Source organism: Nitrospirillum goiasense (assembly GCF_034427435.1).
Taxonomy (GTDB): Bacteria; Pseudomonadota; Alphaproteobacteria; order Azospirillales; family Azospirillaceae; genus Nitrospirillum.
Window position 1 is genome coordinate 1 of the sequence record NZ_JAXQNP010000001.1, and the last position, 56,928, is coordinate 56,928.

A 56,928-nucleotide genomic window follows, 5' to 3' on the forward strand; every position below is an offset into this window, starting at 1 on the left:
TCCTGGATGGCGCAGACGATGTGGTAGAAGCTGCTGGCCGGCGCCGCCTCCTCGATGAAGGTGCCGTCCGGGTTCAGGCGGTCGCGCCACAGGCCCTTCACCGGGGTGTCGAAGTATTTCATCAGGCCGCGCCCGCCATTGGCCGCCATGGTCCAGTAGCTGTCGCTGCGGTCGGCGTCGTCGCGGGTGGCCAGCGCCGCCAGCACGGCGGCCTTGATCCGCTCCGTCTGCGGCCACAGGCGGGCGACGGCGTCGTGCGGGGTCAGGTCGTCCAGCAGGGCGTTCATGGCCACACCGCGCACCGGGTCCACGCCCGGCCCCTCACCAATCGCCATCATGCGCCAGGCGGCGTCGGCCGCCGCCTTGCTGCCGCAGAGGGCGGACCAGCGCAGCATCAGCCAGGACCATTCGAACTGGTGCCCGGGTTCCACGATGCGGCCGGGGGTGCCAGCCTGGGGCCGCCAGTCGCCGTCGAAGAACTCTTTCAGCCCCCCCATGTCGTCATCGATGAAGCGGGTGAGCGCCAGGCCCACGATCTCCTCCGCCAGGTCGCGCCAGCCGGCGTCGCCGCCCTGCTCCATCCAGGCCAGGCAGGCCTCCAGCATGTGCATGTGCGGGTTGGACAGCAAAGGCAGGGTGCGGGGGTGGCTTTCTTCGAAGCCGCCCTGGGCATGGTGCAGGGTGTCCAGCAGGCGCTGGCGCACGGCCACGGCCATTTCCTCCGGCGTGCGGCTTTCCGGCGTGGCGCTCTGCGCGGCGGCCAGGGCGAACAGGGCGAAGGCCTGGTCGTACAGCACCACGGTGTCGTCCAGCGCGGTGCCGTCCGGCGCCACCTTGGTGCGGAACAGGCCGTCGGGCCGGCGGTAATGGTTCAGGAAGAAGGTCAGGCCATGCTCCGCCGCCTCGCGCACCGGGCCGTTCCAACCCGACCGGGCGGCCACGGAATAGGAATAGACCTGGCGGGCCTGCACCCGGGCGCGGCGGGCGTCGTTGGTGGGCTTGCCGTCCAGGCCCAGCTTCTCATGGAAGCCGCCATGCACCCGATCCGCCCCCACCTCCCACCACAGGGGATAGGCATGCTCCACCAGCCAGGCCTTCAGTTGGCCGCGAACGGCGGCGGCGTCCGCCACCGCGCCGGTGGGGGAGGAATTGGGGGTGGTGGAGGATGGCACAGCCGCCTGCATCATGAATCACCGTCCGGTCGGGCATCTCGGGGAAAGGTGCCGAGACGATAGAAGCCGCTTGCCAAGCGGGCCAGGGGCAAGGCGGTAATAATTCGGTGACTGGATGGGTTTTGTTTTTTTGGGCGCCACTCGACATACGATCGAGGCGATGTCATCTTCTGGATATGAGCAAGCCAGAACCCATAACGCCCATGAGCGACGAGGAGGCTGCCGAATTGGCGGCTTTGACCGCTGCCGTGGCGGAAGCCCGGGCGGATAATCGCGGTATCCCGCATTCTGAGGTGCGGGCGTGGCTGTTGGAGATCGCCGCCGGTAATTTTGACGTGCCGCATCCCGTTCCTCGGTAATCGGCGATGACTGAGCAGGTCACGTGGCGCCCTGTCGCCTTCGCGGACCTTGCAAAGATCATCGCCCATATTCATGCGGAAAATCCAATCGCGGCCCAGCGGGTTGGTCGTGAATTGCTGCTGGCGGGAGACAGCTTAGCGATTTTTCCAAATCGTGGGCGATACGGACGTGTGCCTGGAACGCGCGAACTGGTGACCATCCGCCCTTACATCATCGTCTACGAAGTCGATGACCGGAAAAGCGTGACAATCCTGCGGATTTGGCACAGCGCTCAGGATTGGCCGGCCTCTTGAGGCCTCCCCCAAGAAGACGGCCCGGGCCCCTTACGGGACCCGGGCCGCATCGTAACCGCCGCTTCTAGGGGGGAGAGGAAGGCGGCGGGTGCGATCACTCGGCGGCGTGCTGCGCCGCGTGGCCGTTGAGGGCGGGCTGGTCCAGCTTCTCGTGGGTGATCAGCTTGCCGCCCGCCAGCTTGCGCAGGAGGACGTAGAACACCGGAGTCAGCCCCAGGCCGAAGAAGGTCACGCCCAGCATGCCGAAGAACACGGCGACACCCATGGCGTGGCGCATTTCGGCACCCGGCCCAGTCGACATCACCAGGGGCACCACACCCATGATGAAGGCGATGGAGGTCATCAGGATGGGGCGCAGCCGCAGTCGGCTGGCCTCGATCGCGGCCTGGACGGGGGTCTTGCCGTGGATTTCCAGTTCACGGGCGAACTCCACGATCAGGATGGCGTTCTTGGCCGATAGTCCCACCAGCACCATGAAGCCGATCTGGGTGAAGATGTTGTTGTCCCCGCCCGTCAGCCACAGGCCGGCCAGGGCCGACATCAGGCTCATGGGCACGATCAGCAGGATGGCCAGCGGCAGGGTCAGGCTTTCGTACTGCGCGGCCAGCACCAGGAAGACCAGCAGCACGCTGATGGGGAAGACCCACAAGGCGGAATTGCCGGCCAGGATCTGCTGGTAGGTCAGGTCGGTCCATTCCAGCTTGATGCCCCGGGGCAGGACCTCATGCGCGATCCGCTCCGCCGCCGCCTGGGCCTGGTTGGTGGAATAGCCGGGGGCCGGGCCGCTGTTGATGTCGGCGGCGGTGTAGCCGTTGTAGCGCACCACCATTTCCGGACCATAGGTCGGGCTGACGCTGACCAGCGACGACAGCGGCACCATCATGCCCTGGGCGTTGCGGGTCTTCAGCAGGCCGATGTCCTCGGCATGGGCGCGGAACGGGGCGTCCGCCTGCACCCGCACCTGGTAGACGCGGCCGAAGCTGTTGAAGTCGTTGACGTACAGCGAACCCAAGTAAATCTGCATGGTGTCGAAGACATCGTTGACCGACACGCCCAGCTGCTTGGCCTTCACCCGGTCCAGGTCCACGTTCAGCTGCGGAACGTTGATCTGGTAGCTGGAGAATGTCGGCCCCAACTCCGGCGTCTTCATGGCCTTGGCGATGAAGTCGTTGGACGCCTTGGCCATGGCCTCGTAGCCCAGGGCGCCGGTATCCTCAAGCTGCAGCTTGAAGCCGCCCAGGGTGCCCAGGCCCATGACCGGCGGGGGCGGGAAGACGGCGATGTAGGCGTCCTTGATGCCGGCATATTGCTGGCGCAGGTTGGCGGCGATCTCGGCGGCCGAGATGTGGCCTGGACGGTTGTCGTAATGGTCCAGCGGGACGAAGACGATGCCGGCGCTGGAGCTGTTGGTGAAGCCGTTGACCGACAGGCCGGGGAAGGCCACGGCGTTGGTCACGCCCGGCTGCTTCAGGGCGATCTCCGACATCTTGCGGATGACCTCCTCCGTCCGGTCCAGCGAGGCGCCGTTGGGCAACTGGGCGAAGGTCACCAGGTATTCCTTGTCCTGGGCGGGCACGAAGCCGCCGGGCACGGTGTTGCCCAGGAAGACGGTGAACGCCAGCAGGCCGAGGTAGAGGCCCACCATGATGCCCTTGTGGCGGATGACGCCGCCCACGCTGCTGCCATAGGCCTGGGACCCGCGGTGGAACACCCGGTTGAAACCCCGGAAGAAGGGGCCCAGCACGGTGTTCATGCCGCGCGTCAGCCAATCCTGGCCATCATGATGACCCTTCAGCAGCAGGGCCGCCAGGGCGGGGGACAGGGTCAGCGAGTTGAAGGCGGAGATGACGGTGGAGATCGCGATGGTCATCGCGAACTGCTTGTAGAACTGGCCGGTCAGGCCGGTCATGGCCGCCAGCGGCACGAACACGGCCACCAGGGTCAGGGCGATGGCGATGATGGGACCGCTGACCTCGCGCATCGCCTGGTAGGTCGCCTCCTTCGGCGATAGCCCGGCCTCGATGTTGCGCTCCACGTTTTCCACCACGACGATGGCGTCGTCGACCACGATGCCGATGGCCAGCACCATGCCGAACAGCGACAGCGCGTTGATGGAATAGCCGAAGGCCAGCAGCAGGGCGAAGGTGCCGACGATGGACACGGGCACGGCCAGCAGCGGGATGATGGAGGCCCGCCACGTCTGCAGGAAGACGATGACCACGATCACCACCAGGGTGATGGCTTCCAGCAGGGTGTGGATCACGGCGTTGATGCTGGCGCGGACGAACTGCGTCGGGTCATAGACGATGCGGTATTCCACGCCCGGCGGCATGTCGGCGGCCAGTTCCGTCATGGTCTGGCGCACCTGGTCGGAAATGGCCAGCGAGTTGGCGCCCGGCGACTGGTTAATGGCCATGGCCACGGCCGGCTTGTTGTCCAGCAGGGCGCGCAGGCCGTATTCCGAGGCCGCCAGCTCGATGCGGGCCACGTCGCGCAGATAGGTCACGCCGCCGTCGGCGGTGGTCTGCAGGATGATGTCGCCGAACTCCGCTTCCGTCTTCAGACGGCCGCGGGCGTTCACCGACAACTGCAGGGGCACGCCCTTCACCGACGGGGATGAGCCGATGACGCCGGCCGCCACCTGGACGTTCTGGTCGCGGATGGCGTTGACCACGTCTTCGGCGGTCAGGTTGCGCTGGGCCACCTTCTGCGGATCCAGCCAGACGCGCATGGAATAGTCGCCCGAGCCCCAGACCTGGACCTGACCCACGCCCTGGATGCGTTCCAACCGGTCCTTCACGTTCAGGACGGCATAGTTGCGCAGATAGGTCATGTCATAGCGGTCGTTGGGCGAGATCAGGTGCACCACCATGGTCAGGGTGGGGGAGCTCTTGATCGTCGTGACACCCAGGCGCTGCACGTCCTCTGGCAGGCGGGGCAGCGCCTGGGACACGCGGTTCTGCACCATCTGCTGGGCCAGGTCGGGGTTGGTGCCCAGCTTGAAGGTGACCGTCACCGCCAGGTTGCCGTCGCTGTTGGCCTGCGACTGCATGTACAGCATGTTCTCGACGCCGTTGATCTGCTCTTCCAGCGGCGCCGCGACGGCTTCGGCGATGACCTTGGGGTTGGCGCCCGGGTATTGGGCGTGCACCACCACGGTGGCGGGCACCACCTCGGGATATTCCGAGATGGGCAGTTGGAACACGGATATCAGGCCGGCCACGAAAATGGCCACCGACAGCACGCCGGCGAAGATCGGCCGGTCGATGAAGAAACGGGATATGTTCATGGCAGGTCTCTAGGATCGAGTGGGCGCCACTGGCCCGAAAGGGGGGGCCTCAAAGGGGAGGGCCTCATAGGGCGGCGCCGGCGTGCCGGGTTTCGGGAAGGGCGGTCTCACCCGCCATGGCGACGTTCTTGGGCTTCACGGTGTCGCCGGGTCGGGCGAACTGCACGCCGTTGACGACGATGCGCTCCCCGGCCTTCACGCCCCGGGTCACCACGCGCAGGCCGTCCTGCATGCCGCCCAGGGCGACCTCGCGGTAGGCGACCTTGTTGTCGTCGCCCACCACCAGCACGTACTTCTTGTCCTGGTCGGTGCCGATGGCGCGGTCGTCCACCAGCAGGGCGTCGTGCGGGCTGCTGCCGCCCACCTTGATGCGGGCGTACAGGCCGGGCACCAGCATGCCGTCCGGGTTGTCGAACTTGGCGCGCACGCGGATGGTGCCGGACACCGTGTCCAGGTGGTTGTCCACATGCTCCACCACGCCGGTGCGGGAATAACCGTCCTCGGTGGCGAGGCCCAGTTGCACCGGGGCGTTGCCGTCTTTCACGCTGGCGATGTGGCGCAGGTAGGTCTGCTCATCCACATCGAAGGAGGCGTAGATGGGGGAGACGGAGACCAGCGTGGTCAGCGGCACCGACGCGGCGCCGGCCGCCACGATGTTGCCCACCGTGATCTCCGCCCGGCTGACGCGGCCGTCCACCGGCGCCACCACGCGGGTGTAGCTCAGGTTCAGGCGTGCCACCTCCAGCGCCGCCTCGGCCGCCTTGACGTCGGCGGCGGCGGTGCGGGCGGTGTTCTCCCGGTCATCCAGGTCGCGCTGGGGGATGGCGTTGCTGCTGATCAGCTTGCGGGCGCGTTCCAGGTCGGTGGTGGCGAAGCGCAGGCGCGACTGGGCCGACGCCAGCGTCGCCTCCGCCCGGTCCACCTCCGCCTGGAAGGGGCGGGGGTCGATGGTGAACAGCAGGTCGCCCTTCTTCACCAGGGCGCCGTTCTTGAAGTTGACGGCCACGATGGGGCCGGAGATCTGCGGACGGATGTCCACATGCTCCACCGCCTCCAGTCGGCCGGAATAGCTCTGCCAATCGACGACGGTGCGGCTCAGCACGGGGGCGACCTCGACCTCCGCCACCGGGGCGGCGGCGGCCGGGGCGGACGCCTGGGCATCGCCGTGGCCATGGACGAAAAAGCCGCCGATGGCGGCCAGGGCGACGCCGGAGGCCAGCGCCAGGGCCAGCTTGGTTCGTGCGGGCTTCGTGCGGGGGGTGGTCATGGGGTGTACTCCTTCGAAAATCTTGGCCGGCAAGAAGCCTGGGCCCAAAAGCCTGGGTGGGGTGTCACAGGCGACGCCCCAGGAAATTGGCGATGGCCGCCAGGGCCGTGGGGTCGGCGGCCAGGTCGGCGTGGGAAACGCGGGGAAAACGGGTCACTTCGGTGGACACGCCGGCCGCGATCAGCTGGCCCGCATACTTCTCGGCCTCGACATGCAGCACGTCGTTCTGGGCTGTTACGATCAAGGCTGGGGGCAGGCCGGCCAGCCGCCGGGACTCCAAGGGCGCCGCATAAGGGTGCAGGCGCTGCGCCGCCTCCGGCAGGTAGGCGCGGTAACATTTGGCGCAGTCGGCGACGGTGATGTCCGAGCCCAGCGCCGTCTCATCCCCCACGCGGGTCAGGCTGGGATCCAGCATGGGTCCGACCAGGACTTGGGCCTTCAGCGGCACGTCACCCTGGTCGCGGGTGATGAAGGTGAGCGAGGCGACGATGTGGCCGCCGGCGTCATAGCCCGCGACGCCCAGGCGGTTGGCGGCCCCGCCGAAATCCTTGGCATGCTCGGTGGCCCACAGCGCGGCGCGATAGGCGTCGCCCGGGGCCGCTGGAAAGGGGTGGGCGGGGGCCAGCGAATACCCGACGGAGATGACGAAGGCGGGCGTATGGGTGGCGATGAAGCGGGCCGCCGGATCCGCATCGTCCAACCCACCCTTGGTGAAGCCGCCGCCGTGGAAAACCAGCACGACCGGCAGCGACGGCCGCAGCGTCTTGCGCGCCACGGCCGGACGATACAGGCGCAAGGTCACATCCTGGGCGTAGCCCGGAATGCGCGTCTCACACACCGTCACCTCATCCGGCCCAGCGGCGGTTGTTTCACATGGATTATGGCGCGATGGCCTTGACATTTCACACGGACGCCGAGGCGCCCCTCCTGGTTTTGACAGGGTGCACTGTATGTTAGCGTTCGCGCCGAATAAATCGGCACTTCACGGCAACACAATTCGTATTGAGCTAACAATCCCGAGGGCCGGGGATGCAGAGGCGCGCCGTGGCCTGCCCGCCGCAGCGACTTTCCTGGGGTGGAGATGTGAGCGGGGTTCTGTCAGAAGCCCCGCACCATGACCTTGATGAAGGGCAGCAGGTCGCACAGCGCCAGGCTGGCGAACAGCGAAAGGCCCATGCCCAGGGTCACAAGGACCGTCAGGGTGACGCGGGTATCCGACGTCAACAGGCGGGCCGGGGTGGGACTGTCGCCCGCCAGGGGGCGTGCAACAGGGTTGCCCATGGGATGGACGAGCGTCAGGGGGTTCCGGGCGTCAGCAATCGGGGTAGCCATCGAACGAACTCCTTACGGGCGGGCGGCGCCAGGCATAAGCCGGGATGGGCGGCGGTCGCGTCCCGTTTCCCGCCGTCAAATCGGCGCGGAGGCGGGCGGCGGTATCGCCGCGTTCCCGGCAAACAGGTTGCCGGCGTCAGGCATGGGGCGGCGCGGCCGGCGGCGATAGACAACCGGAGACACGCCAAGGACAACGCGTCGACGCCCTTCCCCAGTGGAAAGGACGATCAGGCCGCGAGACAGGGTTGAGGCCCCAGACGGGGCGTTTCACGAAAGGACGGACCCCGAACCGGGTCCTGGGCTAGGGCCGCTGGCCAGCGCATCTTCGGCACCGCAGCGACCGTTCCATCATAGCGAACGGCGCCCTAGGCGGAATACGCGATAATGCGAATACTCTGTTTAGGAAAAACCGCATAATCGGCGCGAGGCGCGGCGTAACGGCCTTTACGGGATCATTGTTGCGATACCTAGGGCGAGCCCCGCCTCAGCCAGTTTGCGATCCAGGGTGCAAAGGGTCGCGCCTTCATCCGCAGCGATAGCCAAATGCAAGGCATCGGCGGCCCGCAAACCCAATCCATACTGGTCGGTGAAACGCGCGGCGGTTTGAAAGTGATGCGACGAAATGCGGAGCGTTCCAAAGGAACTTTCAACCCATCCCGAGAATATTTTCAGGGCCTGGGCCCTATGGTCCGCATCGATTTGACCAGTCCGCATCTTGATGGACAAGGCGGACGAAAACTCCGTTATCACCCAATCGCTGATGGTGAGGTCATTGGTGTCCTGCCGGCTCAGCCACATCTGAATACGGGAGGATGCAGCCTCGCGGGTCAGGGCCGCAATCAGCAATGAGGTGTCCAGATAGAGCATCAATACCGACTATTATCCCGCATGGCGCGGACGAATTCCGCGGCGGGTTGCGTTTGTGCAGGCATGTCTTCAGTCAATGCCTGCATAGGGGCCAATGCGATCGGTTGCCGTGGGGACGCCATAGCAACCAAGCGCGCGACAGGTTTGCCCCGGCGCGTGATGATAACGGTCTCCCCCGCTTCAGCTTGGCTGATGAGATCGCTTAGATGTGCTTTTGCATCGGCCAAGTTGATCGTGGTCATGTCCGTTCCTTCTGACCAGATGGTTGGTTAGATATAACGCTGCCCCTCCCCGGAGACAATGCGACTACGCGCAGATCAGGCACTTCTCCTCTTCCTCCGCGTTGGCGGGCACGGGTGCGGGGGGCTTGTCGGGGCAGGTGCCGCTGGCCTGGCCGTTGAACAGGGGGCAGGCGTCGAACAAGTCGGCCACCCAGTCCACGAACACCCGCACCTTGGGCGACAGGTGGCGGTTGTGGGGATAAACGGCGGAGATGGGCATGGGCTCCGGCTTCCAGCGCGGCAGCAGTTCCACCAGCTGTCCGGACAGCAGGTGGGGCTTGGCCATGAAGTAAGGCGGCTGGATGATGCCCAGGCCTTCCAGGCCGCAGGTCAGGTAGGCGTCGGAATCGTTGACGGCCACGGGGCCGGCGGTCTTCACCTCCTGCACCTCACCATCCACGATGAAGGACAGGTCCAGGACCTTGCCGGTGCGGCTGTGGAAATAGTTGACGGCCTGGTGGCGTTCCAAGTCCTCCAAGGTGTCCGGCAGGCCGTGGGCGGCGACATAGGCCGGGCTGGCGCAGGTGACGCCCTGGAACACACCCACGCGGCGGGCGATCAGGCTGCTGTCCTGCAAATGGCCGACGCGCACCACGCAGTCCACGCCGTCCTGCACCAGGTCGACCGGCCGATCACCCATGCCGATCATCAGGTCGATGTCGGGATATTGGCGGCGGAACTCATGGATGCGGGGAATGACCAGCAGCCGGCCGATGGCGCCCGGCATATCCACGCGCAGCTTCCCGCGCGGATTCTTCTTCATGTTGGCGAACGAGGACTCCGCCTCATCGATGTCGGAGAGGATGCGGATGGCGCGTTCATAATAGGCGGCACCATCCGGCGTCAGGCTCAGGCGCCGGGTCGTCCGTTGCAGCAGGCGCACGCCCAGGAAGCCTTCCAGGTTCTGGATGATGGTGGTGACGGACGCGCGGGGCAGGCCCAGCGTGTCCGCCGCCTTGGAAAAACTGTTCACCTCCACGATGCGGGTGAAGACCTGCATCGCCTGCAACTTGTCCATGGAACTCACCGGATTTCATGCGATCTGGATGAATGTAAGGAATTGGTGGGCCAGGTTCCAGGTCGCGGTTGCGGGCTACACGATCAGCGGAACCGCGCCGCCGCCCGCGCGATGGCCGCCAGCTTGTCCTGGGCGGTGCCGCCGGCACAGATGGGGTTGTCCGCAAAGGTGGCGAAGCCGCAATCGGGGTGCAGCAGCACCCGCTGCCGCCCGAACAGGTCGATGGCCTGCGCGATGCGGGCCGCCACCGTGTCCGTCTCCTCCACCGCGGCGTGCTTTTGGTTGACCACGCCCACCCCCAGCCGCGCGTCATCCGGCAAGGCGCGCAGTACCTCCATCTCCCCCGCGCGCGGTGTGCACATCTCCAGGAGATAGGCGCCGACCCTCACCTGGGACAGGGTGGCGACCAGGGGGGCGTAGCTGCCCGACAGGGCGACACTTTCATCCGGCGTCCAATTGCCCCGGCAGACATGCAGGGCGGTGCGTTCGCGGGGAAAGCCCGCCAGCACGGCGTTCAGCAGGTCGCGGGCGAACCCCAGCTCGTGGTCGGGACCCAAGGACTCCGACAGGGCGCCACACATGAAACTGCGCTTGTTCTTGGCCCCGGCGAAGACCACCTCCGACAGCACGGGCTCATCGAATTGGATCAGCGCCGCGCCGGCGTCCAGCAGGTCGGCCAGCTCCTCCCGCAACACCCGCACGATGTCCTGGGCCAGGGCCTCCCGGCTGTCATAGGCACGGTCGGAAATGCATTCCATCCACATGGTGCGGGTCAGCAGATAGGGGCCCGGCAGGGCCACCTTCACCGGCTTTTCCGTGACCGTCCGGGCGAAGTCCACCTCGTGCGCCACCAGGGGCCGCGACCGGACCAGCGGGCCGAAGACCGCGGGATGGCGCACCTCGCCCGCCGGAATGTCCAGGGCCCGCAGCTCCGCCGCGAACTCCTCGGGATCGTCCACCAGGGGCAGCAGGTCCGTCAGGGGGATGAGCTGGCAGTTGTCCAGCCGGCTGGCGACGAAGCTGGCGTAGCTGTCGCGCCGCTGTTCCCCGTCCGTCACGACATCCACGCCGGCACGTTCCTGGGCGGCGATGGCCAGGCGGACGGCGTCGTCGGCCGTTTCATGGAAAGCCTGGTCCGCCAGGCGCCCCTCGACATGGGCGTGCATGGCCTCCACCATCCAGCGCGGGCGGGGCCACGAGCCGATGCCCATCACGGCCAGCGGTGGCAGGGCCGGCGCGGGTGCTGGCTGCCGCCGCTTGGTGGGAACGGCGGGCGCGGTCTGGGGTGTTGCGGCTGCCGCCTCCGGTGCGGCGGTACGCTCCGCCAGGGCGCCCTTGCACACCAGGAAACTGCGTTGGCGCCCGACCTTGGTCCAGGACACCAGTTCATTGCGGGTCAGGCGGCACCAGGCCGGCAAATCCTCGTCGACCGACACTTCCGACGACAGGATTTCCAGCAGCCCGCCGCGCGGCAGCGGGTCGATGTGCCGGCGGATCAGCAAGAGCAGGCCGTTGCCGCAGTCCAGGTCGCCCCCGTCGAAGGAAACATCGGGCGTGTGAGCATGGCGGGCGATGGGGTCCATGGGGAATCCCTCCAATCAGGGCGTGCCGTACAGCCGGTCGGCCGCGGCGGTATCGAAAGACGCGGCCGGCAGATCCACCACCACCCGCCCGTCGGCCAGGCCGATGATGCGGTCCGCGGCGGCGCGGGCCAGGTCCACCTGATGCAGGCTGCACACCACGCCCACGCCGTCGGCCCGGGCGATGCCGCGTAGCAGGTCAAGCACCCCGGCGGCCGTGGCCGGGTCCAGGCTGGCCACCGGCTCGTCGGCCAGGATCAGGCGGGGACGCTGGGCCAGGGCGCGGGCGATGGCCACCCGTTGCTGCTGACCGCCGGACAGGCTGTCGGCGCGCTGCCCGGCCTTGGCCAGCAGGCCGACCCGGTCCAGGCATTCCAGGGCCAGCAGGCGGTCGGCCCGGCTGAAGCGCCGCAACCAGCCGCGCCAGGCGGGAACATGGCCCAGGCGACCCGCCAGCACATTGTCCAGGGCCGTCAGCCGGCCCACCAGGTTGAACTGTTGAAACACCAGGGCGATGCCCCGGGCCATGCGCCGCCGGTTCCGGCCGCTGGCCCCCGTGATGTCCTGGCCGTCCACCCGCACGCGTCCGCCGTCCGGCCGCGCCAGGCCGGCCAGACAGCGGAACAGGGTGGTCTTACCGGCGCCGCTGGGTCCCAGCACGGCCACCAGCTCGCCGGCATGCACCTGGAGATGGACATCGGCCAGGGCGGCGTGCCCGTGAAAGGCCACGCCGATGCCCTCCGCGCGCATCAGGGGCTCCGCCTGATCCAGACCGATGGCGGGAAGGGGGGCGTCCATCAGGCCAGCCTCCGCCGCAGCCAGCCGGAAAACTGGTCCAGGGCCGTCACCACCACCAGGATCACCGCGATGATGGTGACCAGGCGCGGGAAATCCAGCAAATCCATGCTGTTCTTCAATTCCTGTCCTATGCCGCCGGCGCCGACCACGCCCAGGACGGTGGAGGCACGGACGTTGAACTCCCACCAGAACAGGGTGGTGGACAGCATGACGGGGGCCACGTCCGGCATCAGGGCATAGAGGATGGCGGTCAGACGGCCGGCGCCGGTGGCCCGCACGGCCTCGAACGGTCCCAGGTGGGCGCTTTCCAGATAATCCGCGAACTGCTTGGCGGCGCTGCCCCAGGTGTGCAGGGCGATGCCCAGCACGCCGGCGAAGGGGCCGAGACCGACGGCCGCCACGAACAGCAGGGCGAAGACGAAGCTGTCGATGCCGCGCAAGGCGTTCAGGAACCAGCGCACCGGATGGTACAGCGCTGGCCAGGGCGTGAGGGTACGGCTGGCCAGGGTGGCCATGGGCAGGGCCAGCAGCACCGCCAGCGTGGTGCCGATGGCCGCCATGGCCACGGTTTCCGCGGTGCGTTGCGCGAACAGGGGCAGTTCATGCAGGTCCGGCGGCCAGGCCGTCGCCAGCCAACGGCCCAGCTTGGGCAAGCCCACGGCCAGCTTGTGCAGGTCGATGCCCGCCAGCCGCCACGATACGGCGTAGAAGGCCAGAAGCGCGGCGCAGACCAGCCAAAGGCGCAGGCGGCGGCCCGTGAAGCCCCGGTCCGCCGCTTCCATACGCCGCAACGCCTGTTCCGCACCACTGGTCATCCGCCCCGCGTCCGCTCTCAGGCCTTGGCCTTGATCTTGCCCAACGCCAGCCCCGCCTTCTCGATCATGTCGTAGGAGGCGTGGGTGGCGGCGACGAAGCCCGTGTACCGGTTGGGCAGTAGGGTCTTGGCCTGGTCCAGCGTGATGGCCGTCAGGATCTTGCGCACCTGGTCCGCCATGCCGGCCGGTGCCGTGGCCGGCAGGACGATGGCGTCGTTGGGCAGGGGATCGGAGGTCCAGACGATCTTGTTGGCATCCTCCTTCACCTTGCCGCTGGCGATCATGGCGTTGCGGTTGCGGTCAAAGTCGGTCGCCAGGTCCACCTGGCCCGAACTGACGGAGATCTCGTTGGCGGCGTGGGTGGCCCCCTCCGTATAGGTCCAGAAGGTCTTGGGATCGATCTTCCACACCTCCTTGGCGTAATAGCTGGGGATCAGCCAGCCGGAGGTGGAGCCCACGTCGGCGAAGGAGATGGTCATGCCCTTGGTGTCGTCGGGGAACTTGGCGACCTTCAGGTCCGGCCGGGCGATGATCACCCCCAGATAGGTGGGCTTCTCGTCATACTTCACCGTGGCCACGGCCTGACAGCCGGTGGCGTTGTTGGCGATGATGTAGCCCCAGGGCCCCATCCAGGCCAGGTCCAGCTGGCCGGACCCCATAGCCACGGCCATGCCGGCCCAATCGGTGGTGGCCACCAGGTCGAAATCCACCCCCAACTCCTTGGCCAGGTGGGTGAACAGCGGCATGTAGGCCTTCTTGGTGTCCTCCGGCGACGGCAGCAGCGGGCCGATGCCGAAGCGCAGCGTCTTGCGGCCCTGCGCCAGCGCCGGCGTGACCATGGCGGCGGCCATGCCGGTGCCGGCGGCCACGCCCGTGGCGATAAACGTCCTGCGACGCATTCCCCCATCCCTCCTGTGTCAGTAGCTGACGCTGGGCGCGCCGTCGCTCATGAACTCCACCAGCTTGGCGCCACCGACGATCTTGGCGCCGTCGACCAGCTTGTCCTCGTCCAGGCCGCGCTTCTTGAAGCAGGGGGAGCAGACATAGATGGTGCCGCCCGCGGCGGCGAAGTTGGCGATCAGATCCTTCAGGGGGGCGAAGCCCTCTTCATGGATGTCGTCGGCGTAGCCCTTCTGCGACAGGCGTGTGCCCTCGATGGACAGGAACACCACCGTTTCCTTGTCCGACGCGACGGCGGCGTTGGCGATGACGAAGGCGACGGTGGCCTTGTCGGTGTCGTTCTTGGCGCAGCTGAGCGAGACGACGAATTTTCCGGGCATGGGGTTCTCTCCGTTGCGGGGGCTCAGGACCAGTCGGACCGTGAGCGGATCCAGAAGCTGTGGGTGGCGGGGTCGTGGGCCAGCAGGTCGTTGCCGGTCATGCGGCACCAGGCCGGCAAATCCTCCGGCGCGCCGCTGTCATGGGCGACGACGCGCAGCACGGCACCAGGCATGGTCTTCAAGCGGACACGCAACAGCATAACCAGTTCGCCGCAGCCCATGCCGCCGGCATCCCAGGTGTCACTCTCCGTCCGCTGTCCGTCCACCATGCCAGCCGCTTTCCGGCCGCGGGCCAAACGCGGCCGCGACCTGCTGAGCGCATGCCCCGCTGGGCGCACGCCATTCATGACGATGCTTAAAGGGTGAGAAGCGGTCACGGCCGTGGACGTCCCCGTGGCACACGGGCAGCAAGTCAGCCCGCACCGGGCATGACGTAGGGCCGAAACGCTCAATGCCCACCATAGGTTCGCGCTGTCGGCGGCGTCAAGGCGCAGGGCGGGCTCACGGGATGGCGGCGGTGTTTCCACGGCCGATTTTTATAAAGCGCCCCTCAAGGGTTCAAAATCATTCAAAGGAAAAGGGGCCGGCACGGGTTGTGCCAGCCCCTCTCGTCAACACACGGGGTCGAAGAAGGAGGGCTTAGAACCCGGCCTTCAGCGTCACGAAGAACTGGCGCGGGGCCAGCGGATAGATGGCGTAGGTGCCGGAGGCCGAGCCCACGGTGATGGTGCTGGCCGCCTTCTTGTCCATCAGGTTGGTGACGTTCAGCGCGATGGAGGACGACTTCACGCCCGGGGCGATGGCGCCCAGGTCGTAGCTGGCCTCCAGGTTGAACTGCCAGTAGGACGGGACCCATAGGTCGTTGGTGTAGGTGGCGTAGCGCTTGCCGTAATACTCGCCGCTGACCTTGGCGCCGAAGGCGCCGTAGGTGCTGCTGACGATGAAGCGGTTCATCCACTCCGGATCGCCGGGGATCAGCTTGCCGGCGGTCTGCACCGTGCTGGCGCCGCTGACATAGTTCTGGTCGTACTGGGAGTGGTTGTAGGACAGGGCGTCGTAGACCGAGAAGTGGTCGCCCAGGTGCACGGTGGCGGCCACGTCCACGCCGTCGGTGGTGACGCTGCCCACGTTCTGCAGGATGCCGACACCACCCACGAAGCTGGTGAGGGTGGCGTTCGGGCTGATCAGCAGCTGACGATTGCTGAAATCGACGTGGTAGTAGTTGATCTGGCCGCCGATGCCGGTGATGAAGCCCAGGTCCACCGGGTGATCGCCACGCCAGCCGGCCTCATAGGTCCAGGAGGTTTCCGGGTTGCCGGTCCGCTTGAACAGGTCGAAGGCCGCCTGGCTGCCCAGGCTCCACGGCGAGGCGCCGCCCAGGCCATAGGTGATGTACTGGCGCAGGTTCTTCTGGATGTTGAAGAACAGCTGGTCGTTGCTGGTGATGTCCCACAGGGCGCCGACCTGGGGCAGGAAGCCTTCCTTGGTGTCGATCTGGCCCTGCGGCAGGTTCACGGTGGTGCCGCTGTAGGAACCGGACAGGGGCTGCACCGGCATCTTGCCGTCGGCGAACTGCAGGCTGGCCTTGAAGCCGGCCTGCAGCTTCACGGTCGGCAGCACCTGCCACTGGTCCTGCAGGTAGGGCTGGATCACGTCGTTGGTGATCTTGCTTTCCACCTGGGTGAACAGCGCGTTGTCCGGCACGTCATAGGGCGTCAGCGGGTTGGTCAGCGACAGCTGGTACCAGCGCCGGGCGGTGGTGGTCTCGTTATGCTCCCACCACACACCGCCTTCGATCTGATGATCGCCCAGGGTGTAGGTGGCGTTGGACCGCACGCCCTCGCGGTCGATGGTGTACTCGGTGGTGCGGACGCCATAGCCGGTGTTGCCCAGCACCGTCTTCAGGTCCTGGGTCGGATAGTAGATCTTGAACACCGAGGCGGCGCCGCTGATGGGCAGGGCCACGATGCCGCGGCCGTCGTCATGGTGATAGTAGACCTGGTTGTGCCAGACCAGATTGTCGCTGAACTGATAGTCGTAGCTGAGGTAGCCGAGGTAGTCGGTCCGCTGCGCCGCGCTGAAATAGTTGGAATAGTTGGCGCCCAGGGCCGTTGGGGTGTTGCCCTTGGCGTCCACGTAGGTCAGCGCCTTGGCCAAGTCCGGGTACAGGAAGGGGCGGGTGTAGGGCTGGTAGGCCTGGTTGGCGGCGATGGAGGTCGCGTCCTCGTTGGGCTCGACCTTGTCCGACCAGTCGAAGAAGGCTTTCAGCGTGCCCTTGTCACCGGCGTGCACGAACTTGCCGTTGACCTGGTAGCCGCCCTGCTGGCCGTTGAAATCCCAGGCGCGGGAGTCCTGGCGCACGAAGGAGACATAGCCGCTGTTGCCGCCGTCCAGCACGCCGGTGTCGATGCGGGCGAAGGTGCGGAAGGTGTCGTAGCTGCCGAACACCTGTTCCACCTGCGCCCCGGCGTCCGCCTTTGGATCGTCGGAGAACACGGCCAGCGTGCCGCCCAGGTTGCTGGTCGAGGCGGTGCCCAGGTCACCGGCGCCCGACGCCAGGCTGATGCGGCCGATGTTCTCGCTGATGATGGCGCGCTGCGGCGACAGGCCGTTGTAGTTGCCATAGGACTGGTCGCCCAGCGGCACGCCATCCAGGGTATAGCCCAGCTGCTGGGCGTTGAAGCCGTGGATGTAGAGCGACGAGTTCTGCTCGTTGTTGCCCCACGGATCGGCGTTCTGGAAGATGACGCCCGGCAGCATGTTGATGGCCTTCACGGCGTTCACGCCGGGCATGATGGCCTGGATTTCGCGGGTCGGCAGCTCGATTTCCGACGCGGAGCGACGGGAGGAGGTGACGATGATCTCCTGCACCTGATCGCCATCGGCGGCGGCCGTGTCCGGCGCCTGCTGGGCGGCCGCGGGCAGGGCGATCCCGGCCATCAGCGCCAGGGCGGCGGCCGAAGCCAGTAGGTGACGGATGTGCATTCTTTCCCCCAGGGTTATGAAATTGCTGGGGTAATAGCCACGCTACCGCAGTGCGGCAAATTAAGATTTGATTTCTAGAATGGTGCGGAAATATTGCTGAATTATGTAATTTATACTTACAACGAATGGTTTATGTCTGCTGTGATTATGTCAAAAGGCCACTATATTGCCGTACCCGTTGTGCCCGCATACGGGCTGAACGCCAGGGGACGCCTGCTGTCCGGGCTGAGAATTGTATCGCTTGCGGGGCCTTGTCCCCAGGGCGGTGCTGACCTACAAACCTCATCTATAGATAAGGTTTCCGGGGTTCCCGCCATGCCCGCTCCCGCCAAGTTGAAACGTGAACTTTCCGTGGGGCAGGTGGCGAAACGCGCCGGCGTCGCCGTTTCCACCCTGCATTTCTATGAGACCAAGGGCCTGATCGTCGCCAGCCGCAGCGGCGGCAACCAGCGCCGCTATCCGCGTGACGTCCTGCGGCGCATCGCCATCATCCGCGTGGCGCAGCGGGCCGGCATCGCCTTGGCCGATATCCACGCCGCCCTGGCGACCCTACCCAACGGCCGCACCCCGACGCTGGAAGACTGGCGCCAGCTGTCCAACGGGTGGAAGGACATGCTGCAACAGCGCATCGACAGCCTGACGCAGCTCCGTGACCAGTTGGAAAGCTGCATCGGGTGCGGCTGCCTATCGATGGGCGACTGCCCCTTGCGCAATCCCCAGGACCGTCTGGGGGCCGATGCCATGGGCCCCGTGCTGTTGCAGCGGGCTGGAGCGGACCCCTCAGAAGGTCCCTCAGGGGAATGAGACGTCCCTGGTCTTAAGGGAGCATCAGGGGAACGTTGCTTGAGGCGGCGGCGTGCCGCAGCGCTTTATCGAGAGTGGCGAGCGGTAGCCCCGACCTCAGCGCCAGTTCCAGATAGATGGCGTCATACACCGGGAGCCTGTGACGAAGGGCAAGGTTCGAGACGGAATCCCACAGTCTATCGTCGCCATCTTCATCAAAGGTGATGGGTAGACGGCTGAGATGGTGCAGTGCGTTCTGCCGGTCCGACGCCGACAAACGGCCCCGGCGTTCCGCCATGGCCAACACATTGGCGATCTCAACGCGCCAGAGAGGGGGAGCCAGCGCTTCATCCTGGATGATCCGGTCCAGCAGAGCCTCCGCCGCTGGGTTTTCTTCTCCCGGAAGAACCCACGCGAGGGCGGCGGAACTGTCAATAACGCACAGGATCATCGACGGCCTTCAGTGCGGTATTCATCCAACTCCGCAGCCGTGAAGGGGGCTTGGTTTCTGGCCGCGATGGAATGGCGCAGCGCCGTCAGCGCGGTCGCCGCCGCTTTGGCTGAAGCGATGTCCTTGCCACCATCGATGGGGCTGAGTCTGGCGACGGGACGGCCGTGGCGCGTGATGATCACTTCTTCACCCGCTTCGACCCTATCAAGCAGTGCCGCCAAATGCGTCTTGGCTTCAAAAGCGCCTACGGTGGACATGACCGCTCTTAAACTGGTTGGAAAACTAGTTTAAATTAGGGGCGGTCATTTGTCTCCGGAAACTTTCCGTTGCCACGCCCGTATCACCGGGGGCAACCGGGGTTGGAAGAGTGACATGGCGTTATGGCGGGTGATCGCGCGGCGGGTGGCGCAAGGGATGGTGCTGGCGGCCTTGCTGCCCCTCTGTGCCGGTTGCTTCTTCGCCGCGCGCCAGGGAATGAAGGCGCTGCGCGGGGACAACAAGGCGGTGGCGCCTGGGCCCTGCGACGGCACGGTACTACCGACGGGCCTGCCGGCCGGGATTGATGGGCCCTACGCCCTCGACCAGCATACGGTGGCGGAGGCCGGCACTGGACGGGAGGTGCAGGTCTTCCTGCCGGCCCACGCCCCCGGTTCCAGCCCGGTCATCCTATTCGCCCATGGTTTCGGCGCGGATCGCTGGACCTTGTATGAGGGGTTGATCCGCCATCTGGTCAGCCGGGGCGCGGTGGTGGTGTTCGCTCCTTATCCCACCCTGGGCGCCACGCAGGACCAGCGCTATGGCGCGGTGTGGGATGGCTTCGTCGCGGCGGTGGCGGCGGACGGGGCGGCCATGGACCTCACCCGCGTGGGCATCATCGGCCATTCCTTCGGCGCTGGCGCCGTGCCGTTTCTGGCCACCCACGCCTTCCTGGACCGGGGCTGGGGTGGCCGGGGGGGCTTCATCCTGATGCTGGCGCCCTGGTACAGCTATGCCACCAGTGACGCCGCCCTGGCTGACCTGCCCGGCCCCGTCATGCGCGCCTGGCAGGTTTACGACCGCGATACCGTGAATGACCAGCGCATGGCGGTCGACCTTTACACCCATACTCCGGCCGCCGTCGGCCGCTATTTCTTCCAGGCCAATTCGGGCACGGTCAACCTGCCCCAGGGCGGCGCTTGCCCGCTGACGGCCGATCACCGCACGCCGGTGCAGGGAAACTCGCCACTGTTGCAGCGCCTGGCCGTCTACCCGGTGGTGGATGCGCTGGCCGACCAGGCCTTCGCGCCCAGCGCCAGCACAGCCGCCGCCCTGGCGGCCCTGGGGCACAAGGGCGGCGATGGCTACCGCCCCCTGGTGCGTGAGGATGCGCCCGTCCCGGCCCAGCCGCAGGACGCCTACCGCTGGCCCTGGACGCATCCGCGCAACCCTCGCCAGGGCGAAGGCCTGCCCTGATCAGCGGGCCACGGGCACCACTTGCTGGTGAATGGCGCCGAAGACGCTGCCGCCGTCGGCCAGTTTCACCTCCATGCGCACCGTGTCGCCATAACGCATGAAAGGGGTCTTGGCCTGCCCCTCGTCCAGGATCTCGATGCCCCGCCGTTCCGCGATGCAACTGGATCCGACAGTGCGATAGCTGTCGTTGGACACGGTGCCGGAGCCGATGATGGTGCCGGCGCACAGATCCCGCGTGCGGGCGGCATGGGCGATCAGCTCATGGAAGCCGAAGGCCATGGCTCCCCCGTCGGCGGCACCGAAGCGCGCGCCGTTGAACCACACGTCCAGCGGCCGGTGCACGCGGCCGTCCCGCCAGGCGTCGCCCAACTCGTCGGGTGTCACCGCCACCGGGGCCACGCTGCAGGGCGGCTTGGCCTGCACCCAGCCGAAGCCGGTCTTCATCTCACGGGGGGCCAGCACGCGCAGCGACCAGTCGTTGATCTGCACCACAAGGCGCACATGGGCCAACGCCTGCTCCGCCGTCACGCCCAGCGGCACGGGGCCGGTGATGACGCCGAATTCCCCCTCGAAGTCGATGCCGTCCGCCTCCGACGGCAGGGCCACATCCTCGGTCGCGGCCAGGAAACGGTCGGAAATGCCCTGGTACATCAGGGGCTCCGCCCCCTGGACGTTGTCGATCTTGAACACCTTGGACATCAGCTCGCCATGGCTGAGATAGGCGGAGCCGTCCAGCCATTGCCAGGCGCGGGGCAGGGGGGCCAGGGCCTGGCTGGCATCGAAGGGGAAGGTGTCGCGGCCGATATTGACGGCGTCGTACAGGGCCTGCAGCGCCGGGGCGACCTCGTCCCAGCGCTCGATGGCGTCCTGCAGGGTGGCGGCGATACCGTCGGCGAAAGCCGCGCGGCGCAGGTCACGGGACACGATAGCCAAGCGGCCGTCACGCGTTCCGTTGGGCAGGGTGGCGAGTTTCATCGACGATGCCCTCAGCCCACCTGCTCGCCGAACGTCTCGGCGATCCAGTCGGCGATGTAGTCGCGGCCGTAGGACATGTTGTCCACGCCCACATGCTCGATGCCGCCTTCCCGCGGGGTGAAGATCTTCAGCTCCCGCTTGGGGCTGTTGACCAGCTGGTCATAGGTCTGGTGGGCGTAGTCCAGGCTGATCTGGCGGTCGTTCTGGCCGTGGGTGACCAGGAAGGGCACCTTGATACGCTCCACCACGCCATTGAGGGTCATGCCTTCCGCCTTGGCGAAGAAGTCGTCCATGTCCTTGGCGCCGAACACCCAACTGACATGGGCCCAGTAGTGGGGCACGGGGTTCTCACCCTCGCGCGCCAGGCGCTTGTGCTGCACCTCGGCCCAGTTGTGGTTGGCGCCCCAGACGACGCCCAGGGCGAAGCGCGGCTCGAACGCCACGGCGCGGGGGGTGTAATAGCCGCCCAGGGAGATGCCGGTGATGCCGATGCGCTTGGTATCGACGTCGTCCTGTGTTTCCAGCCAGTCCACCACCTTGGACGCCCACTCCTCCGACTTATGGGTGGCGGGCAGGTTGTGCAGGCGCAGGGCCTCGCCGCTGCCCGGCTGGTCGATGCACAGGGTGGAAATGCCCCGGCGCAGCAGCGCCTGCGGCAGGCGGGACCAGTACAGCAGCTCCTTGCAGCTATCCAGGCCGTTGACATAAACGACCACCGGCTTGGGGCCGGGGCCCGGGGCGCGGGTGTAGAGGCCGGCGATGACGCCCCCCTGGTAGGGGATCTCGATACGCTCCGCGTTCTCCTTGCCCAGCGCCATGGCGCGGCGGAAACTGTCCTGCGCCTTGGCATAGGTGGCGCCGCGGCCGGGATGTCCGTGGCCCTGCATGCGCTCCGCCGTGGTGTAATAAAGGGACGCGCGCTGCAGCTTGGTCCCGGCGGAGAAGTTGCGGCCCCGGGCCTCATCCTCGGCGGCCAGGTCCACCAGCTTGTCGGCCATGGCCACCCAGTGCTTCAGGAACTCGCCCGTGCCCGCATCCTCGCCCCGCGCGGCGGCGTCGCGCAGCGGCCGGCACATCTCGTCGATCTCGCCGATCTGGGCGCCGGACTCGATGGCGATGTCCACCGACAGGTTCCAGACGTAATTCTTGAGGAAGTATTCGAACATGGGTCCTGGCCTCTGGTCGCGAAAGGGACGCTGGGCCTGGGGTGTCCGGCTGGACCACGGGGGGCGGTATGGGTGCCGCGGCACCCGGTCGGGGCACCATTCGGCCCCTCTTCTCGATTTTCCTCCCGCCGTCCGCCGCCGCCACAGGCGTCAGCGATACGCACGGCAAGCACCCTGACGCCGGGGCGGCTATTTGGGAAATCGAACGATGCGATGGAACGCTAACGGTTTGGGTGATGATGCGGTGTCACAATCCGCACCTATGATTTGCCGCCTTTCGGGTTGCCTGATGGTGTGACTACACCCGTATTGAGGGCATATCTGCTTGTGCGCTCGACGGGGCAAAGGCTATCAGGGGCAGCACGATTTCGACTCTCTGAACGGTTTGGCCATGGCGTTTCAGCTTCCTGCTCTTCTCCGCTATTGGCGCGCGGCGCTGCTGGATGGTCTGCGGCTTATCGATCCGCAGTCGCTTGACCTGCTGGCCTGCTCCCGCGAAGCGCTGGCCCAGGGTCGAATCGACGGTAACGCGCTGACGGAAATCTGGCACAAGGCGGAGACGGGGCTTTCGGATAAGGAAAAGAAAGAACTGCAAACTGTGGCCGTGGTAATTGCGCCGCAGGTGCTGGAACCCGAAAAAGACCATTCCGACAGCTACAGCACTCTCAAGCGCTACCGCGTGCCCCTCTGGCTGTATGGCCGCGTGAACCGGGAGGGTCTGCTGCAGCCGACGAATGACCAGCCGTTGGTGGACCGGGCCGTGATGATGCCATTGGCTTCTACTGTCCCCACCTTTACCACGGTGGAGGCGCTGGACAGCCACCTCGACAATAATCGCCCTCCCGAGAGTGGCAGTGACTGGGCTGCTGTCTGGGGCTATGCCATGGCCATGTGCGACAGCCTATTCGGTGGTCGGCCAGGGGCGTGGGTTCCGGATCGCTATGTTGATCAGCAGACCGCCTTCGTCGCCTTAGGCAAGCCGCCCGTGGATACGACCAGCGCGATCCGCACTGTGTATGAGGTGCTGATAGACACCCAGGAAGTTGCACCGCCTCTGCTTGCGCGTCTGGCGGCACCCCCGCCGCCGCGTGAGATTACCAATTGCCCGGATGTCGAGACAGTCCGCGCCGCCCGCCACCTCGGTGAAATGGGGGGCGCCTTTCCGCTAAATCCTAGCCAGCGGCAGGCCTTGGGCGCCTTTCTTGCCCTTGCTGACGGTGACGTCCTGGCATTGAATGGTCCACCGGGAACCGGAAAAACGACTTTCATACAGAGCGTTGTGGCGTCGATCTGGGTGGAAAGCGCGCTGGTTGACGGGGGTGAGCCACCGGTGATCTTGGCAAGCTCGACCAACAATAAGGCCATCACCAATATATTGGATTGCTTTGAGCGGGCCACCTTGCCGGACGGGCATGCGCTATCGGGGTCAAACCTTGTCCGCCGCTGGCTGCCGGACATAACGCAATATGGGCTTTACCTGCCCTCGCAGCGTGAGGTCAAAAACGGGTTGCGCCCGGGGTTGGCAGCAGCTTGGTGCCTGCAGAATGGCCAGCCGTGGGCAGGTTTGCCAGGAGCGATGGAAACCCAGGACTATATTAATCGGGCCGAACCCTATTGGTGCGCGCAGTTTACGCAGTGGGCCGGCAAACCACCTGCGAACATGGCGGAGGCGGTGGCGACGTTGCGCGCCGCCCTTACCGCGAAAGTCGAGGCGGTCAAGGCCTTGGAACCTCGACGCGCGGCAGCCCAGGCGGTGGTGGACGCCCATGGGGCGATGACGTTGGAGGCCATCGAGGCGTTGCGGCGGGAGGCGATGACACTTCGTCGCCTAATGGACGAACTACGCCAGCATGGCGGTCAGGCGGTGCACCTGGCCGAGGGGTCGCTGATCGAATCGTTGCTGTCATGGTTGCCGCCGGTCAAGCGCCGGCTGTGGATGCGGGCTTATGGATACCTCGCGGTCCATGGCCTGGCGGATCCCGCCTGGGATTGGGATACCGTCCTGGACGTCACATCTTTGCGCCGTTGGCTGGCAGAGCGGATCCGGCTGGCTACAGCGGCTATGGCCGCCAACGCGGCGGCGCTCTCGGCGTGGGACGGCTGGGTCGCCGCAGTTGCCGATCTGCTGCCGACCCTGCCACCAGAAAAAGCGCTTGCCAGTGCCTCGGCCATCAATGCTGCGCTGGATACGCAGGTTCGGCCCGAGCTATTTCACTTGGCTGGCCGCTATTGGGAAGGCCGCTGGCTCATCGAGGTGGGCCAAGCGCTGGAGTGCAATGACAAGACTTTCACGGGCCGAAGCCGGGATGTGTGCGAACGCCGGTGGCGCCGGTTCGCCAAGTTAACCCCTTGCCTCGTCTCCACCGCGTTCACCGCGCCCCGGCTTTTGGACTATTACAACGGTGACACCCGCCGGTTGTTTAGTTTCATCGACCTGCTGATCGTTGACGAAGCGGGCCAGGTTCCCCCCAAGTCGGCGCTTGCCTTTTCGCGTTCGCGCGCAAGGCTTTGGTGGTGGGCGACACCTTGCAATTGGAACCGGTCTGGGGCGTCAATGGAGACATCGACGGTGGAAACCTCGCGCTGTTCCAATTGGACGGTGATGCGTTGCGCGGCGCCGGCATGCTGGTGTCAGAGGGATCGATGATGGCGATGGCCCAATCCGCCACAACCTTCACGGCGAAGCCACACCAGGGTCTGTTCCTGGATGAGCATTGGCGTTGCCGGAAGCCTGTGATCGCCTATTGCAACGAGTTGGCATATCGCGGCCGGCTTCGGCCCATGCGTGAAGACGCACCCTATCCCTTGCCGCCCCTCGGCTATGCACATGTTCGTGGCCGTCCTTCGCGCTCTGGTCTCAGTCGGACCAATGCCGATGAGGCGATGGTTATCGCCAATTGGCTGAAGCGTCGCCGCAAGCAACTGCTGGACCAGCATGGAGTGACTGTCCTGGGCGCCATCGTCGCCATTGTCACCCCCTTCAAGGCGCAGATTTCCGTCCTGAACCGGGCGCTGAGCGCTGCCGGCCTGGAGGGAGACGATATTACGGTGGGCACGGTGCATGCGCTTCAGGGGGCGGAAAGAGATATTGTTCTATTCTCTCCTGTCTATGGGGCCGACGACGGGACGACTGGGGGGTTGTTCTTCGACCGCGGGGTCAGCATGCTCAATGTCGCTGTGTCCCGCGCACGTCAGAGCTTCCTGGTTTTCGGCGATTTGCGACTGTTCAAGCCAAATCAGCCGTCACTACCGTCAGGGCTCTTGGCGCGCCACTTATTCTCCGCGCCCGAGAATGAGATCGCCGATATCGACCCTGTGGGTGGAATCGCTGTACGTCCATTGTCAGACCTGGAGCGTTTGAGTGATCTTGCCACCCATTGCTCCACGCTGCGCCAGGCTATTACCGAGGTTCGTGAGCGGCTTCTCGTTATTTCCCCCTATTTATCGCATGCCGCGATTGAGGCGGATGGACTTGCGCCTTTGCTGGCGTCGCGTCGGGGCGGGCCCAAGATTGTTGTCGCTTATGATGCGGATCTGAATAGTGGTGCCGGCCAGAAATTGCATCCCCGCGCCACAAAGGCGCTTGAGATGCTCGGGGCCGCTGGCGTGGAACTTTGGGCGTTGACTGGCGCACACAACAAAACATTGGCGGTCGATGATCAATGGATTGTCGAAGGATCGTTCAATTGGCTGTCGGCAGTCCGGCAACAGGACAGCATCTATCATCGCCACGAGGTGTCATTGCTTTACCGTGGCCGCGAGGCATCCACGCATGTGGACAGCGCTTGGCGGGAGGCGGAACTGCGCCGTAAGAACTGACGCCGCTGCCGCTTCAGGCAAATGGCGCTGTGGGCAGGAATGGGCGGTCCGGCCTCGGGCCCGTTTTCGGCGGGCCTCAAAGCCGGACACGCCGCCCTCTCGTCACGCCGCGCGGATCTTGGCCAGGAAGCCATCGACGGCCTGACCCAAGCGTCCGGTTTCGTGGGAGATCTCGCCCGAGACTTTCATGACCTGGCTGGCCGCCTCCCGCGTGTCGGCCGCGGCCTGGGTGACGCCCTGGATGGTGACGGTGACCTCCTGCGTGCCGCTGGCCGCCTGCTGCACGTTGCGGGCGATCTCGGCGGTGGCGGCGTTCTGTTCCTCCACCGCCGAGGCGATACCCGTGGTGATGCCACGCATTTGCTCGATCACGCGGCCCACGCCCTGGATGGTTGTCGCGGACTCCCGCGCCACCTGCTGCATGTTGGCGATTTGCTGGGCGATCTCGTCAGTCGCCTTGGCCGTCTGGTTGGCCAGGCTTTTGACCTCCGACGCCACGACGGCGAAGCCCTTGCCGGCGTCACCCGCCCGTGCCGCCTCGATGGTGGCGTTCAGCGCCAGCAGGTTGGTCTGCCCGGCGATGGAGGAGATCAGCTCCACCACGTTGCCGATCTTCTCGGCCGCCGTGGTCAGGCCCATGATCTGGACGTTGGCGGCATCCGCCGTGCGCACCGCATCCGTGGCGATGGTCGTGGACTTGGCCACCTGGCTGGCGATCTCCTTGATCGAGACCGACAGCTCTTCCGTCGCGGCGGCGACCGTCTGCACGTTGGTGCTGGCCTCCTGCGAGCCTTCGGCCACCAGATTGGCCTGGCTGTTGGTCTGGTCCGCCGTGGCCGTCATGCTGGTCGCGGCACCGCCCATCTGGTCGGCCGCACCGCTCAGGGTGGCCACCACCGCCTTCACGCTGGCCTCCAGCTCGCTCGCCATGCGGCCCAGGGTTTCCCGCCGTTCCGCCTCGGCAGCGGCCTGCATGGCGCGGCGTTCTTGCTCGGCACGCCGCAGGTCGGCCGCCATCTTGTTCAGGGCCTGCGCCAGGGTACCGGTTTCGTCCAGCTGATCGACCACCAGGTCCTTGTCCGCCCGGCCGGCGGCCACATCCTCGGCGAAGTGGGCGCTGGCACGGATGGGGCGGGCGATGCCGCGGGCCACGAACCACATGCCACCGACCGCGCCCGCCGCGATGGCCAGGGCCACGACCAGTTGCAGCGCCGTGTCGCGGTTGCCGCGCTGCCGCAGCGCGCCGTCCAGGGCCGTCGCCTCCGCCATCGCCACGGACCGGGGCACGTCCACCAGCACGGACCAGGGCGTCTTGGTCCGCCCCAGGGTGATGGGGGCGAACGCCTTAATGGAATCGGACGCCGTGTCCGCCGTCACCTGCTGCTTGCCGGCCTGGATCACCGCCAGATCGGCCTGCCAATTGTGGTCGAAGCGCTCGAAGGAGCTGCCGATGGCGTCGGGATGTTCGCTGGACGCGACGATCAGGCCCTTGTGGCTGATGATGGTGATCGACGCCTTGCCGCCGAAGACCGAGGCCTTCACCTGTTCGGCCAATTGCTGCACGAACGCCAGGTCGAAGTCAGCGCCAGCGACGCCGCGGAACTTGCCGTCGATCGTGATCGGCACGGACATGGTGGCCAGATAGACGCTCTTGCCCTGCACGATATAGGGCAGGGGGTCCAGGATGCTTTCGCCGCCGCCGCCCTGCGGCCCGATATACCATCCGCCCTTCATGACGCCGTTGGGGTGCAGCGCATGGCTGTCATATTCCACCAGCGGCTGGATGGCGATGTGGCCCGAGGCGTCGCGCGTCCAATAGGGCAGGAAGCGGCCGGTGGCGTCGGAGCCCACCTCATGCTTGTCCTTGAAGGCGGCGTCCTGGCCGTCCAGGGCGTCGGGTTCCCAGGCGCTGTAGGTTCCGTTGAACCGGGGGTTGGCTTTCAGCACGTTCAGCAGCACGGCGTTGAACTGCGCCCGGCGCAGTGCCGACGCCGTGCTGACCTTGTCCTGGGCGTCGGCCAGCACCTCGAATGTGCGGGCCATGTCGCGGGCGCTGTCGAACGCCCCGTCCAGGGTGGACCGGACGATGCCGGCCTGGGTGGAGGCCAGGGTCTGCAGGCTTTCTCGCGTCTTGCTGTCGGACAGTTGTCCGACTTGCTCGCCAACGAAGGCCTTGGTGTTGCTGGATGCGATCAGCCCATAACCGACCAGGGCACCCGTCGCGCCCAAGACGCACAGCGCGGAAAGCAAACTGATTTTGGTCTGTAAGGATTTAAAACGCATGGCGGTTCCCTGGATGGTGGTGGCCCGTTAAGTCGGCACTTATCCAGGACAAGATACATATGTAGTCTTCTGCTCAGGTGATCCAGATCAATTGGGAATGGTTAATTGCTCTAATCACATACCAATGGATATGTTCGCGCCCTGCTCGTATTTTATAATCAACTTCTATTTCAATGATGCTGCCTCGGCCTTATTTGGTTTCTACTTTATTAATATCACTGATCGACCTCGATGGTCAGCTCCGCTGCCTGTTCGCATCACTGGCAAATCCGGGCGACTTCTTCACGATAGGCAGCCATCGACTCCATCCCCACGGCGTGCCGGCGGTCGTCCAGATGGCGGGGGTCCCGGGTCGGCAGCGGGACCCATCGTTTCCCGTCGCACTGGCCTTGGGTGCCATAGACCTGTTCCCGCTGGGACGCGGTGGCCAGCCGGTCGATGAGATAGGCGGCGTGGCGGCGTTCGTCGGGCGGCAGGGTCGCCTGGCTCAGCAATATCCCCAATTCCCGCTGTTGGTAGGCGGGGTCGGCGTCGGCGTGTTGCACCAGCTGCCAGGCGCCGTTGCTGGCGGCGGGTCCCCAGGTGGTGCTGAGCGGCCAAGGCATCAGGGCCAGGATGCGCCGTTTTGGTGCGTCCAGCCGCTGGTCGGTTTGGCGCATGAGGGTGAGGCGGGCCGCCTTGCAGTCGGTCCTCCCATCGCAGGGTGGGCCGCTGCGGGCCGCTTGATCCGCTTGGGTTAGAAGCCACAGCTGTCCCAGGACGCACAGCCGCTGCCCCAGGCCGCAGTCGCCCTGTGCTGCGGAGATCCAGGTATCCAGGGTGGCGCTGAAGCCGGCGGCGTCCATACCGCTGTCCGTCAGGGCGCCGGCGGTAAGGGGCATTTTCGCGTCGCGCGCCCGCGTCTTGACGGCCGCGTAAACAGCCGTGGCCTTGTCGCGCAGGGCGGTTTCCGCCGGGCCGCAGTTTCCCCCGACGGCGCAGGGGAGATCCATGAACACGGCCATGGCGGAATTGAGCAGGGAGGACCGGGCGCCTAGGCAGACGAGTCCCTCGCCGCAGTCTGTCGACGCTTCCTCCACCCAGGCGTTGGCCACCGCGAGGGTGGGGCCTGGACTGGCCGGCGGTATGGCTTGCGCGGTTGCGGCCCAGGGTGCCAGAAGGCAGACGGCGACCAGCCAGAGGGGTAGGCGCATGGTTACTCCGGAAGGCGGCTCCGCTCAATTCCCAATGATGCCGCCGCCGTTCCAGGCCATCCATAAAAAAAAGGGCCGCCGGCGGGAAGTCCGGCGGCCCCCAGGAACCTTCCAGGGGGCCAACCCGAGGAAGGGGGCCTGTGGCGCCAACGGCGCCGCAGGCTTAGAAGTCGTACTTCAGGCGCACATAATAATAGCCGCCGTCGTAGCCGTAGGGGCTGCTGAAGGAATATTGCTGGCCCACGCCATAGGTGCCGAACTCCGGCCGGATCTTGGCGGGGTACTTGTCGCCCACGTTCTGGCCGCCGACGCTGGCGGTCAGATCCTCCAGCACCTTATAGGAAACCTCGGCGTCGAAGATCCAGGCGGGGTTGAAGTTCTGGCCCAGGCAGGTGGTGCCGCAGATGCTGACGTTGTCCTCCCACGCGCCGAAATAGCTGGCGCGGCCCAGGATGCTGAACTTGCCGATGTCCCACACGCCGGTCAGCGTGGCGCGGTAATGCGGGCTTTCGTTCTGCAGGTCCTGCACCTGGCCCAGGCCGATGACCGTGGGGTTGTACTTGGTGACGACCGTGTGGTTGATGTTCATGGCCGCGGTGGCGTGCAACTCGCCCGCCGTGTCCAGGTCGAAGGTCTTGTTGGCGACGATGTCGACGCCCTGGGTGCGGGTGTCGAAGCCGTTGGCGAAATAGTTCACCTGGCCGCCCACGCCGACCGCCGCCAAGGCCGGCTGGGCCAGGATGTCGGCCGCCGTCACCGAATAGGTGCTGGTGATGCCGATGCGGTCCTCGACCTTGATGTTGTAGTAGTCGACCGTCAGGTTGACCTTGTAGGGCAGGTCGAAGACCAGGCCGCCGGCGATGTTGAACGACGTCTCGGGCTTCAGCGGCTGCGAACCGTAATAGCGGGCGATGGCGCTACCCACCGGGTAGGTGCCCTGCTGCACCGGGTTGCCGTCCTGGAAGATGGTGGTGACCTTCGAGACGTTTTCCTGGCCCGGTGTGGGCGCGCGGAAGCCGGTGTTGACGGAGGAGCGCACGGCGACCCAGTCGGTCAACTGGTAACGGCCGGTGACCTTCCAGTTGGTGGTGCTGCCGAAGTCGCTGAAATCCTCATAGCGCAGGGCGAAGCCCAGGCTCAGGTCCTTGATCACGTCCGCTTCGGCGTCGGCGTAGAAGGCGTAGTTGCTGCGGGGGAACTGGCCGGCATCGGTGGGCGTGAAGCCCGGCATGCCGTTGGACCCCACCGGCACATAGGCCGCGTAGGCGCCGGAGGTGTAGGAGGCGGCGTCGCCCGGAGTGATGGTGTAGGTCTCACGCCGGTATTCGGCGCCACCGGCCAGGGTCAGCGGGCTGGCCAGCCAATCGATATGGACCGGGTAGGTCAGGTCCAGGTTGAGGTCCGTTTCCTCCTGCGTCTGGGTGCCCACGTAGAACTGCGTGGGGCTGCTGGGGCCCAGCGAGGGGTTGACGGTGTTGACCATGTTGTACCGCACCTCATCCCGGCCATAGCTGGCGCTGGCGTCGATGATCAGGCCGGACTTGAGGGTGGTCTTGTAGCCGCCGGTGATGCTGCTATCCAGGATGTCGCCGTAGAACCAGGGATGGTAGCCGCCGGGATAAACGCTGGCCCAGGAGAAATTGCCACCGCTGGTCAAGGGGAAGGTCGTGCCCAGCCAACTGCTGACCGGGTCGCGGTAGTAGAAGCTTTCCTTCTCGTTGCTGTGGCCGAAGTTGCCGAACAGATAGATCTTGGAATTGTCGGTCAGGTCGATGCCGCTGTTGATGAACAGGCGTTCCGCCTCCACCGCGTTATCACCCCAGCGCTGGTTGGGTGTGGGGTAGCCCTTGGGGCCGGGATCGTAACCCGACGCTTTCAGGGCGGTGACGTCCGTGCGCTCCACCCCGCGGTCGGTGGGGTCGTTCTTCTGGTATTCGGCGCTGATGTTGACGAAGCCCTTGTCGCCCAGGGGCAGGCCGGAATTCACCTGGATATGGCCGGTGGCGCCGTCACCGGCATAATCCTGGCCCCATTGCACGATGACGCTGCCGCCGTGGTCGGCATCCTTCAGGGTGAAGTTCATGACGCCGGCGATGGCGTCGGACCCGTATTGGGCGGAGGCGCCGTCGCGCAGCACTTCCAACTGCTTGATGGCGATGGCGGGGATCTGGTTCAGGTCGGCGCCCTGCGAGCCCGAGGTCTGGGCGTCACCGGCGATCTGCACCAGGGCCGAGCGGTGGAAGCGCTTGCCGTTGATCAGCACCAGGGTCTCGTCGGGCGGAAGGCCGCGCAGCGTTGGCGGCCGCACGATGCCCGAGCCGTCATCACTGGAGAAATGGCCGACGTTGAAGGAGGGGACCAGGGTGCGGATCAGGTCCTGCGTGTCGCTGCCCGCCTGCCGCTCCAGGTCTTCCGGCGTGAAGACGTCGACGGGCGAGGGACTGTCGGCCACCGACCGGTCGATGCGGCGGGTGCCCGTGACGACGATGTCGGTGAGGTCCGTATTGTCCGCAGGCGCCGTCGCGGCCCAGGCGGTGGATACCAAGGAGGTCGATGCCAGAAGCGTCAGGGCGGTAAAGGCGCGCAGACGACGCCATTCATGCGCGGTGGCCCGCGCATTGCCGCAAAATCCCATATGAAGTCTCCCAGATTATCGTTGCGATACGTTTCTGGGTCGCTTCGTGGTGATTTTCCCCATGCCCGTCTTTTCTTTCCAGAAAGCCTACGGGACGCGACTTAGGGTTGGGGATGCGACATTTCGCCTTCGGCTGAATGTTCTATGACAGGGGCGTGACGATGCCCCCAAAGGGTCAGCGCAGCAGGGGGCTGTCCGGCGGCACCGCCAGGGTCAGCCAGCCCTCGTCCACGAATGCGGGCAGCGCCAGCAGGGACTCACCCCGGCAGGGACCCTCGATGCACAGGCCGGTGTCGGCATCGAAATGGGCGCCGTGGGCGTAGCACAGGATGCGCTGGCCGTCGCCGGACAGGAAACGGTCCTTGCGGTATTCCAGGGGCACGCCCTGGTGCGGGCAGTGGTTGTGGTAGACCAGCACCTGATCGCCCCGGCGCAGGGCGAAAACGGTGTCGCGGCCGACCCCGGCCGGGTCGAAGCCCCGCGCCTGCCCGGCGGGCGGCAGCGCGTCCACCGGACACAGCACAACCTTGCCCCGGGGGGCGGAGGCGCCCCCGGGGTTTTTGGTGTCGGCGGTCACCTCAGTGCGCGCCGCCCTTGGGGGGTGGGCCGCTGGGGAACCACTTTTCCCGGGCCGTGAACAGGAACAGCTGCGAGGTGTCCGCGCCCGCGGGACGGTGGCGCGCTTCCCAGCTGTCGTCGTGCAGGTCCATGTCGGCGTCGTACTCCACGTGGCAGCCCAAGGGGCTGTTGAAGTACCAGAACCAGTTCGATCCGAAGAAGTGGCGGCCCGGACCCCAGAAGGTGGTGTAGCCCTTGGCCTCGAACCGGGTGCCGGCCAGCAGCACCTCCGTCCCGCTGCCCATGTGGAAGGTGAAATGCTCCACCCCCTTCATGAAGGGCGGCGTCTGGATCAGGAACAGGGTGTGATGGTCCTCCGTCCCCGCCGGGCGCAGGAAGGGGCCCACGCCGGTGAACTTGTCCGTCACGCGGAAACCCAGGCGGTTGACGTAGAAAGCCTCGGCCTGCTCCATGTTGGGCACGAACAGCACCACATGCGATAGGGTGCGCGGCTCCGCCTTCATGTCGATGTCGATGCCCACCTGGTTGGGCCCGCGCTGTGGGGGATGGCCGGGGGCGTTGGTCAGGTCGGCCGGGGCGGTGAACGGCCGGCGGATGGTCAGGGCGAAACTGAGGTGGAACCCGGAATCGTCGTCGGCGTGCACGCTGCCGCCCTCGCCCCGGCGCACTTCGCGATCCTTGGACAGCTCGGCGGCGATGGCCTCCAGCGTCTCCGCGTCGCCCACGCCGTAGACGATCTCGCGGATGGACGGGGCGGGGCCGATGGCCGGGGGCAGGCGGGGATCGTCGGCGGCGCGAATGATGACGCAGGTGCCGTCCAGCGCCTCAAACCGGCCGTCGCCGGCGGGCGTCAGGCCATAGTCCGTCAGGTATTGGCTGCAGGCGTCGACATCGTCGACACCGAACACCAAGGCGTCCGGTCCGATGATATTCATGAGGCGTTCATCTCCCGAGTTGGGGCGCCCTCTCCTCCGGGGCGATCCACGCCGAACCTTAAAGGGGCGGTCGCCCTTGATAAAAACCGTTCCTTTCCATGCGCATGTATGGATGAAACCGATGGGTCAGACGGCGGCGGCTATGCGCGGGGACGATAAATTCGCAGCGGAAATATCCATTTCCCAACGTCCCGCCTGGCCGCCTAGCGTTCCCTCAACAAGAACCCAGGGAGGGGAGACCAAGCCATGCCGCGCACCTTCGTCCGCTGTCGCCGCCTGTTCACCGGGTTGGAGGATGGCGCCCGTGCCGACCAGACCCTGGTGATCGAGGATGGCCTGTTCACCCATGTCGGCCCCACCGTGGACGCCCCCGCGCCGGGCGCCGCCGACACGGTGATCGATGCCGGCGACCGTTTCGTCATGCCCGGCCTGGTCGATGCCCACACCCATATCGTCTTCGGCAATGCCCGCAGCGAAGAGGATATCGATTTCTGGGGCACGCCGGAGTTCCGGGCCCTGCGCGGCCTGTTCTTCGCGCAACGGGTGCTGGCGGCGGGCTACACCTCCATCGTCGTGCCCGGGGACGCCGGCAACTGCAGCATTTCCGTCCGCGACGCCATCAATGCCGGCCTGTTCACCGGCCCCCGCATCGCCGCCAGCAGCTGCGTCATCGCCAATCGCCACAGCCTGAATGACTGGTTTCCCGAGCATGTCGGCACGCCCGACTATGTGACGGGCCGCCTGTGCACCACGCGCGACGCCCAGATCGAGGAGGTGCGCCGCCAGGCCAAGGCCGGGGTGGACGTCATCAAGATCGCCATGGACGGCACCCATTTCCGCGAGGATGGCACCCACATCGCCGCCTTCACGCAGGACGAGATCGGCGCCATGGTGGCGGAGGCCCACCGCCTGGGCAAAAAGGTGGTGACCCACGCCTATGGGAAAGAAGCGGTGCTATACGCCGCCCGGGCCGGGGTGGACGTCATCAACCATGCCTTCTTCGCCGATGATGAGTGTATCGAGGCCATGCTGACGTCGGGCAGCCATGTCAGCCCCACCCTGACCTTCCTGCGCAACAACGTGGAGTTCGGGCAGCCGCATGAACCCACCGCCGGCTCCGGCTACCAGGGCGCGCAGCGCCGCATCATCGAGGTGGCGACGCGTACCCTGACCCGCATGCGCCAGGCCGGCGTGCCCTTCATGACCGGCAGCGACAGCGGCTTCGCCGTCACCCCCTACGGCGAATGGCATGCGCGCGAGATCGAGATTCTGGTGGACTGGCTGGGGTTCACGCCCGCCCAGGCCCTGCGCGCCGCCACCAGCGTCTCCGCCCGCGCCATGCCGCGGGGTCACACCCTGGGCGCCATCGATCTTGGCCGGCGGGCGGACTTCATCGTCGTGGACGGCGATCCGCTGGCCGATGTCGCCGTACTCCAGCGGCCGGGCGCCATCACCGCCGTCCATATCGGTGGCGTACCGGTCGCCGTGGAGGCGCGGCGCTATGACCCCTACAAGGTCACCCATCTCAGCAGCCTGAAATGGACGGACGTCTACACCCGCGACCGTGCCGCCGAGCTGGGCCTGTGGCACAGTGCGGCTCAATAAGTCGCCTTGAGGGAGAACGCGATGACCGTGCTCAGCTGCGCCGTGGCGCTGAAACTGGTTGAGGCCATCCTGGCCGAGGGCAAGGCGCGGGGCTTCGCGCCGCTGACCGCCGCCGTGCTGGACGCTGGCGGCCATGTGGTGGCGCTGGCGCGCGACGACGGGTCCAGCCTGCTGCGGCCGCAGATCGCCACGGGTAAGGCCTGGGGGGTGCTGGGCATGGGATTCGGCGGGCGGGAGCTGGCGCAGCGGGCCGCCAAGATGCCGGCCTTCTTCACCGCCGCTATCGAGCTGGCCGACGGCAAGATGGTGCCGGTGCCGGGCGGGGTGCTGATCCGCGATGCCGGCAACCGCATCGTCGGCTCGGTTGGCGTGTCCGGCGACACCTCCGACAATGACGAAATCTGTGCCGTCGCGGCGCTGGCGGTGGTGGGCGGCCCGCTGGGCCTGAAGGCTGACACCGGTGCCGCCTGAGCCTTTGGGCTGGTGCGCCCTTACTGCTGCACCAGCTCCACCCGCCGGTTCTGCGCCCGCCCGTCGTCGCTGTCGTTGGCGGTGACGGGGGCCAGGGAGGCGACGCCCTTGGCCGTCATGCGGCCGGGCGCGACGTGGTAGGTGCCGGTCAAGGCTTGTACCACGGCGTCCGCCCGCTTTTGCGACAGGTCCAGGTTGTGGGCGAACTGCCCCTGGCTGTCGGTGTGGCCCACGATGTAGACCTTGAGCGCCGGGTTGGCGGTCAGCAGCTTGGCCATCTCATCCAACTGGGCCTTGGATTCCGGCTTCACCTCCGCCTTGTCCGTGTCGAAGTATAGGCCGTACAGCGCCACCTTGCCGCTGGCGGCCAGGCTGTTCTTCATGGTGGCGCTGTCCATGACCTGCACCTGGCCGGTCTGCATGGGCTGGACCTCCACCACCTCCTCGTTCACCAGGGTGCGTTGGTTGGACCCGTCCTCCATGATGTGCAGGAAGACGTAGGCGTCACCCCGCGGCCGAGGCAGCTTTTGCCAGGATGGTCCGGTGGGACCCACCGAAGGCGGCGTCGCCCTTACCCCGGGGCAGCACCTTGCCGGAGTTGATGACCAGGCTTTGGAAGTCATCGCCGCATTCGTCCTTGGCGCAACGGAACAGCGTCTGGAAGCCGGCTTTCTGCAGCGCGTCCTGATAGTTGCGCTCCACCTCCAGCGCCGATTTGCCGGCGCCGATGGTGTACCAGACCCACGTGATCTTGCCCTCCAGGTGCAGGCCCTCGGCCTTGTCCGCATCCTTCACCGGCCGGTCGGGCAGGAAGACTTCGTCGAAATCCTTGTGCTCATAGGCAGTGATAGTGGCGCCGGCGAAACGCGAGACCAGCGGATGGTCCTTCGATCCAGGAACGTCTCCGGCGGCCAGTGCTGGCATGGCCGCCAATAACGGCAAGGCGAGCGTCAGTATTGCACGGCGACTGCGCGCCTTAACGGAATGATAACGAGTGGAAGTCGTCATGATCGCCCAAGTCCGCTGTCGTGGTTCACGAAATGACGGATCTGGATAGGGCGCTGTCTCTTGCCGGGCAAGGGTAACAGTCCAATTCTGGACTGGGTATATCGCCGGGAATACGATGTTGGGGTTAAAGACCTGTGCGTCCGGCAGACGAGAGGACGCTTGCGTCCCCTCGCCATTAACATCTCAGTGATGGTGATGCCCGCCGCCGCCGGTGGCGAAGGGGTGGCGCTCGGCTTCCTCCGCCTTGGCCGTCAGCAGGGCGATGGCGGCCGGTGTCGTTGGGAAGGGGCCTTGCCACACCGTGCGCAGGGCGCCCCGGCTGTCCACCAGGACCAGCAGCGGCCCCTCCGGCGCGCCGCCGATGGTGCGATAGGCCACGGCCGCCTCCGGGCTGGTGCTGCCGCAGGCGGTCGCGGGCGGGGCCCGGTCGGGATCGGTGCTGACGATGACCGGCACCACCGGTGTCGCCTGCACCGCCGCCAGGGCTTGAGGGGAGACCTCGGCATAACCGATGGCCAGCAGCAGGGGGTGGCCGGCCAGATCGGCCAGGCTACCGGCCCGGGCCAGGGCGCCACCGGCTGGGCAGCTCAGGTCCAGTTCCGGGGGGGGCATGCCCCAGGTCCACACCCCCTTGGCCTCCGCCACCGTGGTGCCGCTGTTCAGGGTGTGGATGTAGTCGATCAAGGCCCAGCGCTCGTCCTCCGACAGTTGGTCGGCGAAGGCCGGCATGACCGGCTTGCCGTCGGGGTCGGGCATGCCGTGGGTCAGCCACCAGAAGATGTCGCCCTCGCTATGGTCCAGCAGGTGGTGCGCGGTCAGGTCGGCCGGCGGGACGCTCAGCTTGGCCGCGTCGGGCCCATCACCGGCGCCCCCCGTGCCGTGGCAGCGGGCGCAATGGCCGGGGAACAAGGCGGCCCCCTGCGCCACCGAGGCGGCGGTGAACCCGGTGGGGGAGGACCAGTAGCTGGTGGGGAAGGCCTCCACCGTCAGCAGGTCCAGGTCGGGGACGCCGAACCAGAAGGCCGCCCCGGCTGCGACCAAGGCCGGCAGGCGCAGGGCCAGGGCGGGTCGGCGCCAGGCTCTGGGCCAGGGTGGCAGGAGGGTCAACACCAGGGCCAACAGGCCCAGGCCGGTCAGGGCGATAGCCTTCCAGGCCATGCCGCCGTAATCGGGATCGGACAGGATCTCGCCGCTCAGCTTGCGGGCGAAGGGCCACAGCGGCTGGTCATGCACGCCCGGCACGACGCTGGCCAGCCAGGCGGCCAGCGCGACCACGGCGGTGCCCAAGGCCAATTCCACCAGCACGCAGGCCCGCAGCGCCGCCAGCGACACCGTGCCCCGCGCCAGGCCCGGGGCGATGCGCCAGCGGTTGAGCGCGGCGCAACCCAGCATCAGGGCGAACAGTCCGGCCTTGGCGATGGCGATGTGGCCGTAGGTGGTGCCGATCAGGCCGGCCAGGTTGCCGATCAGCGTCACGCCGTTCAGCAGGGCGGTGGCCGCCAGCAAGGTGACGCAGGTGACGCCCAAGGGCGAGAAGCGCACGGCCAGGTCGGCCGCCAAGCTCCGGCTTGACAGGGCCATCAGCAGGCCCGCCATGCCACCCAGCCAGGCGCCGGCGGCCAACAGGTGCAGCACCTCCGCCAACAGGCCGGGCAGGCTGGCGGTGTCCAGGGTGACGGCGACATGGCCGACACCGGCATGCAGGGCCAGCGACAGGCCCAGCAGGGTCGCCAGCGTCCGGGTGGACGCCCGGCGACCCACGGCCAGCGCCGCGACCAGCAGCGCCAGCCGCAGCAGCATGACGTGGCCATAACGGGTGGCCGCCGTGGGGGCGAGGGCGCCCATCACGGCGGCGGGGTCGGCGTTCCCCACGAACACCGCGGCCTGCGCCACGAACCAGGCCAGGCCCGCTGCCAAGGCCGCCGCCGTCGCCCGCCCCGTCCAGCGGCGCAAGGTGACGGTCAGCCCGTCGCGGGCAGGGCCTGGCGGGGCTTTGCCCACCACCAGCAGGGCGAAGGCGGGCAGGCCCCAGGCGGCCAGGGCCAGGGCGATGTGTAGCGCCCGGGCGATGGCCAGGCCGGTTTCCAACGTGCTCATGGGAACTGTTTAGGCGCCTTACTTCTGAACCTCAAACGTGAAGCTGCCCTGGGACTTGTGGGTGTCGACCGAGGTGACGGCCCAGTTCACGGTGTAGGTGCCGGGGGCGGCGCCGTCGATGCTGACGATCAGGTGCTTGGCGTCGGCCGGATCGGTGTGGGTGTCGCCCTTGTCCACCTTGGCCCCGTTCGGACCGGGCCCGGTGACGGTGATGGTGCTGAACTTGGGTTCCAGATCCTCGGTGAACCAGGCCTCCACCTGCGTCGGCGCGGCGGTGGTGCCGCTGGCGGTGGGGACGGAGCGCTTCAGGTGGGCATGGGCGGCGGCGGTGCCGGCCAGGGCCAGGGCGATGACGAAGGCGGCGGCGGCCGCGACGGTGCGGGAGGTCATGGGACGTATCCTTGAAGTGATGGGGAAACGGGTGACGTGACCGGCATTACGGCGGCGCGTATCAGAGCGACACTTTCAGGCCGCCGAAGAAAGTCCGCCCTGGGAAGGGATGATAGAGGAAGTACTTCTCATCATTGAGATTGTCGACGCCCAGGTCCAGCGTCAAATTGTCCAGCACCTTGTAGTTGATGTGGACATCGGCGACCAGGAAGCTGTCAAAGGCGCCGAATACCTTGGCGACGCTGTCGGTATTGTCCAGCGTCGAATACTGCTTTCCACTGTAGCGGCCGGCGATGGTGAAGGCCCATTGCTCATCCGGCCGGTATGTCGCGGCCAGCGTGACGCGCCAGTCGGGGACATAGGGCACATGCTTGCCCGTGGCTGTGGTGCCGGCGCTGCTGGCGAAGTTGGGATCGGACAGGATGGTGCTGTCGACATAGGTGACGCTGCCCGACAGCTCCAGCCCCTTGACCAGCACGTCCTGCTGGCTGGCCGCCAGCTCCACACCGCGGTTGCGCACCTCATCCACGTTGACGGTGTAGCTGACCGGCGTGGCGCCCGTCAGGAAGGCCGTTTGCGCGATCAGGGCGTCGTGCGTGTTCTCCTGGAACAGCGACAGGCGCACCCGCCCGCCCGCCAGGGGGCCATCGGTGAACGTGCGCTCCACCGCCAGCTCGCCGCTCAACACCCGCTCCGGCTTCAGGTTGGCGTTGGGTGCCGTGTAGGTCGTGCCCGTCTGCACCAGTTGATAAAGCTCGCTGACCGTGGGGAAGCGGTAGGCCTCGCCGAAGGAGGCGGTGACGTGCCATTCGGCGGCGGGCGTCCAGGTCAGGGTGGCCTTGGGCGAGAAGGCGCCCGTCTCCGTGTCCGGCTGCTCCACCCCCTTGCCGCCGCTGTAATTATAGCCGTCGAAGGCCTGCCAGCGTTCCAGCCGGCCGCCCAGGGTCGCGGTCCAGTCGGGCAGGAAGGTCCATTCGTCCTGCGCCCACAGGGCCAGGGTCTGGGTCTTGCCCCGGCCGCTGCTGTACAGGCTCTGTCCCTGGTCGCTGCCGCCCTGCCAGGTGGCGGTGCTGTAGGTGGGGTTGACCAGCTCATACTGGTCGGCGTGCAGGCCGGCGCTGACCGTGTTGGACGGCGTGGTGCGCCACAAGGCCTTGGCGTCCACGTTGCTCCAGTTGGTGCCATCCATGCGGGCGATGCGGCCGGCGGTGCTGAAGCCGGTGCCGCTGGCGGTCACGCCGGTGGGGGTGCGCTGGATGTCGTCCAGCATCTCGTAATGGCTGGCCGTGACCTCCGCATCCCAGGGGCCCTTGCTGTCGCTGCGCAGGGTGACGCTCTGCGCCAGGTGGCTTTGCCACAGGCTGTACTTGCCGCTGGCGAAGCCGGACAGGCCGGCGAAGGTGGCGGCCCCGGCGCTGTCGCGCAGATAGGTCTGCACATCCGAGGTCGCGTCGTTCTGCCAGTACCCCAGCGTGTAGTTCAGGCGCCAGACCGGCGACAGGTCATACCCCAGCTTCAGCTTGGCGTTGGTCATCTGGGTGTGCAGCAGGCCGCTGGCGCCCACCACGTCGGCCACGGCCCCCGTCTTGTTCAGCGCCAGGAAGGTGCCGCTGGTGCCCGCTGGCACCTTGCCGTTGGTGACGAAGCTCAGCGGCTGGCTGTCGCTATCCTGGTAGTTGGCGCTCAGCGACCAGGTGAAGCGCCCCATGCGATCGCCGACATGGGCGCTGGTCTGCGAGGTCACCAGGTCCTTGTGCGTGCCGTACAGGCCGAAGCTCTGCACCGCTTCCGACTGGCGGGCGTCGGCCTCCAGTTTGTCGGGCGTGCGGGTGGTGATCTGCACCACGCCGCCCATGGAATTGCCGGCGTAGGCGGCGGAATAGGGGCCATAGAGCACGTCGACCCGCTCGATCTCCTCCGGCGCCACCAGGCCCCAGCGCGGTGCGCCGATGGTGTTGTTGTTGGCGATCAGGGCGGAGATCAGTACGTCGTCGGCATAGACCAGCGTGCGCGCGCTGGAGTTCACCCCCCAGGTGCGGGTGGCCAGCACGGCCTGGGTGTCGCCGTTGTTGCGTTTGCGCAGGAACAGGCTGGGCAGGTATTTCAGCGCGTCCTCGCTGTCCAGGACGTTCTGCGTTTCCATCACCGCGGCGCCGGTGACGCCCACCGCCGTCTGCGGCGCGGCGTACCGCTCCATGGCGGGTCGGTCGGCGGTGATGACGATGGCGTTGGCGGCCAAGTCCATGTCGGCGTCATCGGCGTCGGGGGCGGCGCCAAGCGCGGCCAGGGACGGACCAGCGGCCAGGCCGGCGCCCAGGGCGACGGCGGCGGTGAACAGGCGGCGCGACACGCGCCGGGAGGGGCGAACCATGAGAAGGCGATCCTTCGGGGAACGGCCGGCGGCGGCCCGGATGATCCAGGCGACATGGCCGTTCAGGACAAGGGGCCGGCGCCCGTCCCGCGGAGGGGACGGAGCGGCGGGCTATGGCTGGGATGCCCGGAGGCCGCGACGCGTCGCGGTATCGCACTATGGATGGGTGAGGAACCCCGGGCGCTCAGGCGGCCAGGGGCGGGGCGCGGGCGCCCGGCGTGCCCGGCAGGCGTGACCGGGGACGGCGTGCCCGCGTGACGGGGCGCCAGGCCTGGCGGATGCGCCGGATGGGCAGGACCAGGGCCAGCAGCAGCAGGGGGATGGCCAGCGCCGCCAGGGTGGCGAAGGCGCAGGGGCCCATATGGTCCTGGTCGCCGCCCGCCCGATGGTCGTGGGGGGCAGCCTGGCCCGGCGTCGCCAGACCGCCTGCTTCCGCATCGGGGTGATGGTGGTGCGCATGGGTGGACGGGGCGGCGGCCAAGCCGTCATCCACGGGGGCCGTCCCCATCACATGGTCCATCAGGTCATGCACACCGGGGCACAGCATGAACGGGGCCGGCCCGCCGGCGGTGTTGACCATGTAGCCGACGGGGATCAATCCACGCAGCAGCACCGCCGCCAGAACCACCCAGGCCCATGCCCTCGGTGCCCGCCGGGCGCGACCGAGGTCCAGGAACCTCAGCGCGGCGGCCAGCGCAGCCGACAGGGGAAGGAGGGGGAAGGCGTCATAGCGCTACTTATGTGAGTTATTTAGATGTTGGTTGGCAACCGAAACGATGTGCTGGCCAGCATCCTATTCCGGCCGCCATTTGTCCACCCTGAGATGGATCAAGCCGGCCATTTCCTTGGAAGCGTGCCTGGACCGGTGGTCGGGTGATCACCAGACCGGCCTCAGCCTGGCCTTTTCATTCCTACCGATGACGCAAATAGGCCCGCCCCCGGGGTGAACCAGGGGCGGGCCATTTACTCGCTAGACCTATCCGCAGATCAGAACTTGTAGCCGGCCGTCAGGCGATAGTACCGGCCCAGGATGGCACTGAAGTACCGCGTGGTGCTGTATCCCGCCTGCGGGAAGGGGACGTGGGAGTTCAGCACGTTGTCCACGTTGAAGCGCAGGCGATAGCCGCCCTCGAACTCATAACCGGCCGAGGCGTTGTACATCACATACGGGTCCATGATCGGGTACTGGTAGTTGGACAGCGGCGTGTTCACGCTGATGCGGGTTTCACTGTAGTACTGGGTCTGCCACAGGAAATCAAAGCCGCCATTCTTATAGTTGATGTTGGCGGTGAAGTTGTTGCGCGGCTCTTGCACACCACCTACGGTGTACTGCTTGTCACCCGTGCCAACCTTGTAATAATGGCTGAAGGTGTGCAGGTAGTTGACGCTGAAGTCGATGGCGCCGTAATTGTCCGGCAAGCCGACGTCGCTGAGGTTGAAGGCGTAGTCCAACGCCGCCTGCAGGGCCTTGAAGCTTTCGATGGCCGCGTTGTAGTAGCCCTCCGACACCGACGTCACCTGGCCGGTGCTGTCGCGGGTGAAGGTGTTGCAGAAGGAGTTGCCCGGGGCGCCGTCATAGCAGGCGTCCAGCAGGTCCGTGGCGCCGAGCTGCGAGATCTCATTGCTGATATCGATGCTGATGTAGTCGGCGGACAGCGTCAGCCCGGGAGCGTAGCGTGGACGCAGCACGGTGCCCACCGTCCAGCTGTCGGCGATCTCGTTCTGCAGATGCGGGTTGCCGGAGCTGGTGCCCGGGATGGTGAAATCGACAATGTTGGAGGTGAAGGGCTGGGTGATGCCGGCCTTGGCGCAGTTGGCCGCGCGATTGGCCGGGTTGGGGCCGCCGTTGATGTAGCGGGCGTCGCAGGGGTCGTTGGCGGTGTCGAAAATCTGGCCCGTTGGGCTGAAGGCTTCCGTCACGGCCGGGGCGCGGAACGACCGGGTGTAGTTGCCGCGCAGCTTGATGTCGGGGATGGGTTGATAGCTGCCACCGCCGGTGTAGGACCAGAAGGTGCCCGTCAGGTTGTTGTCGACCAAGCGGGCGGAGCCGTTCAGCTCCAGATTGTAGATCAGCGGCACCTTCATGTCCGGCGCCACAACGGGGATGTTGATCTCGGTGAAGCCCTCGTTGGTGTGGTACTCACCGGCCACCGGGTCGATGGGAATGCTGTTGCCGAACTGGGTACGGGTGCCATCGCCGTTCGGTTGGCCATAATAGAAGGCGCCGGGGTCGAAGGCCGTCGTTTCACGGCGGTATTCATAACCGGCGGAGAACTTGGCGTCGCCGGCCGGCAGGTTGATGATGGTGCCGCCAATGTCGGCCAGCACGTCGTACTGGGCGTTGCTCTGCTTGGGATGGGCAATGGCGGTGATGTAGTCCGTCGCCGCCTTGCTCGCCTGGTTGATGCCGAAGATGTTCAGCGGCGCGCAGGTGCTGCTCAGCGTGGCAATGGCGGCGTTGGTGTAGCCGGGGGCGCAGACGATGTTGCCGCTGCTGTCCCGCACCGCGTTGATGGCGTTGAAGAAGTTCTGCGTCACCAACTGCCGGTCGTCGTTCGACGTATCCGACTTGCCGTAGGTGCCCGTCACTTCCCAGTTGAAGGTGCGGTTGAGGGCGGAGAAGTCACCCTCCACGCCCGACACCACGCGATAGATGTCGGTCGTGGTGCGGAACGCGCCGGTGGCCAGGTCCGTGTTGGCGCGCGCCATGTAGAAGGTGCTGGGGTCGGCACCGGCCGCGGTCAGATTATTGATGATGGTCTGGCGGTCAGCGGCGCTCAGATAGGGGTTGTTCGTGTTCAGGATAAGATTGCCGTTGACGTCACCCGCACCACCGAACAGGGCGGTGTTGTAATAGGGCTGGTCGCGCAGGTTGGCGGCGCGCAGGTGGCCGTACCACAGCTCGGTATTGAAGCGGATATGGTCGGTCAGGTCGTAATGGCTGAGCAGCGTGACCTGGGTGCGGTTGCTTTCCGTCAGCAGGTTGCCGAAGTCGCCAATGGGGAAGCCGCTGCCGCCCGCCTGATAAAGGGAGCTGCCCGTCAGCTGGCCATTGACGAAGGGCGTCAGCTGGCCATTGGGGCCAAAGAACAGGGCCTGTCCGGCATCGTTGGTGATGGCGGATGAAGCCTTGCCCCGGGAAATGGGCACGCCGTCGTCCACCATGGGCATGCCGGTGTTGGTGAAGACGTTGTAGTGCTCACCACCGGAGTAAAGTTGTTGGGTGAACGTCTGACCCTTGGTGGCGCTGCCGAAGAAATTGCCGGCGCTGCCAGCCGTGCCCTTGCGATCCTCGTTCGTCAGGCCGTTCTGTTTGTCGTACTGGACGGCGACGGTGACGTTGCCACGGCCATTGTTGAAGTTCTGGCCCAGCACGGCCGAGGCGTTGTAGTCGGCGGCGTCGCCATATTCCGACAGGCCGCTGGACACGCTGACGTCGGCGCCCTGGTAATCCTTTTTCAGGATGATGTTGACGGTACCGGCGATGGCGTCGGAACCATAGGTCGGGGCACCACCCACCGCCACGACATCCACGCGATCAACCAGGGCCGTCGGAATGGCCGACAGGTCCACCGGGCTGCCAGCCACGGAGCCGAAGATGGACGAGCTGGCGGAGGAGACGAAACGGCGGCCGTTGACCAGCGTCAGGGTGCGCTGGGACCCGAGGTTGTACAGGTTGACGTAGGTCTGGCCGGCGCCAAAGGAACCCTGGCTGCCCACCGGGCTGTTGGCCGGCACGCTGAAGGCCGGCAGCTCTTGCAGCGCCTGACCCAGGTTGGTGAAGCCACGCTTGCTGATCTCGTCCGAGTTCATGACCTCGGCGGGCTGCATGGTGTCGAAGTTGGTGCGCTTGATGCGCGAGCCGGTGATGACGATTTCGTTGAGGGAGCTGGACGGCGCCCCGCTGGTGGCGCTCGTGTCGTCCGAAGAGGCGGACTGGGCCACCTGCGTCTGCGGCGCCGGGGTCGGGGCTGCCTCCCCACCCTGCTGCGCCCAGGCGCCCGACGCGGCACCCACCGTGCCGATGGCCGCGCCCACCATCAAAGACAGGCGCAGACGGTTAAGCTTATGGAAAAAAAGCGAAGATTGGGTAGACCGACCCATCATTTGCCCCCGTTGTTCTTTAGACCCGTTTGTAGGTCCATCAAAATTTAAGCGGCGGCTCAGGGTCAATGCGGTTTTGTTGCTCATTGGTTAACGTTTTTGGTTTGCGTCGCAAGAATGCAACACAAGCCACGCATATATATAACTTTCTGGTGCGGTTGTTTTGCCGCACCCCCTCCGTTTCGGGATACCGCTAACAGGGCGTGAGGGCTTCACGCGTCGATGGATGCCTAAACGCGTAGCGCGGCACTGCCCGCGACCCGTCACCGGACAAAGAACCGAGGCGACTCAGGCGCTTCGGCTGCACGCCGCGTCCCACCCCAATGCCAGGGCGCCGGCCATGCCGGACTCGCCGTCCAGGCCCGGTGGGACGATGAAGTCGGTAAGGTCGCCGGTGACGAGGGGGTGGTCGATATAGCCGCCGATGTGGCGATGGGCATGATGGCGGACGCTGCCCAGCAGGCCGGGCCGGGCGGCGACACCGCCGCCGATGACGATGCGCTGGGGCGACAGGGTGAACAGCAGGTTGGCGGCCATCTGTCCCAGATAGTCGCCGACCAGGTCCCAGACGGGATGGTCGTCGGCCAGGTCTGTGGCGGGGCGGCCGACGCGCGCCTCAATGGCGGGGCCGCAGGCCAGGCCCTCCAGGCAATCGCCGTGATAGGGGCAGTGGCCGGTGTAGGGATCGCGGGCGGGGTCGCGCCGCACCAGCAGATGGCCGCCCTCGGGATGGACCAGGCCGTGCTGTGGGCGACCGCCGACCACCACGCCCACGCCGATGCCGGTGCCGACGGTGACGTAGACATGGCTGTCCAGGCCCTGGGCCGCGCCCCAGCGGCCTTCGCCCAGGGCGGCGCCGTTGACGTCGGTGTCGATGGCGACGGGCACGCCGCCGGGCTTCAAGTCACGCAGGGCGCCGGCCAGGGTGTCGCGTACGGGCGCGCCGGTCCAGCCGGGCTTGGGCGTGCGGGTGATGGCGCCATAGCCGGGGCGCCGGGGATCGAGTTGCAGGGGCCCGAAGCTGGCGATGCCGACGGCGTCCAGCCCGCCCATGCGGCCGGCCAGGTCGCGCAGGGTGTCGGCGCAGCGTGCCAGCGTCTCCTGCGGGCTGGTGGTGGGGATGCGGACGGTGTCGATGGATTTGGGCCGCGCGGTGCCGTCCATGACGGCCGCCCCGACGATGGCCTTGGTCCCGCCCAGCTCGATGGCGCCGATGCGCTTCATGGCGCGACCTCGGGCGTGGGCTCTTCCGTCACGATCCATCGCGTCTGCCAAGGTGCCAACGGTAGCGCCGTCAGGTCGATGGCGGTTTCCGACACCGCGTCCCGCCAAGCGCCGGTGGTGGCGGGCAGCGACACGGTCACGGCCTGGCCGGTCAGGTTGGCCAGGCACAGGACCGCCCGCGCCCCCACCCGCTCAAATCCCAGGATGCCGGGCGGAAGGCCAGCGAGGGGGCGGGCGGGCTCAACGCCGTTCAGGGCGTCCAGCCTCGCCCGCACGCCGATCAGGCGGCGCAACGCGGCGTGGAAGGCCCCGGCGGCGGTGGCGCTGTCATTGCGGTCGGCGGCTCGGGACCAGTCCATGTCCGGCCGGTGCAGCCAGCGGCCTTCGCCCGCCGGCAGGCCGGCAAGCGGGGCGTTGGTCAAGGCGATCTCATCCCCCATGTACAGCACCGGCAGGCCGTCCAGGGCCAGGGTCACCTGGTACAATTGCAGCAGGCGCGCCAAGGCGCCGTCCGTGTCCGCTTCGCCGGGGCGTCCCTCGGGCCGCAGCCCCACCAGCGACGCCGCCATGCCGTTGGTGCTGGGGGCGCCATCGCCGTCCGCCTGGAAGGCGGCGCCCAGGGCGTAGCTGCCGGGCGTGGCGCCGGCGTAGAAGGCGGACACCCGGTGCAGCGTTTCCTGCGGGATCAGGGCCGCCAGGGCATCCCAGATGATGTCGTCATGGCAGCGGACATAGGTGATCCAGGCCGCCTGGCGGGGGCGCACCGCCAGGCGGTCCAGCAGGGCGTGGGCGGGGCCGGCGTCGCCGGTCGCCTGGGCCAGCCACAGGGCGGTCATCATGCCGTTGTTGTAGGCCAGGTGGCATTCATTGGCGGCCGGCAGCCCGGTGGCATCGTCCCGCCCAAAGAAGGACACGACGTCATCGGGATCGACGATGGCCTCGCCCTTCAGCAGCACGGCGGGTGCGGCGATGGCCAGCAGCGCCCGCCAGGCCCGCACCACCCAATGGGTTTGCGGCAGCCCGCGGCAGGCCGTGCCCGGCGCCTTCCACAGGAAGGGCGTGCTGTCCAGGCGGAAGACGTCCACCCCCTGGTTGGCCAGGTGCAGCAGAACCTCCAGCATCTCCTGGAAGACGGCGGGGTTGGCGTAATTCAGGTCCCATTGATAGGGATAGAAGGTGGTCCATACCCAGGCTTGGCCGCCGTCGCGGGCCAGGGTGGGCTCTGGCGTGAAATTGCCCGGCGCCGTCTTGGGGAACACTTGGCCCAGTGTCGCCTCATACGCGGCCACGGCCTCGGCACTCTCCAACACGTGGTAGTAGGCGCGGTAATGGGGGTCGCCGGTCCGCGCGGCCTGCGCCCAGGCATGGTCGCGGGCGGTATGGTTGCACACCACGTCCAGGCACAGCGCCATGCCGGCGCCATGCGCCGCCTGGGCCAGTGTCGCCAGATCCTCCGTCCGGCCCAGCCGGGGCTCCACCGCGCGGTAATCGGCCACGGCGAAGCCGCCGTCGTTGTCGCCCGCCTGCATGGCCAGCAGGGGCAGGGCATGCAGATAGGTGACGCCCAGATCCGCCAAATAGCCCAGTCGCGCCTGGACGCCGGCCAGCGTGCCGGCGAAACGGTCGACGTAGAAGCAGTAACCCAGCTGGTTGGGCCGCTGGAACCAGTCGGGTTCCGCCAGCCGGCGGGCATCCCGTTCCGCCAAGGGCGCCGGGCGGTTCAGCGCCGCCGTGGACACGACGTCGCGCACCCGGACCAGCCAATCCTCCACATCCGGAACCCCGGCATAAAGGCGGCGCAGCAGCGCCTCGGCCGTCGGCCAATGGCGGTCCAGGCGCTGGCGCAGGGACTCGGCCCGGCTGGGGGCCTGGCTGGAGGGGAAGGAGGTCATGCCGTTAAATCCCAGGATGATCGATAAAAAGACCGGCTGGCGGGCGTGTTTCCACGAGTAGAGAGCCCAAGGGCGGGCGCCCACCTGGGGAGGGGGAAAGGTGGGCCCCGCCAGCCGGTGCAGGGTCAGAAGCTGTATTTGACGCCGGTCTTGAAGGTGCGGCCGTTGATGGACCGCGCCAGCAGGATGCCGTTGCTGGGCACGGCATCGGTGGTGCCGTCCACCTCCGTCAGGCCCAGGGTGTTGAACAGGTTGTTGGCGGAAAAGGACCAGACGATGTCATTGGTCAGGTTGTAGGTGGCGAACAGGTTGACCTGGGCATATCCGGGCATCACCAGTTTGTTGGTGGTGTCGGCGTAGCTGTCGGTTGTGCCGATGATGTTCACGCCCACGCTGTAGTCGTTGCCCACATAGGACGGCGTGATCTGGTAGACGAAATCGGCCTGCCGCTGGGGCACGTTGCCCACATCGCTGGGGGTGATCTCATCCTTGGTGATGCGGGAATGGGTATAGGTGACGCCCGCGTCCAGCTGGAAGGCGCCATAGCGGTAGCTGGCCTCCAGCTCCGCCCCCTCCGCGTCATAGACGCGGGAGATGAAGCGCTGGGTGAGCGAGGTCACGTCCTGGTTGGCTTCCTCGGTATTGGCGTAGAAGCCGGTGAGGAAGACGCTGACGCCGATGTCCGACCGCCATTTAACGCCGCCCTCGGCCTGCTTCACCTTGTTCACGGCGTTCTGGTAGGCGGTGGAGCCGTCGGCGTTGATGGAACCGAAGGCCAGGCGGTCGGCGTTGGCGCGACCGCCCTCGCTGTATCGCACGAACAAAGCCAGGTCGTGATCAATCTCGTAGTTGGCGCCGATGGAATAGGAGATGTAGTGCCAGTCGTAGTTGACCGGGTTGGCCACCGACTGGTTGACCACCGGCACCGTCAGCTCCGGCACCTGCAGCACCCCGTCCTGGTTCACGTCAATGGCCGTTGTGCCGGTCGGACCGGCGTAGCTGCCCGAGGCATGGCCGTAATCGTAGCGCAGGCTGGCGTCCACCGTCAGCTTGTCCCACGCCCAGTTCACCGCGGCATAGGGCGCGTCGATGTCATAGTGCATGTCATAGCTGCGCACGCAGCAATTGCCCCAATAGGGCTCGCCATAGGCGACCAGGCCGTTGGAGGTGACGGTCTTGCCGCTGGCGTTCAGCACGTTCAGCAGCGCTCCGTCCTTGCCGTTGACCGTTTCCAGATAGGTGTTCCAGTGCCAGTCCATGTCGATGTTCTGGCGGGCCTTGTAATAGCCGAATGAGACGGCGCCCTTGCCCAGCGGCAAGGTGTCCAGCGTCTTGGTGATCTTCAGGTCGTTGGTATAGGTGCCCAGGTCGTTGAGCTTGACGTTGAACAGGGCGATGCGGGACGCCAGACCGTTGCCGCCCACGCTGCCGGCGCTGACCGTCTGGCCGGCGTTGGGGCCGCTGGCGTATTGCAAGGTGGCGCCGGCGCCACCTATCTCCGTCGCCAGGACGGAGGCGCGGTCCACCTCCTGCGGGTAGGGGCCGACGAAGTCACCGGTGTTGTCGGCCACGCGGAACTTGTCGTCCAGCGTCCAGCCGGGCGCCACCTCGAACTGGGCTTGGCCGCCGAACGCGGTGCTGACGGGGTGATAGCCGTCGCCGATGTTGGTGGTCAGGCGGTTGCCGTTGGCGTCTATCGCCAGGTCCTTGCGGAAATAGGGCGACTGGAAGGCGCCGCTCAGCGCGTCGAACCCGGCCAGGGAGGAGATGTGCGGGTTGCCGCCGCTGCCGGAAATGGCCAGCGGCACCGGCAGGTAAACGGGCGACCGGTCGTTCAGGTATTTGAAGTCCAGGCGGATGAAGCCCTTTTCCATGTCGTGGGTGACGTTGGCCTTCACCTGGCCGCCGTTCATGGCGTCGTCATAGCCGACGGAGCGCGGGCCCTCGCCGGTGTGGTAATAGCCGCCGACATGGAAGCGCCAGCCGGGGGCGATGGGACCGCCATAGGCGAAGTCGGCCCGCGTCTCGTTATAGTCCAGGCCGCGGGTCAGGCCGATGGCGCCGCCCTCCTTTTCGCCCGTGTCACTGACGAAGTTGATGACGCCGCCGGGCGCGTTGCTGGCGAAGGTGGAGGCGGAGCCGCCGCGGATGGCTTCCACCCGCGCCACGTTGTAGTCGGCGCGCAGATAGGTGTCGGCGGTGCCGAAGGCGATGTCGCCGAACTGCATGATGGGCAGACCATCTTCCTGCAATTGCAGGAACTTGGCGCCACCCGAGGCGACCGGCAGGCCGCGGACCGCGATGTTGGCGTTGCCTTCGCCGCCCGACGCCTCGGCACGGAAGCCCGGGATGTTGCGCAGGATGTCGGCGGCGCTGCTGGGGGACGACTGGGCGATCTGGTCCGGGTTCAGGGTGCTGACCGAGACGCTGGTGTTGAACTTGCTCTGCGGCAAGGCGGTGCCGGTGATGACGATCTCATCCAGGTCCAGGCCCTGCTGGCCTTGGTTCTTGGCGGGATCCTCGTCGGCCAGGGCGGGGGTGAACAGGGTGGGCGTGACGGTGACGGCGGCGCCCAACAGCAGGGCGCGGGCCAAACGGCGCTTCATGGCGATCTCCCTAGTTTGTCTTTTTTTGATTGTCGATTGCGGGCGGCCTCCCCGGCCACCTCTGGACGCCTTTACCCAAACACACGTTACAACCGATTGCAATAGTCTTTTGGAGTTCTGTTGCGCCACCCGAGGAGCACGGTGCTGGAATGTGCCGCAGGCTCGTTAATCTTTCTTAACCAAGGACTTGACGCCCGGCCTCGCGGTCATGCATCGGGCCGGGCAGGGCGCCCAGGCATTTATTTTTATACAACCGATTGCAATTTTCCGGTGGGGCGATCAAGGTGCGTCCGCTGGGGCCCGCCCCGGCATCAAGGATAAGCAAAAGTCGAAGGGAGGACGGGATGAACGGCGGCAGTCCGCTGGGGTCCTGGGATGTGGCGATCATCCTGGTGTATGTCGTGGTCATCATCGCCATCGGCCTTGCGGTCAGCCGGCGGCAAAGCACGGCGTCGGATTATTTCCTGGCCCACAAATCCAAGACCTGGCCCGTCATCGGGCTGGCCCTCCTGGCCTCCAACATCTCCAGCACCACGCTGATCGGGTTGGCCGGGGCGGCCTATGACCACGGCATCGCGGTTTTCGACTATGAATGGATGGCGGGCGTCGTCCTGGTCTTCTTCTGCATCTTCCTGCTGCCCTTCCTGCTGAAAACCGGGGTCTACACCACGCCGGAATTCCTGGAGCGGCGCTACGACCGGCGGTCGCGCCTGCTGTTTTCCGGCCTGACGCTGTTCCTGAACATCGCCGTGGACACGGCCGGGACGCTGTATGGCGGGGCGTTGATGTTCCAGCTGGCCTTTCCGGCCGTGCCGATGGGCGTCATCGTGCTGCTGCTGGCGCTGGGCGCCGGCATTTACACCACGGCCGGCGGCCTGGCCGCGGTCATGGTGACGGAAACCATCCAGGCGGTGCTGCTGCTGACCGCCGCGGCCGTCATCGCCGTCATGGCTTTCAACCAGGCGGGTGGCTGGGACGTGGTCATGGCCGCCACCAAGCCGGAGATGCTGAGCCTGATCCGCCCGGCCAGCGACCCGGTGCTGCCCTGGACGGGCCTAGTCACCGGGGTGCCGCTCATCGGGTTCTATTTCTGGTGCACCAACCAGTTCATGGTGCAGCGCGTGCTGTCGGCGAAGAGCATCGACCATGGCCGCTGGGGCTGCCTGTTCGCCGGGCTGCTGAAGCTGCCGGTGCTGTTCCTGATGGTGCTGCCCGGCACCGCCGCCCTGCTGCTGTTCCCCGGCCTGCCGCGGGGGGACCTGGTCTATCCCTCGCTGGTGTTCAAGCTGCTGCCGACCGGCGTGGTCGGCCTGGTCGTGGCCGGCTTCCTCGCGGCCATCATGTCGGCGACGGCCTCCACCTTCAATTCCGCCTCGACCCTGGTGACCATGGACTTCGTGCGCCTGCGCTGGCCCCACCTGGGGGAAAAGCGCCTGGTCGCCACGGGGCGGCTGGCCACCCTGGCCTTCATGGGCCTGGCCGTGCTGTGGGCCCCGCAGATCGCCCGCTTCGGCTCGCTATGGCAGTACCTGCAGGCCATCCTGGCCTATGCCGTGCCGCCGGTGGTGGCCTTGTTCCTGGTGGGCCTGTTCTGGACCCGGGCCAACGCCACCGGCGCCTTCGCCGCCTTCGCCGGCGGGTTGGCCCTGGGCCTGGGGCTGTTCGTCTATTGCGTGGTGCTGGGCAATGGCGGTCCGCATTTCCTGCTGATGGCGCCCCTGCTGGTCCTGGCCTCCGCCGTCATCCTGGTGGTGGTCAGCCTGCTCACCAGCGACGCGACGGCGAAAGACCAGGGCGCGAAAGAGGGGGGCGCGAAAGAGGGGGCGGCGCTGGTGTGGACGCCCGCCGTCTTCCGGGCCGAGACGGCCACCCTCGCGGGGCAGCCGTTGTGGATGAACTACCGCGTCCTGTCGGTGGGTCTGCTGGCCCTTACCGCGGTCCTGGTGTGGTGGTTCCGCTGACAACGCCGCTGCTGGCCCGCACCACCAGCTCGGTCGGCAGCATGACCGAGCGGGTGGGGCGGCCGGCGATCTGGGCGAACAGCAGGTCCACCAGCAGGCGGCCGCCGGTGGCGGTGTCCTGGCGCACGGTGGTCAGCGCCGGGTTGTAGAACGCCGCCATCTGGACGTCGTCATAGCCCACCACGGCCACATCCTCCGGCACCCTTAGGCCCTGGTCCTGAAGCGCGCGGATGGCGCTGATGGCGATGACGTCGGAACAGGCGAACACCGCGTCGAAGGTGGCGCCGCCGCAGATCAGGCTGCGCATGGCGGTCAGCGCGGCGGCGCTGGCGAAGCGCGTCGGCACATCCAGGGCCGGGTCGGGGTCGATGCCCGCCGCTGCCAGCGCCGCGACATACCCGTCGTGACGCAGGCGCATTTCCGGCACCGTCCGCTGCCCCAGGAAGACGATGCGCCGCCGTCCCTGGGCGATCAGGTGGGCCACCGCACGCTCGGCCCCCGCCTTGTTGTCGGAACCGACGGTGACATAATGCTGTTCCGGCAGCTGGGCGCCCCACACCACCAGCGGCAGGTTGCGATCCGCCAGCCGCTCCAGGCCCAGATGGGCGGTGCTTTGGCCGATGGCGATCAACCCGTCCACGCGCCCGGTATCCACCAGGTCGGCCATGCCCGACGCCCTGCCGGGGCCGATCTTGGACAGCAGCAGGTCATAGCCGTGGTCGGCCACGGCGTCGGCGATATGGCCCAGCAGCTCCAGGAAGAAGGGGTCGGAAATGGGCTGGTCGTGTTCGTGCAGCAGAGGGATGACCACCGCGATGGTGTGCGTGTGCCCCTTGCGCAGGCCCTGCGCCCTTGTGTCGACGCGGTAGGAGTGGGAGTCGACCAGGGCCTGGATGCGGGCCCGCGTTTCCTCATTCACCAGGGGGCTGCCCGACAGGGCGCGTGACACCGTGGATTTGGAAACCCCCGCCATGCGGGCGATATCGTCCATCTTCACGGCGCCCATCTTGGCCCTGGACTGCCCGCCATCCGGGGTGGCCGTGGAATGCGTCGTGGCCGCTGCGGCCGGCTTATCAGCCATGTCCCGATCCTGACAGTTCGATGAAACGACCATACACCGGCGGGGAACGCCTGCCGATGGTCACGCCGCGTCCCATCCCAATGCCAGGGCGCCGGCCATGCCGGACTCGCCGTCCAGGCCCGGCGGGACGATGAAGTCGGTAAGGTCGCCGGTGACGAGGGGGTGGTCGATATAGCCGCCGATGTAACGGTGGGCATGATGGCGGACGCGGTCCAGCAGGCCGGGCCGGGCGCCGACACCGCCGCCGATGACGATGCGCTGGGGCGACAGGGTGAACAGCAGGTTGGCGGCCATCTGTCCCAGATAGTCGCCGACCAGGTCCCAGACCGGGTGATCGTCGGCCAGGTCGGTGGCGGGGCGGCCGACGCGCGCCTCGATGGCGGGGCCGCAGGCCAGGCCCTCCAGGCAATCGCCGTGATAGGGGCAGTGGCCGGTGTAGGGATCGCGGGCGGGGTCGCGCCGCACCAGCAGATGGCCGCCCTCGGGATGGACCAGGCCGTGCTGTGGGCGACCGCCGACCACCACGCCCACGCCGATGCCGGTGCCGACGGTGACGTAGACATGGCTGTCCAGGCCCTGGGCCGCGCCCCAGCGCCCTTCGCCCAGGGCGGCGCCGTTGACGTCGGTGTCGATGGCGACGGGCACGCCGCCGGGCTTCAAGTCATGCAGGGCGCCGGCCAGGGTGTCGCGCACGGGGGCGCCGGCCCAGCCGGGCTTGGGCGTGCGGGTGATGGCGCCATAGCCGGGGCGCCGGGGGTCGAGTTGCACCGGTCCGAAGCTGGCGATGCCGACGGCGTCCAGCCCGCCCATGCGGCCGGCCAGGTTGCGCAGGGTGTCGGCGCAGCGCGCCAGCGTTTCCTGCGGGCTGGTGGTGGGGATGCGCACGATGTCGATGGACTTTGGCCGCGCGGTGCCGTCCATGGCCGCCGCCCCCACGATGGCCTTGGTCCCGCCCAGCTCGATGGCGCCGATGCGCTTCATGGCGACCCTTTCCCGTTCAAGGCCCTTTCCAATGCAGGGGGGCCCACTCAAGGGGCGCATCCTGCCAAGGACGGCGCCGCCTGACAACGCCGATACCGTGCCCGGGAACCCATGTTGGGCCATGAACCTTCCTGAGGAGCCGCCTGGGATCAACCGGGCATTTCAATCAAGGGCCTGACCTCCACCGCGCCGTTGGCCGCGAGGGGCACCTGGCGGGCGATGGCCAGGGCCGCCTCCAGATCCGGCGCCTCGATCAGGTAAAAGCCCCCCAGTTGTTCCTTCGTTTCGGCGAAGGGGCCGTCATGCACCGTCTTCACGCCCCCGGTGGTGCGAACCGTGGTGGCGCTGGCCACCCCGGCCAGGCCGGCCCCCCCGACCCGGGCCGCACCCAAATCCCGGGCGAACGCTTCATGCCGGGTGATCATGGCCTGCAACAGCGGGCTGTCCCGCTCCTCGCCATAAACCGCCTCGTCCTCATAAATCAGCAGCGCGTAGTACACAGCGGAAGCCCTTTCCGTGAGAGAATGAACGGCGCTTTCCAGTGTCCGTCGGTGAAATGACGGGTGGGTAGAGCGCGATCCGACAAAGGCAACCGCAGCGTGGAAAATTTTTTCGCCGGGCTCAAGGGATGGGGATTCCGCTTGTCTAGCGCCCCATCCCCGCGCCAGTCTGGCGGGGCAGTCCAGCGCAGGCCTCAGGGGACCATGACCGTCGTACCGAATGTCCGCCGCCTTTCATCCCCGGCACCGCAGCGTCTTGGGGGCGGCCGCCATAGCGCGAAGGCCTGCAAGGATCATTACCTTACCGTAACGGATGGTCGCTCATGAATCGCTGGCGCCTGTTGGCTTGTGTGGCGGTCCTGGCCGCCGCCTGTGTCCCTCAAGCATGGGCCGCGCCGCCGGCGGACGCCGCCGACAGCCTGAAGACGCTGGTGGAGGTTTCGGCCGACCGGCTGGCGATGGCCCACCAGGTCGCCCTGTCCAAGTGGGACAGCGGCGGCGCCGTTGAGGACGGGGGGCGCGAGGCGGTGGTGATCATGAGCGCCGTGTCGCAAGGCGAGGGCCTGGGGCTGGAGCGCATCTGGGTGGCCAGCGTCTTCCGCGCGCAGATAGAGGCCAACAAGCTGGTGCAATACAGCCTGATGGCGGACTGGGCGCGCGCTGGCGCCGCGCCGGACCATGCGCCCGTGGATCTGGTACGGGATGTGCGGCCGCAGTTGGACATTATCCAAAAAACGATGATGGCGGCCCTGCCGGGCGTCGCCCCGATGCGCACCCGCAAGACCTGCCGGGCGGAGGTGGCGGCGGCGGTGAACGACTATCTCTACCGGCGGCAACTGCCGGCCGGCACGCTGGATGCCATTGCGCTTGACCGCGCCATGGCTGGCGTGTGCGGCGGTTAGCGCCCCCGATCTGAACCAGCGGCAGCCGGCTCTCGCGGAGCCTGTCCGCGGGCAGACAGCTTCCTCATGACCAGACCGAACAGAGGCGTTTTCATGAAAGACCGCATCCGCGTGCGCGAAGACCGTG

The 56,928-nt window shown here is 66.9% G+C and carries 48 protein-coding genes (1 of these 48 only partly in view); 11 read left to right on the top strand and 37 right to left on the bottom strand.

What is annotated here, in order from left to right:
• The coding region (locus ULB03_RS00005) for an AGE family epimerase/isomerase (protein ID WP_322481278.1) at nucleotides 1-1,187 on the bottom strand (1,187 nt) is incomplete at its 3' end.
• 188 nt (nucleotides 1,188-1,375) lie between these two features.
• On the opposite strand from ULB03_RS00005, the gene ULB03_RS00010 reads away from it, so the two are divergent.
• Together ULB03_RS00010 and ULB03_RS00015 are read left to right on the top strand one after the other, a co-directional pair.
• Entirely contained in the window at nucleotides 1,376-1,531 is a 156-nt protein-coding gene (locus ULB03_RS00010) for a hypothetical protein (RefSeq protein WP_322481279.1), read from the top strand.
• A 6-nt stretch (nucleotides 1,532-1,537) separates the two neighbouring features.
• Nucleotides 1,538-1,825 (top strand): type II toxin-antitoxin system RelE/ParE family toxin, encoded by a 288-nt coding sequence (locus tag ULB03_RS00015; RefSeq protein ID WP_322481280.1) that lies wholly within the window; start codon nucleotides 1,538-1,540, stop codon nucleotides 1,823-1,825.
• Between the two features lie 94 nt (nucleotides 1,826-1,919).
• Here ULB03_RS00015 and ULB03_RS00020 read toward each other — a convergent pair whose 3' ends face one another.
• The 14 genes from ULB03_RS00020 to ULB03_RS00085 form a co-directional block, all read right to left on the bottom strand.
• Nucleotides 1,920-5,114, bottom strand: a complete 3,195-nt coding sequence (locus ULB03_RS00020; RefSeq protein ID WP_322481281.1) for an efflux RND transporter permease subunit — start codon at nucleotides 5,112-5,114, stop codon at nucleotides 1,920-1,922.
• A gap of 64 nt (nucleotides 5,115-5,178) precedes the next feature.
• On the bottom strand, nucleotides 5,179-6,381 hold the full coding sequence (locus tag ULB03_RS00025; RefSeq protein WP_322481282.1) for an efflux RND transporter periplasmic adaptor subunit: 1,203 nt from the start codon (nucleotides 6,379-6,381) through the stop codon (nucleotides 5,179-5,181).
• A gap of 64 nt (nucleotides 6,382-6,445) precedes the next feature.
• Nucleotides 6,446-7,225 carry an alpha/beta hydrolase gene (locus ULB03_RS00030; RefSeq protein ID WP_322481283.1) on the bottom strand — a complete coding sequence of 260 codons (780 nt, stop codon included), beginning with the start codon at nucleotides 7,223-7,225 and terminating at the stop codon, nucleotides 6,446-6,448.
• A gap of 254 nt (nucleotides 7,226-7,479) precedes the next feature.
• Entirely contained in the window at nucleotides 7,480-7,713 is a 234-nt protein-coding gene (locus ULB03_RS00035) for a hypothetical protein (RefSeq protein WP_322481284.1), read from the bottom strand.
• A gap of 444 nt (nucleotides 7,714-8,157) precedes the next feature.
• Nucleotides 8,158-8,580 carry a type II toxin-antitoxin system VapC family toxin gene (locus ULB03_RS00040; RefSeq protein ID WP_416210961.1) on the bottom strand — a complete coding sequence of 141 codons (423 nt, stop codon included), beginning with the start codon at nucleotides 8,578-8,580 and terminating at the stop codon, nucleotides 8,158-8,160.
• A complete protein-coding gene (locus tag ULB03_RS00045) occupies nucleotides 8,580-8,822 on the bottom strand; it encodes a type II toxin-antitoxin system Phd/YefM family antitoxin (protein ID WP_322481286.1) in 243 nt (80 codons plus the stop codon). Before ULB03_RS00045 ends, ULB03_RS00040 begins: the two co-directional genes overlap by 1 nt.
• Before the next feature lie 64 nt (nucleotides 8,823-8,886).
• Nucleotides 8,887-9,879 carry a LysR family transcriptional regulator gene (locus ULB03_RS00050; protein WP_322481287.1) on the bottom strand — a complete coding sequence of 331 codons (993 nt, stop codon included), beginning with the start codon at nucleotides 9,877-9,879 and terminating at the stop codon, nucleotides 8,887-8,889.
• Between the two features lie 83 nt (nucleotides 9,880-9,962).
• Nucleotides 9,963-11,462: a hypothetical protein gene (locus ULB03_RS00055; RefSeq protein WP_322481288.1), complete on the bottom strand. Its 1,500-nt coding sequence runs from the start codon at nucleotides 11,460-11,462 to the stop codon at nucleotides 9,963-9,965.
• 15 nt (nucleotides 11,463-11,477) lie between these two features.
• On the bottom strand, nucleotides 11,478-12,257 hold the full coding sequence (gene phnC, locus ULB03_RS00060; RefSeq protein ID WP_322481289.1) for a phosphonate ABC transporter ATP-binding protein: 780 nt from the start codon (nucleotides 12,255-12,257) through the stop codon (nucleotides 11,478-11,480).
• The gene (phnE, locus tag ULB03_RS00065; protein WP_322481290.1) at nucleotides 12,257-13,072 is read right to left on the bottom strand and encodes a phosphonate ABC transporter, permease protein PhnE; all 816 of its coding nucleotides are present in this window, start codon (nucleotides 13,070-13,072) and stop codon (nucleotides 12,257-12,259) included. Before phnE ends, phnC begins: the two co-directional genes overlap by 1 nt.
• A gap of 17 nt (nucleotides 13,073-13,089) precedes the next feature.
• Nucleotides 13,090-13,971 carry a phosphate/phosphite/phosphonate ABC transporter substrate-binding protein gene (locus ULB03_RS00070; RefSeq protein WP_322481291.1) on the bottom strand — a complete coding sequence of 294 codons (882 nt, stop codon included), beginning with the start codon at nucleotides 13,969-13,971 and terminating at the stop codon, nucleotides 13,090-13,092.
• An 18-nt stretch (nucleotides 13,972-13,989) separates the two neighbouring features.
• Complete coding sequence (locus tag ULB03_RS00075) at nucleotides 13,990-14,352, bottom strand: DsrE family protein (protein ID WP_145735417.1); 363 nt, start codon at nucleotides 14,350-14,352, stop codon at nucleotides 13,990-13,992.
• 23 nt (nucleotides 14,353-14,375) lie between these two features.
• Entirely contained in the window at nucleotides 14,376-14,621 is a 246-nt protein-coding gene (locus ULB03_RS00080; protein ID WP_322481292.1) for a sulfurtransferase TusA family protein, read from the bottom strand.
• 370 nt (nucleotides 14,622-14,991) lie between these two features.
• Nucleotides 14,992-17,337 (bottom strand): TonB-dependent receptor, encoded by a 2,346-nt coding sequence (locus ULB03_RS00085; RefSeq protein WP_322481293.1) that lies wholly within the window; start codon nucleotides 17,335-17,337, stop codon nucleotides 14,992-14,994.
• Between the two features lie 315 nt (nucleotides 17,338-17,652).
• On the opposite strand from ULB03_RS00085, the gene soxR reads away from it, so the two are divergent.
• Nucleotides 17,653-18,141 (top strand): redox-sensitive transcriptional activator SoxR, encoded by a 489-nt coding sequence (soxR, locus tag ULB03_RS00090; RefSeq protein ID WP_322481294.1) that lies wholly within the window; start codon nucleotides 17,653-17,655, stop codon nucleotides 18,139-18,141.
• 13 nt (nucleotides 18,142-18,154) lie between these two features.
• Here the strand turns inward: soxR and ULB03_RS00095 are convergent, their stop codons facing one another.
• Entirely contained in the window at nucleotides 18,155-18,571 is a 417-nt protein-coding gene (locus ULB03_RS00095; protein WP_322481295.1) for a type II toxin-antitoxin system VapC family toxin, read from the bottom strand.
• Nucleotides 18,568-18,828, bottom strand: a complete 261-nt coding sequence (locus tag ULB03_RS00100; RefSeq protein WP_322481296.1) for a type II toxin-antitoxin system Phd/YefM family antitoxin — start codon at nucleotides 18,826-18,828, stop codon at nucleotides 18,568-18,570. Before ULB03_RS00100 ends, ULB03_RS00095 begins: the two co-directional genes overlap by 4 nt.
• A 115-nt stretch (nucleotides 18,829-18,943) precedes the next feature.
• Between ULB03_RS00100 and ULB03_RS00105 the strand changes: the two genes are divergently transcribed.
• Nucleotides 18,944-20,023, top strand: a complete 1,080-nt coding sequence (locus ULB03_RS00105) for an alpha/beta hydrolase (protein ID WP_322481297.1) — start codon at nucleotides 18,944-18,946, stop codon at nucleotides 20,021-20,023.
• Here ULB03_RS00105 and ULB03_RS00110 read toward each other — a convergent pair whose 3' ends face one another.
• The gene (locus ULB03_RS00110; RefSeq protein WP_322481298.1) at nucleotides 20,024-20,998 is read right to left on the bottom strand and encodes a fumarylacetoacetate hydrolase family protein; all 975 of its coding nucleotides are present in this window, start codon (nucleotides 20,996-20,998) and stop codon (nucleotides 20,024-20,026) included. It lies immediately after the preceding gene.
• Nucleotides 20,999-21,009: 11 nt separating this feature from the next.
• A complete protein-coding gene (locus ULB03_RS00115) occupies nucleotides 21,010-22,164 on the bottom strand; it encodes an alpha/beta hydrolase family protein (RefSeq protein WP_322481299.1) in 1,155 nt (384 codons plus the stop codon).
• 391 nt (nucleotides 22,165-22,555) lie between these two features.
• Here ULB03_RS00115 and ULB03_RS00120 point away from each other — a divergent pair, with 391 nt between their 5' ends.
• On the top strand, nucleotides 22,556-24,811 hold the full coding sequence (locus ULB03_RS00120) for an AAA domain-containing protein (RefSeq protein WP_322481300.1): 2,256 nt from the start codon (nucleotides 22,556-22,558) through the stop codon (nucleotides 24,809-24,811).
• Nucleotides 24,812-24,816: 5 nt separating this feature from the next.
• The gene (locus ULB03_RS00125; protein WP_322481716.1) at nucleotides 24,817-25,983 is read left to right on the top strand and encodes an AAA domain-containing protein; all 1,167 of its coding nucleotides are present in this window, start codon (nucleotides 24,817-24,819) and stop codon (nucleotides 25,981-25,983) included.
• Between the two features lie 102 nt (nucleotides 25,984-26,085).
• Here the strand turns inward: ULB03_RS00125 and ULB03_RS00130 are convergent, their stop codons facing one another.
• The 5 genes from ULB03_RS00130 to ULB03_RS00150 all read right to left on the bottom strand — a co-directional run bounded on the left by ULB03_RS00130 (nucleotide 26,086) and on the right by ULB03_RS00150 (nucleotide 33,608).
• The gene (locus ULB03_RS00130; protein ID WP_322481301.1) at nucleotides 26,086-28,266 is read right to left on the bottom strand and encodes a methyl-accepting chemotaxis protein; all 2,181 of its coding nucleotides are present in this window, start codon (nucleotides 28,264-28,266) and stop codon (nucleotides 26,086-26,088) included.
• A gap of 257 nt (nucleotides 28,267-28,523) precedes the next feature.
• Nucleotides 28,524-29,459 carry a DUF6624 domain-containing protein gene (locus tag ULB03_RS00135; RefSeq protein WP_322481302.1) on the bottom strand — a complete coding sequence of 312 codons (936 nt, stop codon included), beginning with the start codon at nucleotides 29,457-29,459 and terminating at the stop codon, nucleotides 28,524-28,526.
• Nucleotides 29,460-29,622: 163 nt separating this feature from the next.
• Nucleotides 29,623-32,094 carry a TonB-dependent receptor plug domain-containing protein gene (locus tag ULB03_RS00140; RefSeq protein WP_322481303.1) on the bottom strand — a complete coding sequence of 824 codons (2,472 nt, stop codon included), beginning with the start codon at nucleotides 32,092-32,094 and terminating at the stop codon, nucleotides 29,623-29,625.
• Between the two features lie 175 nt (nucleotides 32,095-32,269).
• Nucleotides 32,270-32,671: a Rieske (2Fe-2S) protein gene (locus ULB03_RS00145; protein WP_322481304.1), complete on the bottom strand. Its 402-nt coding sequence runs from the start codon at nucleotides 32,669-32,671 to the stop codon at nucleotides 32,270-32,272.
• A gap of 1 nt (nucleotide 32,672) precedes the next feature.
• Nucleotides 32,673-33,608 (bottom strand): VOC family protein, encoded by a 936-nt coding sequence (locus tag ULB03_RS00150; protein ID WP_322481305.1) that lies wholly within the window; start codon nucleotides 33,606-33,608, stop codon nucleotides 32,673-32,675.
• A gap of 246 nt (nucleotides 33,609-33,854) precedes the next feature.
• Between ULB03_RS00150 and ULB03_RS00155 the strand changes: the two genes are divergently transcribed.
• Together ULB03_RS00155 and ULB03_RS00160 are read left to right on the top strand one after the other, a co-directional pair.
• Nucleotides 33,855-35,213 carry a metal-dependent hydrolase family protein gene (locus ULB03_RS00155; protein ID WP_322481306.1) on the top strand — a complete coding sequence of 453 codons (1,359 nt, stop codon included), beginning with the start codon at nucleotides 33,855-33,857 and terminating at the stop codon, nucleotides 35,211-35,213.
• Nucleotides 35,214-35,234: 21 nt separating this feature from the next.
• Entirely contained in the window at nucleotides 35,235-35,684 is a 450-nt protein-coding gene (locus ULB03_RS00160) for a GlcG/HbpS family heme-binding protein (RefSeq protein WP_322481307.1), read from the top strand.
• Between the two features lie 20 nt (nucleotides 35,685-35,704).
• Here ULB03_RS00160 and ULB03_RS00165 read toward each other — a convergent pair whose 3' ends face one another.
• The 10 genes from ULB03_RS00165 to ULB03_RS00210 form a co-directional block, all read right to left on the bottom strand.
• Nucleotides 35,705-36,238, bottom strand: coding sequence for an OmpA family protein (locus ULB03_RS00165; protein WP_322481308.1), 534 nt, complete (start codon nucleotides 36,236-36,238; stop codon nucleotides 35,705-35,707).
• Nucleotides 36,189-36,692 carry a DUF4892 domain-containing protein gene (locus ULB03_RS00170; RefSeq protein WP_322481309.1) on the bottom strand — a complete coding sequence of 168 codons (504 nt, stop codon included), beginning with the start codon at nucleotides 36,690-36,692 and terminating at the stop codon, nucleotides 36,189-36,191. Before ULB03_RS00170 ends, ULB03_RS00165 begins: the two co-directional genes overlap by 50 nt.
• 183 nt (nucleotides 36,693-36,875) lie before the next feature.
• Nucleotides 36,876-38,789 carry a CopD family protein gene (locus ULB03_RS00175; protein ID WP_322481310.1) on the bottom strand — a complete coding sequence of 638 codons (1,914 nt, stop codon included), beginning with the start codon at nucleotides 38,787-38,789 and terminating at the stop codon, nucleotides 36,876-36,878.
• 18 nt (nucleotides 38,790-38,807) lie between these two features.
• Nucleotides 38,808-39,179, bottom strand: coding sequence for a copper homeostasis periplasmic binding protein CopC (copC, locus tag ULB03_RS00180; protein ID WP_322481311.1), 372 nt, complete (start codon nucleotides 39,177-39,179; stop codon nucleotides 38,808-38,810).
• Between the two features lie 61 nt (nucleotides 39,180-39,240).
• Nucleotides 39,241-41,550, bottom strand: a complete 2,310-nt coding sequence (locus tag ULB03_RS00185; protein ID WP_322481312.1) for a TonB-dependent receptor — start codon at nucleotides 41,548-41,550, stop codon at nucleotides 39,241-39,243.
• Between the two features lie 184 nt (nucleotides 41,551-41,734).
• Nucleotides 41,735-42,178 (bottom strand): hypothetical protein, encoded by a 444-nt coding sequence (locus tag ULB03_RS00190; protein ID WP_322481313.1) that lies wholly within the window; start codon nucleotides 42,176-42,178, stop codon nucleotides 41,735-41,737.
• 359 nt (nucleotides 42,179-42,537) lie between these two features.
• A complete protein-coding gene (locus ULB03_RS00195) occupies nucleotides 42,538-45,591 on the bottom strand; it encodes a TonB-dependent receptor domain-containing protein (protein ID WP_322481314.1) in 3,054 nt (1,017 codons plus the stop codon).
• A gap of 351 nt (nucleotides 45,592-45,942) precedes the next feature.
• Entirely contained in the window at nucleotides 45,943-46,878 is a 936-nt protein-coding gene (locus tag ULB03_RS00200; protein WP_322481315.1) for an ROK family protein, read from the bottom strand.
• Nucleotides 46,875-48,770, bottom strand: a complete 1,896-nt coding sequence (locus ULB03_RS00205; RefSeq protein ID WP_322481316.1) for an alpha-amylase family glycosyl hydrolase — start codon at nucleotides 48,768-48,770, stop codon at nucleotides 46,875-46,877. The genes ULB03_RS00200 and ULB03_RS00205 overlap by 4 nt, the downstream gene beginning before the upstream one ends.
• A 125-nt stretch (nucleotides 48,771-48,895) precedes the next feature.
• Nucleotides 48,896-51,376 carry a TonB-dependent receptor gene (locus ULB03_RS00210; protein WP_322481317.1) on the bottom strand — a complete coding sequence of 827 codons (2,481 nt, stop codon included), beginning with the start codon at nucleotides 51,374-51,376 and terminating at the stop codon, nucleotides 48,896-48,898.
• A gap of 344 nt (nucleotides 51,377-51,720) precedes the next feature.
• On the opposite strand from ULB03_RS00210, the gene ULB03_RS00215 reads away from it, so the two are divergent.
• Nucleotides 51,721-53,337 (top strand): sodium:solute symporter, encoded by a 1,617-nt coding sequence (locus ULB03_RS00215; protein WP_322481318.1) that lies wholly within the window; start codon nucleotides 51,721-51,723, stop codon nucleotides 53,335-53,337.
• Here ULB03_RS00215 and ULB03_RS00220 read toward each other — a convergent pair.
• The 3 genes from ULB03_RS00220 to ULB03_RS00230 form a co-directional block, all read right to left on the bottom strand.
• Nucleotides 53,306-54,418 carry a LacI family DNA-binding transcriptional regulator gene (locus ULB03_RS00220; protein ID WP_322481319.1) on the bottom strand — a complete coding sequence of 371 codons (1,113 nt, stop codon included), beginning with the start codon at nucleotides 54,416-54,418 and terminating at the stop codon, nucleotides 53,306-53,308. The two genes, ULB03_RS00215 and ULB03_RS00220, sit on opposite strands and share 32 nt — an antisense overlap.
• Before the next feature lie 60 nt (nucleotides 54,419-54,478).
• A complete protein-coding gene (locus tag ULB03_RS00225; protein ID WP_322481320.1) occupies nucleotides 54,479-55,399 on the bottom strand; it encodes an ROK family protein in 921 nt (306 codons plus the stop codon).
• A gap of 149 nt (nucleotides 55,400-55,548) precedes the next feature.
• Nucleotides 55,549-55,899 (bottom strand): YciI family protein, encoded by a 351-nt coding sequence (locus ULB03_RS00230; protein ID WP_322481321.1) that lies wholly within the window; start codon nucleotides 55,897-55,899, stop codon nucleotides 55,549-55,551.
• A 323-nt stretch (nucleotides 55,900-56,222) separates the two neighbouring features.
• On the opposite strand from ULB03_RS00230, the gene ULB03_RS00235 reads away from it, so the two are divergent.
• A complete protein-coding gene (locus ULB03_RS00235; protein WP_322481322.1) occupies nucleotides 56,223-56,801 on the top strand; it encodes a chorismate mutase in 579 nt (192 codons plus the stop codon).
• A gap of 93 nt (nucleotides 56,802-56,894) precedes the next feature.
• Nucleotides 56,895-56,928 carry the 5' end (the start) of an NUDIX domain-containing protein gene (locus ULB03_RS00240; protein WP_322481323.1) on the top strand. It continues 545 nt past the right edge of the window, so the window shows 34 of its 579 coding nt (coding positions 1-34); its start codon is at nucleotides 56,895-56,897; its stop codon lies beyond the right edge, outside the window.

Excerpts from the sequence above, each read along its gene's own strand:
- ULB03_RS00130 (WP_322481301.1), bottom strand. The coding sequence starts at position 28,266 with ATGCGTTTTAAATCCTTACAGACCAAAATCAGTTTGCTTTCCGCGCTG.
- ULB03_RS00055 (WP_322481288.1), bottom strand. The coding sequence starts at position 11,462 with ATGGACCCCATCGCCCGCCATGCTCACACGCCCGATGTTTCCTTCGAC.
- ULB03_RS00045 (WP_322481286.1), bottom strand. The coding sequence starts at position 8,822 with ATGACCACGATCAACTTGGCCGATGCAAAAGCACATCTAAGCGATCTC.
- ULB03_RS00025 (WP_322481282.1), bottom strand. The coding sequence starts at position 6,381 with ATGACCACCCCCCGCACGAAGCCCGCACGAACCAAGCTGGCCCTGGCG.
- ULB03_RS00220 (WP_322481319.1), bottom strand. The coding sequence starts at position 54,418 with ATGGCTGATAAGCCGGCCGCAGCGGCCACGACGCATTCCACGGCCACC.
- ULB03_RS00155 (WP_322481306.1), top strand. The coding sequence starts at position 33,855 with ATGCCGCGCACCTTCGTCCGCTGTCGCCGCCTGTTCACCGGGTTGGAG.
- ULB03_RS00015 (WP_322481280.1), top strand. The coding sequence starts at position 1,538 with ATGACTGAGCAGGTCACGTGGCGCCCTGTCGCCTTCGCGGACCTTGCA.
- ULB03_RS00150 (WP_322481305.1), bottom strand. The coding sequence starts at position 33,608 with ATGAATATCATCGGACCGGACGCCTTGGTGTTCGGTGTCGACGATGTC.
- ULB03_RS00010 (WP_322481279.1), top strand. The coding sequence starts at position 1,376 with ATGAGCGACGAGGAGGCTGCCGAATTGGCGGCTTTGACCGCTGCCGTG.
- ULB03_RS00170 (WP_322481309.1), bottom strand. The coding sequence starts at position 36,692 with ATGACGACTTCCACTCGTTATCATTCCGTTAAGGCGCGCAGTCGCCGT.
- ULB03_RS00050 (WP_322481287.1), bottom strand. The coding sequence starts at position 9,879 with ATGGACAAGTTGCAGGCGATGCAGGTCTTCACCCGCATCGTGGAGGTG.
- ULB03_RS00020 (WP_322481281.1), bottom strand. The coding sequence starts at position 5,114 with ATGAACATATCCCGTTTCTTCATCGACCGGCCGATCTTCGCCGGCGTG.
- copC (WP_322481311.1), bottom strand. The coding sequence starts at position 39,179 with ATGACCTCCCGCACCGTCGCGGCCGCCGCCGCCTTCGTCATCGCCCTG.
- ULB03_RS00085 (WP_322481293.1), bottom strand. The coding sequence starts at position 17,337 with ATGCACATCCGTCACCTACTGGCTTCGGCCGCCGCCCTGGCGCTGATG.
- phnC (WP_322481289.1), bottom strand. The coding sequence starts at position 12,257 with ATGGACGCCCCCCTTCCCGCCATCGGTCTGGATCAGGCGGAGCCCCTG.
- ULB03_RS00100 (WP_322481296.1), bottom strand. The coding sequence starts at position 18,828 with ATGTCCACCGTAGGCGCTTTTGAAGCCAAGACGCATTTGGCGGCACTG.
- ULB03_RS00175 (WP_322481310.1), bottom strand. The coding sequence starts at position 38,789 with ATGAGCACGTTGGAAACCGGCCTGGCCATCGCCCGGGCGCTACACATC.
- ULB03_RS00105 (WP_322481297.1), top strand. The coding sequence starts at position 18,944 with ATGGCGTTATGGCGGGTGATCGCGCGGCGGGTGGCGCAAGGGATGGTG.
- ULB03_RS00210 (WP_322481317.1), bottom strand. The coding sequence starts at position 51,376 with ATGAAGCGCCGTTTGGCCCGCGCCCTGCTGTTGGGCGCCGCCGTCACC.
- ULB03_RS00140 (WP_322481303.1), bottom strand. The coding sequence starts at position 32,094 with ATGGGATTTTGCGGCAATGCGCGGGCCACCGCGCATGAATGGCGTCGT.
- ULB03_RS00075 (WP_145735417.1), bottom strand. The coding sequence starts at position 14,352 with ATGCCCGGAAAATTCGTCGTCTCGCTCAGCTGCGCCAAGAACGACACC.
- ULB03_RS00125 (WP_322481716.1), top strand. The coding sequence starts at position 24,817 with ATGGCCCAATCCGCCACAACCTTCACGGCGAAGCCACACCAGGGTCTG.
- ULB03_RS00185 (WP_322481312.1), bottom strand. The coding sequence starts at position 41,550 with ATGGTTCGCCCCTCCCGGCGCGTGTCGCGCCGCCTGTTCACCGCCGCC.
- ULB03_RS00225 (WP_322481320.1), bottom strand. The coding sequence starts at position 55,399 with ATGAAGCGCATCGGCGCCATCGAGCTGGGCGGGACCAAGGCCATCGTG.
- ULB03_RS00205 (WP_322481316.1), bottom strand. The coding sequence starts at position 48,770 with ATGACCTCCTTCCCCTCCAGCCAGGCCCCCAGCCGGGCCGAGTCCCTG.
- ULB03_RS00070 (WP_322481291.1), bottom strand. The coding sequence starts at position 13,971 with ATGCGTCGCAGGACGTTTATCGCCACGGGCGTGGCCGCCGGCACCGGC.
- ULB03_RS00080 (WP_322481292.1), bottom strand. The coding sequence starts at position 14,621 with ATGGTGGACGGACAGCGGACGGAGAGTGACACCTGGGATGCCGGCGGC.
- ULB03_RS00160 (WP_322481307.1), top strand. The coding sequence starts at position 35,235 with ATGACCGTGCTCAGCTGCGCCGTGGCGCTGAAACTGGTTGAGGCCATC.
- ULB03_RS00035 (WP_322481284.1), bottom strand. The coding sequence starts at position 7,713 with ATGGCTACCCCGATTGCTGACGCCCGGAACCCCCTGACGCTCGTCCAT.
- ULB03_RS00200 (WP_322481315.1), bottom strand. The coding sequence starts at position 46,878 with ATGAAGCGCATCGGCGCCATCGAGCTGGGCGGGACCAAGGCCATCGTC.
- ULB03_RS00110 (WP_322481298.1), bottom strand. The coding sequence starts at position 20,998 with ATGAAACTCGCCACCCTGCCCAACGGAACGCGTGACGGCCGCTTGGCT.
- ULB03_RS00195 (WP_322481314.1), bottom strand. The coding sequence starts at position 45,591 with ATGGTGGGCGCGGCCATCGGCACGGTGGGTGCCGCGTCGGGCGCCTGG.
- ULB03_RS00120 (WP_322481300.1), top strand. The coding sequence starts at position 22,556 with ATGGCGTTTCAGCTTCCTGCTCTTCTCCGCTATTGGCGCGCGGCGCTG.
- soxR (WP_322481294.1), top strand. The coding sequence starts at position 17,653 with ATGCCCGCTCCCGCCAAGTTGAAACGTGAACTTTCCGTGGGGCAGGTG.
- ULB03_RS00235 (WP_322481322.1), top strand. The coding sequence starts at position 56,223 with ATGAATCGCTGGCGCCTGTTGGCTTGTGTGGCGGTCCTGGCCGCCGCC.
- ULB03_RS00135 (WP_322481302.1), bottom strand. The coding sequence starts at position 29,459 with ATGCGCCTACCCCTCTGGCTGGTCGCCGTCTGCCTTCTGGCACCCTGG.
- ULB03_RS00095 (WP_322481295.1), bottom strand. The coding sequence starts at position 18,571 with ATGATCCTGTGCGTTATTGACAGTTCCGCCGCCCTCGCGTGGGTTCTT.
- ULB03_RS00040 (WP_416210961.1), bottom strand. The coding sequence starts at position 8,580 with ATGCTCTATCTGGACACCTCATTGCTGATTGCGGCCCTGACCCGCGAG.
- ULB03_RS00215 (WP_322481318.1), top strand. The coding sequence starts at position 51,721 with ATGAACGGCGGCAGTCCGCTGGGGTCCTGGGATGTGGCGATCATCCTG.
- ULB03_RS00115 (WP_322481299.1), bottom strand. The coding sequence starts at position 22,164 with ATGTTCGAATACTTCCTCAAGAATTACGTCTGGAACCTGTCGGTGGAC.
- phnE (WP_322481290.1), bottom strand. The coding sequence starts at position 13,072 with ATGACCAGTGGTGCGGAACAGGCGTTGCGGCGTATGGAAGCGGCGGAC.